Annotated in this window: 40 protein-coding genes and 2 pseudogenes; 24 read left to right on the forward strand and 18 right to left on the reverse strand. The window is 74.4% G+C overall.

Going from position 1 to position 48,845, the window contains the following annotated elements; genetic code table 11:
• Nucleotides 1-196 precede the first annotated feature (196 nt).
• A complete protein-coding gene (locus tag AB0G63_RS12650) occupies nucleotides 197-1,294 on the reverse strand; it encodes a MerR family transcriptional regulator (protein ID WP_360748538.1) in 1,098 nt (365 codons plus the stop codon).
• A gap of 346 nt (nucleotides 1,295-1,640) precedes the next feature.
• On the opposite strand from AB0G63_RS12650, the gene AB0G63_RS12655 reads away from it, so the two are divergent.
• Complete coding sequence (locus AB0G63_RS12655) at nucleotides 1,641-2,081, forward strand: SPW repeat protein (protein ID WP_360748541.1); 441 nt, start codon at nucleotides 1,641-1,643, stop codon at nucleotides 2,079-2,081.
• Nucleotides 2,082-2,206: 125 nt separating this feature from the next.
• Here the strand turns inward: AB0G63_RS12655 and AB0G63_RS12660 are convergent, their stop codons facing one another.
• A complete protein-coding gene (locus AB0G63_RS12660) occupies nucleotides 2,207-2,902 on the reverse strand; it encodes a type 1 glutamine amidotransferase domain-containing protein (protein WP_360748544.1) in 696 nt (231 codons plus the stop codon).
• A gap of 117 nt (nucleotides 2,903-3,019) precedes the next feature.
• On the opposite strand from AB0G63_RS12660, the gene AB0G63_RS12665 reads away from it, so the two are divergent.
• Complete coding sequence (locus tag AB0G63_RS12665) at nucleotides 3,020-3,979, forward strand: LysR family transcriptional regulator (RefSeq protein WP_360748547.1); 960 nt, start codon at nucleotides 3,020-3,022, stop codon at nucleotides 3,977-3,979.
• Between the two features lie 78 nt (nucleotides 3,980-4,057).
• Nucleotides 4,058-6,229 (forward strand): hypothetical protein, encoded by a 2,172-nt coding sequence (locus AB0G63_RS12670; protein ID WP_360748549.1) that lies wholly within the window; start codon nucleotides 4,058-4,060, stop codon nucleotides 6,227-6,229.
• A gap of 189 nt (nucleotides 6,230-6,418) precedes the next feature.
• Here the strand turns inward: AB0G63_RS12670 and AB0G63_RS12675 are convergent, their stop codons facing one another.
• Nucleotides 6,419-7,294, reverse strand: coding sequence for a fructosamine kinase family protein (locus AB0G63_RS12675; protein WP_360748552.1), 876 nt, complete (start codon nucleotides 7,292-7,294; stop codon nucleotides 6,419-6,421).
• Between the two features lie 165 nt (nucleotides 7,295-7,459).
• Nucleotides 7,460-8,257, reverse strand: coding sequence for an SAM-dependent methyltransferase (locus tag AB0G63_RS12680; RefSeq protein WP_360748555.1), 798 nt, complete (start codon nucleotides 8,255-8,257; stop codon nucleotides 7,460-7,462).
• A gap of 264 nt (nucleotides 8,258-8,521) precedes the next feature.
• On the opposite strand from AB0G63_RS12680, the gene AB0G63_RS12685 reads away from it, so the two are divergent.
• From AB0G63_RS12685 to AB0G63_RS12695, 3 genes are read left to right on the forward strand one after another with little or no spacing between them, the layout of a single operon-like run.
• Complete coding sequence (locus tag AB0G63_RS12685) at nucleotides 8,522-8,800, forward strand: hypothetical protein (protein WP_360748558.1); 279 nt, start codon at nucleotides 8,522-8,524, stop codon at nucleotides 8,798-8,800.
• Nucleotides 8,801-8,860: 60 nt separating this feature from the next.
• Nucleotides 8,861-9,319: an archease gene (locus AB0G63_RS12690; protein ID WP_360748560.1), complete on the forward strand. Its 459-nt coding sequence runs from the start codon at nucleotides 8,861-8,863 to the stop codon at nucleotides 9,317-9,319.
• Nucleotides 9,320-9,350: 31 nt separating this feature from the next.
• A complete protein-coding gene (locus AB0G63_RS12695; protein WP_360748563.1) occupies nucleotides 9,351-9,803 on the forward strand; it encodes a YbhB/YbcL family Raf kinase inhibitor-like protein in 453 nt (150 codons plus the stop codon).
• Between the two features lie 77 nt (nucleotides 9,804-9,880).
• On the opposite strand, the gene AB0G63_RS12700 is transcribed toward AB0G63_RS12695, so the two are convergent.
• From AB0G63_RS12700 to AB0G63_RS12710, 3 genes are all read right to left on the reverse strand, one after another.
• Complete coding sequence (locus AB0G63_RS12700) at nucleotides 9,881-10,780, reverse strand: universal stress protein (RefSeq protein ID WP_360748566.1); 900 nt, start codon at nucleotides 10,778-10,780, stop codon at nucleotides 9,881-9,883.
• Nucleotides 10,781-11,228: 448 nt separating this feature from the next.
• Nucleotides 11,229-12,449 carry a TIGR04053 family radical SAM/SPASM domain-containing protein gene (locus AB0G63_RS12705; RefSeq protein WP_360748569.1) on the reverse strand — a complete coding sequence of 407 codons (1,221 nt, stop codon included), beginning with the start codon at nucleotides 12,447-12,449 and terminating at the stop codon, nucleotides 11,229-11,231.
• A gap of 266 nt (nucleotides 12,450-12,715) precedes the next feature.
• The gene (locus AB0G63_RS12710; protein ID WP_360748571.1) at nucleotides 12,716-13,219 is read right to left on the reverse strand and encodes a hypothetical protein; all 504 of its coding nucleotides are present in this window, start codon (nucleotides 13,217-13,219) and stop codon (nucleotides 12,716-12,718) included.
• A gap of 1,288 nt (nucleotides 13,220-14,507) precedes the next feature.
• Between AB0G63_RS12710 and AB0G63_RS12715 the strand changes: the two genes are divergently transcribed.
• Nucleotides 14,508-15,122, forward strand: coding sequence for a vitamin K epoxide reductase family protein (locus AB0G63_RS12715; protein ID WP_360748574.1), 615 nt, complete (start codon nucleotides 14,508-14,510; stop codon nucleotides 15,120-15,122).
• Between the two features lie 406 nt (nucleotides 15,123-15,528).
• Complete coding sequence (locus AB0G63_RS12720) at nucleotides 15,529-16,551, forward strand: Gfo/Idh/MocA family oxidoreductase (protein ID WP_360748577.1); 1,023 nt, start codon at nucleotides 15,529-15,531, stop codon at nucleotides 16,549-16,551.
• Between the two features lie 199 nt (nucleotides 16,552-16,750).
• Here the strand turns inward: AB0G63_RS12720 and AB0G63_RS12725 are convergent, their stop codons facing one another.
• Both AB0G63_RS12725 and AB0G63_RS12730 read right to left on the reverse strand, forming a co-directional pair.
• On the reverse strand, nucleotides 16,751-18,046 hold the full coding sequence (locus tag AB0G63_RS12725; RefSeq protein ID WP_360748580.1) for an MFS transporter: 1,296 nt from the start codon (nucleotides 18,044-18,046) through the stop codon (nucleotides 16,751-16,753).
• Complete coding sequence (locus AB0G63_RS12730) at nucleotides 18,043-18,633, reverse strand: XRE family transcriptional regulator (RefSeq protein WP_360748583.1); 591 nt, start codon at nucleotides 18,631-18,633, stop codon at nucleotides 18,043-18,045. The genes AB0G63_RS12725 and AB0G63_RS12730 overlap by 4 nt, the downstream gene beginning before the upstream one ends.
• Here AB0G63_RS12730 and AB0G63_RS12735 point away from each other — a divergent pair.
• Nucleotides 18,632-19,150 (forward strand): N-acetyltransferase family protein, encoded by a 519-nt coding sequence (locus AB0G63_RS12735; RefSeq protein WP_360748586.1) that lies wholly within the window; start codon nucleotides 18,632-18,634, stop codon nucleotides 19,148-19,150. The two genes, AB0G63_RS12730 and AB0G63_RS12735, sit on opposite strands and share 2 nt — an antisense overlap.
• Nucleotides 19,151-19,165: 15 nt before the next feature.
• On the opposite strand, the gene AB0G63_RS12740 is transcribed toward AB0G63_RS12735, so the two are convergent.
• Both AB0G63_RS12740 and AB0G63_RS12745 read right to left on the reverse strand, forming a co-directional pair.
• Nucleotides 19,166-20,317 carry an acyltransferase family protein gene (locus AB0G63_RS12740; protein ID WP_360748589.1) on the reverse strand — a complete coding sequence of 384 codons (1,152 nt, stop codon included), beginning with the start codon at nucleotides 20,315-20,317 and terminating at the stop codon, nucleotides 19,166-19,168.
• Nucleotides 20,318-20,534: 217 nt separating this feature from the next.
• Nucleotides 20,535-22,916 (reverse strand): excinuclease ABC subunit UvrA, encoded by a 2,382-nt coding sequence (locus AB0G63_RS12745; RefSeq protein ID WP_360748592.1) that lies wholly within the window; start codon nucleotides 22,914-22,916, stop codon nucleotides 20,535-20,537.
• 234 nt (nucleotides 22,917-23,150) lie between these two features.
• Here AB0G63_RS12745 and AB0G63_RS12750 point away from each other — a divergent pair, with 234 nt between their 5' ends.
• Nucleotides 23,151-23,675, forward strand: coding sequence for a hypothetical protein (locus AB0G63_RS12750; RefSeq protein WP_360748595.1), 525 nt, complete (start codon nucleotides 23,151-23,153; stop codon nucleotides 23,673-23,675).
• Nucleotides 23,676-24,061: 386 nt separating this feature from the next.
• Here the strand turns inward: AB0G63_RS12750 and AB0G63_RS12755 are convergent.
• Nucleotides 24,062-24,365, reverse strand: a pseudogene (locus AB0G63_RS12755) (hypothetical protein); the annotation flags it as partial.
• 99 nt (nucleotides 24,366-24,464) lie between these two features.
• On the opposite strand from AB0G63_RS12755, the gene AB0G63_RS12760 reads away from it, so the two are divergent.
• Nucleotides 24,465-24,791, forward strand: a complete 327-nt coding sequence (locus AB0G63_RS12760; RefSeq protein ID WP_360748598.1) for an antibiotic biosynthesis monooxygenase — start codon at nucleotides 24,465-24,467, stop codon at nucleotides 24,789-24,791.
• A 157-nt stretch (nucleotides 24,792-24,948) separates the two neighbouring features.
• On the opposite strand, the gene AB0G63_RS12765 is transcribed toward AB0G63_RS12760, so the two are convergent.
• Complete coding sequence (locus tag AB0G63_RS12765; RefSeq protein ID WP_360748601.1) at nucleotides 24,949-26,607, reverse strand: catalase; 1,659 nt, start codon at nucleotides 26,605-26,607, stop codon at nucleotides 24,949-24,951.
• 420 nt (nucleotides 26,608-27,027) lie between these two features.
• Here AB0G63_RS12765 and AB0G63_RS12770 point away from each other — a divergent pair.
• Nucleotides 27,028-27,584: pseudogene (locus AB0G63_RS12770) on the forward strand (amidohydrolase); the annotation flags it as partial.
• A 232-nt stretch (nucleotides 27,585-27,816) separates the two neighbouring features.
• On the forward strand, nucleotides 27,817-29,115 hold the full coding sequence (locus tag AB0G63_RS12775) for an MFS transporter (RefSeq protein WP_360748604.1): 1,299 nt from the start codon (nucleotides 27,817-27,819) through the stop codon (nucleotides 29,113-29,115).
• Between the two features lie 1,118 nt (nucleotides 29,116-30,233).
• Here AB0G63_RS12775 and AB0G63_RS12780 read toward each other — a convergent pair.
• Entirely contained in the window at nucleotides 30,234-31,133 is a 900-nt protein-coding gene (locus tag AB0G63_RS12780) for a LysR family transcriptional regulator (RefSeq protein WP_360748607.1), read from the reverse strand.
• Between the two features lie 124 nt (nucleotides 31,134-31,257).
• Between AB0G63_RS12780 and AB0G63_RS12785 the strand changes: the two genes are divergently transcribed.
• From AB0G63_RS12785 to AB0G63_RS12830, 10 genes are all read left to right on the forward strand, one after another.
• Nucleotides 31,258-32,241 carry a fumarylacetoacetate hydrolase family protein gene (locus AB0G63_RS12785; RefSeq protein ID WP_360748610.1) on the forward strand — a complete coding sequence of 328 codons (984 nt, stop codon included), beginning with the start codon at nucleotides 31,258-31,260 and terminating at the stop codon, nucleotides 32,239-32,241.
• Nucleotides 32,238-33,200 carry a cyclase family protein gene (locus AB0G63_RS12790; RefSeq protein WP_360748613.1) on the forward strand — a complete coding sequence of 321 codons (963 nt, stop codon included), beginning with the start codon at nucleotides 32,238-32,240 and terminating at the stop codon, nucleotides 33,198-33,200. Before AB0G63_RS12785 ends, AB0G63_RS12790 begins: the two co-directional genes overlap by 4 nt.
• A gap of 201 nt (nucleotides 33,201-33,401) precedes the next feature.
• A complete protein-coding gene (locus AB0G63_RS12795) occupies nucleotides 33,402-34,565 on the forward strand; it encodes an FAD-dependent oxidoreductase (RefSeq protein ID WP_360748616.1) in 1,164 nt (387 codons plus the stop codon).
• Nucleotides 34,562-35,611: an amidohydrolase family protein gene (locus AB0G63_RS12800; protein ID WP_360748619.1), complete on the forward strand. Its 1,050-nt coding sequence runs from the start codon at nucleotides 34,562-34,564 to the stop codon at nucleotides 35,609-35,611. Before AB0G63_RS12795 ends, AB0G63_RS12800 begins: the two co-directional genes overlap by 4 nt.
• Nucleotides 35,608-36,546 carry a VOC family protein gene (locus AB0G63_RS12805; protein ID WP_360748622.1) on the forward strand — a complete coding sequence of 313 codons (939 nt, stop codon included), beginning with the start codon at nucleotides 35,608-35,610 and terminating at the stop codon, nucleotides 36,544-36,546. Before AB0G63_RS12800 ends, AB0G63_RS12805 begins: the two co-directional genes overlap by 4 nt.
• A 125-nt stretch (nucleotides 36,547-36,671) precedes the next feature.
• A complete protein-coding gene (locus AB0G63_RS12810) occupies nucleotides 36,672-37,643 on the forward strand; it encodes a fumarylacetoacetate hydrolase family protein (RefSeq protein ID WP_360748625.1) in 972 nt (323 codons plus the stop codon).
• Nucleotides 37,640-38,017: an SDR family oxidoreductase gene (locus AB0G63_RS12815; protein WP_360748628.1), complete on the forward strand. Its 378-nt coding sequence runs from the start codon at nucleotides 37,640-37,642 to the stop codon at nucleotides 38,015-38,017. Before AB0G63_RS12810 ends, AB0G63_RS12815 begins: the two co-directional genes overlap by 4 nt.
• Nucleotides 38,008-38,472, forward strand: a complete 465-nt coding sequence (locus AB0G63_RS12820) for an SDR family oxidoreductase (RefSeq protein WP_360748631.1) — start codon at nucleotides 38,008-38,010, stop codon at nucleotides 38,470-38,472. Before AB0G63_RS12815 ends, AB0G63_RS12820 begins: the two co-directional genes overlap by 10 nt.
• A 14-nt stretch (nucleotides 38,473-38,486) precedes the next feature.
• The gene (locus AB0G63_RS12825) at nucleotides 38,487-39,242 is read left to right on the forward strand and encodes a CoA transferase subunit A (RefSeq protein ID WP_360748634.1); all 756 of its coding nucleotides are present in this window, start codon (nucleotides 38,487-38,489) and stop codon (nucleotides 39,240-39,242) included.
• A complete protein-coding gene (locus tag AB0G63_RS12830) occupies nucleotides 39,242-39,892 on the forward strand; it encodes a CoA transferase subunit B (protein ID WP_360748637.1) in 651 nt (216 codons plus the stop codon). Before AB0G63_RS12825 ends, AB0G63_RS12830 begins: the two co-directional genes overlap by 1 nt.
• 291 nt (nucleotides 39,893-40,183) lie before the next feature.
• Here AB0G63_RS12830 and AB0G63_RS12835 read toward each other — a convergent pair whose 3' ends face one another.
• The 3 genes from AB0G63_RS12835 to AB0G63_RS12845 form a co-directional block, all read right to left on the reverse strand.
• A complete protein-coding gene (locus AB0G63_RS12835) occupies nucleotides 40,184-43,618 on the reverse strand; it encodes a phosphocholine-specific phospholipase C (protein WP_360748640.1) in 3,435 nt (1,144 codons plus the stop codon).
• A 266-nt stretch (nucleotides 43,619-43,884) separates the two neighbouring features.
• On the reverse strand, nucleotides 43,885-44,217 hold the full coding sequence (locus AB0G63_RS12840; protein WP_360748643.1) for a hypothetical protein: 333 nt from the start codon (nucleotides 44,215-44,217) through the stop codon (nucleotides 43,885-43,887).
• A 291-nt stretch (nucleotides 44,218-44,508) separates the two neighbouring features.
• Complete coding sequence (locus AB0G63_RS12845) at nucleotides 44,509-45,177, reverse strand: metalloregulator ArsR/SmtB family transcription factor (RefSeq protein ID WP_360748646.1); 669 nt, start codon at nucleotides 45,175-45,177, stop codon at nucleotides 44,509-44,511.
• A gap of 177 nt (nucleotides 45,178-45,354) precedes the next feature.
• Between AB0G63_RS12845 and AB0G63_RS12850 the strand changes: the two genes are divergently transcribed.
• Entirely contained in the window at nucleotides 45,355-46,626 is a 1,272-nt protein-coding gene (locus AB0G63_RS12850; RefSeq protein ID WP_360748649.1) for an MFS transporter, read from the forward strand.
• 69 nt (nucleotides 46,627-46,695) lie between these two features.
• Here AB0G63_RS12850 and AB0G63_RS12855 read toward each other — a convergent pair whose 3' ends face one another.
• Nucleotides 46,696-48,450: a SpoIIE family protein phosphatase gene (locus AB0G63_RS12855; RefSeq protein WP_360748652.1), complete on the reverse strand. Its 1,755-nt coding sequence runs from the start codon at nucleotides 48,448-48,450 to the stop codon at nucleotides 46,696-46,698.
• Between the last annotated feature and the right edge of the window lie 395 nt (nucleotides 48,451-48,845).

Consider the following 48,845-nt stretch of genomic DNA (forward strand, 5'->3'; position numbering starts at 1 on the left):
CCTCCGCCCCGAACCGGGGCCCGGACGCCGAACACGAGCGGCCTCCACCCCGAACCAAGCCCAGACCCCGGCCAACAGCAGTCCCCGCCCCCAGACAAGCCCAGACGCCGGACAGGGGCAACCTCCGCCCCGAACCGAGCCCGGACCGGGCAGGAGCGGTGTCCGCCCCGCGCCGGTCTGGACGGGCGGGCGGTGGTCACCCCCGCTCGGCCGGTGTCTCGCCCCTCGCCGCGCCGGACACGATGTCCAGGGCGTCCTTCAGGGTCGCCGGTCTGAGCAGCCCCCGCGCCGACGGGCCGGACCAGCCGGGCCCGCCCAGCACCACCAGCGGCTGTCTGCGGGCGCCCTTGACCCCCCACCGGGTGCCGGCGATGTGGCGGGCCAGCGGCAGGCTCGCGGTGGAGCGCGCCTGCGCCCACAGCACGACGGCGGACGGGCCGAGCCGTTGCACCGCAGCCGCGAGCGCCTCCGCGGGCACGGCGGCCCCGAACATCCGCGTAGGCAGGCCGAATTCGCAGAGGGCGGCGTTGAGCGCCTCGATCGGCAGGGTGTGCTGTTCGCCGGGCACGCAGGCGAGGACGACGGGCCCGGCCACCGGGGAGTCGCCCTGCCGTCCGGGGGGCGGGGTGCACCGGCGCAGGATCGTGGAGACGTGCCAGGACAGCAGGTGCTCGACCTCGACGTAACGGTCGCCGGACGACGCCCACTTGCGGCCCACCGCGTGCAGCGTAGGCACCATCACCTCCTGCCAGGCGACGGCGATGCCGTACTGCTCCACGGCGACGGCGAGTTGCCGTTCGACGGCCGGGGCGTCGAGGCGTACGGCGGCGCGGGCCAGGCCCCGGCACTCCTGGCGCACGTCGCCGAGGGGCAGGGTGCGGGCCGCGGTGGAAGGGCCGTGCGCCTCGGGCTCCCGGGTCTCCCGTGCCGACCGGGCCTCCTGAGACTCCGGAGACTCCTGGGGCTCCTGGGGCTCCTGGGGCTCCTCGGGCACGCTGATCGCGGCGGGCGAGCCGGCCGTCTCCCGGGCGGCACGGGCCGCCTCCGCCGGCGGCACGCCGGAGGACGTCAGCCGGCACATCGCCTCGAGCACCGCCACGTCCCGCGGGGTCCAGCGCCGGTGCCGGCCGTCGGCGCGGACGGCGGGGCCGATGCCGTAGCGGCGGTCCCAGGAGCGCAGCGTGGTGGGCGAGACGCCCAGCCGACGGGCCAGCGCGCCGGTCGTCAGGGGCACGTCGGCCCTGTGGGAAGCCCGGCCGGCGCCGAGGTCCGGGGCGGCGGGTGGCTCGCTCATGGGGCGACTATACGACGCAGAATCGATGCGAGTTGATGACCTTGCTCCCCGGCTCCGACCATGGGCGTACCGGGGGCCGCCTCCCCGGCAGACGCCCCGAGGCCGCCCGGGCCGCAGGTGCCCGCCGGCCCCCGGTACGGCCCGGGCGGACGTCGCATCCTGCCCGCCCTCCGCACCCGCCCCTCACGCCTCGACGCCGGCCTCTACACATAAGGGGCGAATAAGCGCAAAATGGTGTCAGGCGGCGCTTAACGCGCACCGCACCCGAGATCAACACATCGACAATCGGCACATCGGCAATCGACAAGCCGACGCGGTCAGACTTGCGAACCGAAGGAGGCGAGTCATGGCCAACGTCTCGCGCACCAAGGGCGACATGGCCGGTCACCCCGACGTCATCGAAATGCGGGCGCGCTACGCCCGTGTGCTCGGCGGTCGCGACGTGGCGCTCGTGGACGGACCGGTGTTCCTGCTCGGTCTGTACTGCGCGGTATCCCCTTGGATACTCCACTACACGACCAGCCAGCCCGCGCTCATGACCCACAACCTGGTGGTGGGCATCGCCATCGGACTGCTGGGGCTCGGCTTCACCGCCGCACCCGAGCGCATGTACGGCCTGAGCTGGGCCATGTCCGCACTGGGCGTCTGGATGATCATCGCCCCGTGGATCGTCGGCACCGGCCCCGACGCGGGGATCATCTGGAACAACGTCGTCATCGGCGCCCTGGCCGTGATCCTGGGGCTCGTGTGCGCCGGCACGGCGGCGAGGAGCGCCCCCAAGCCGTAGCGGCACGGCGGGAACGAGCCGTGGCAGCACAACGAGCACGTGACACAGCGAGAACGAGAAAGGGACGACACACAGGCCGGTCCGCGTGAGGCGGACCGGCCGTTTCGCTGTGCCGCCCTGCGGAGTCAGCCGAGCTTCTTGAGCAGTTCCGCGGCCAGCGGGGCGGAGGAGGCCGGGTTCTGGCCGGTGACGAGGTTGCGGTCGACCACGACGTTCGGCGTCCACGGCTCCTTCTCCTCGACCTGCACGCCGGCCTCGGTCAGCCGGTCCTGCAGCAGCCAGCGGGCCTTCCCGGCGAGTCCGGCCTGGGTCTCCTCGGCGTTGGTGAAGGCGGCCACGCGGTATCCGGCGAAGGCGTTGGCGCCGTCGTCCCCGGTGGCGGCGAGGAGGGCGGCCGGGCCGTGGCAGACGACGCCGAGCGGCCGGCCGGAGTGAAGGGCGGCCGTCAGGAGCCTGCCGGACTGGGCGTCGACCGCCAGGTCCTCCATCGGGCCGTGGCCGCCGGGGTAGAACACGGCGGCGAAGTCGTCGAGGTCGACGTCCTCCAGGCGCACGGGGTGCCGCAGTTCGGTCATCCCGTCGAGCGCGGCGGCGATGCGGTCGGCGTTCTCCTGCCCGCCGTTGGCCTCGGGCGCGAGGCTGGCCCGGTCGACGGGCGGCACGACACCGCCCGGGGTGGCGACGACGACCTCGTGGCCGGCCGCCTTGAACGCCTCGTACGGGGCCACGGCCTCCTCGGCCCAGAAGCCGGTGGGGTGCTTGGTGCCGTCGGCCAGGGTCCAGTGGTCGGCGCCGGTCATCACGAAAAGGATCTTCGACATGGTGTCTCTTTCGGGTCGCTGCCTGGGTGCCGCCGACGCCGCGCGGCAGGTCGTCGGTGCGGCGCCGCAGTCGACCGTATGCCCGCCGAGCCATTGGATTCCAATAGGCTCGCCCATATGAGAGATAGGGAAGCCGATGGCAGCCAGGAAGCGGGGCAGGCCGGCGGCGCGGCGGCGCTCGATCTGAACCTGCTGCGCACGTTCCTGGCCGTCTACCGCACCGGCTCCTTCACCGCCGCGGCCCGCCTGCTCGGCCTGTCCCAGCCCACGGTGACCACACAGGTGCGCGCCCTGGAGCGGCAGCTGGGCCGGGAGCTGTTCCAGCGGCAGGCACGCGGTGTCTCCCCCGTTCCGCACGCCGACGAGCTCGCCGCCCGCGTCGTCGAACCGCTGGACGCCCTCGCCGCGGTCGCCGGTCCGGGCGGGGCCGCGGAGGACCACCCGCCGGAGCCGGTGCACCTCGCCGGCCCCAACGAGTTGCTGACCCACAGCGTCCTGCCCGGCATCGCCCCGCTGATCGACCGAGGGGTGCGGCTGCGCATCACCCCCGGCCTGACCGAGCCGCTGCTGGCGGAGCTGCGGGCCGGCCACCACGACCTGGTGATCGCCACGTTCCGGCCGCGTGGCCGCGCCCTGGTCTCCACGCCGCTGTCGGACGAGGAGTTCGTGCTGGTCGCCTCGCCCGCCCGGGCCGCGCGCATCGGCGGGCCGGCCCGGATCGCCGCCGCGGGGCCCGCCGCCCTGCACGGCGTCCCGCTGGTCGCCTACGCCGACGACCTGCCGATCGTCCGCCGCTACTGGCGCCATGTCTTCGGCCGGCGGCTGGTGTGCCAGGCGGCCGTCACCATGCCCGACCTGAACGCGGTGAAGGCGGCGGTGACCGGCGGCACGGGTTTCACGGTCCTGCCCCGCTACCTGTGCGCCGCCGAACTGGCCTCGGGCGCCCTGGTCGCGCTGCACGCCCCGGACGACCCTCCGATCAACACCGCGTTCCTCGTGCAGCGCCCCGGCGCTCTGGCCAACCCGCACGTGACCCTGGTCCGCGACCACCTGCTGCGGACCGCGCGCGACGGCTGAGCGCGCCCCGGAGCCGCCCCGCGGCCGCCCCGGAAAACCCCGGTGCGCCGGCCCGTGCGGCCCTGGGATCATGCCGCAATGTCCCAGAACCTCGAACAGCTGGTCGTACGCCACACCCACCGCCTCCCGCTGCCGTCCGGCCCGGCCGGGCAAGGGGACGTCGCGGCACGGCAGTTCGACGCCGTGCTGATGTCCGTGGGCTTCAAGCTCTCGGCGGATCTGCTGACGCGCCTGTCGGGGCTGTCCGAGGGCACGGTCGTCGACACCGCCGTGCGCACGCTGCGGACCGTACGGGAGATGACCGGCGACCACGTGCGGCACAACACGTACTTCGTCGACTTCCCGGCCGGCGTGCCGGACACCGTCGACTTCTGGATGCGCTGCGTCACCGAGGCGCTCGCCGACGACGCGTCCCGCGAGAGCACGCTGACCCAGCTGCGCGGCGGCGTGCTGGACCTGCTCACGCTGCCCTCCTACGGCACCTACCGGCACACCTACGAGGAGATGCTCGCCGCGCACGACGAGCTGATCGCGGCGGCGGGCGACCGGATGACCGTCCTGCACCTCGGCGGGCCGCCGCGGGAGGAGGTCACCGGCCTGTACCTGGCGCTGGCGGGCAGCGGAACGCCGCTGGGCGACGACGGCCTGCGCGACCTGGAGACCCTCGCCGGGGCCTGCGTGGACGGGCCGCAGCCGGAGGCGATCCCGGTCCGGGAGAACCGGGCGGTCGTCAACCGGGCCCGCCTGACGGCCGGCGCGGACCTCCTGCTGGACACCGTCACCGACGTGCTGCGGCTGGCCTGTGCGCTGTCGGGCGGCGACGTGACCCTGCGGGAGCCGACCCGGTTCCGTACGCTGCCCCGCCCGGTCCGCCGGGCCCTGCTCGCCGGCCTGGACGCGGTCGTCGCGGCGGCCCCCGCCAAGCTGGCGGACGTGCACGCGCACCGGGAGGCGTTCAAGCGGCTCGGCGAGCGCCTGCATCCGCACGAGTACCCCAAGTGGCCGTACGCGGCAGAGGTGTTCGCCGTCGCCCGCGGCGAGCAGCGGGCGCGCTCCTTCGACAGCCGTGTGGAGGAGCTGCTGGGCATGTACGACGTCACCGGCGCGACGGAGCTGCTGAAGTCCGCGCCGGGCAAGCTGTTCAGGTCCCTGGACCGGCTGCTGCGGATGGCCCTCACGCAGGACGAGCGGGACGCCGTGGTGGCCGCCGCCGAGCAGGTCGCCCCCCTGGTCGCCGGCCGGGTCGTGCTGGCGGTGCGCGAGCACCTGCACAACCGGGCCCGGCAGACCGGCGAGCGCCGCGTCTTCGTCAACCGGCTGGGCCGCGCCTGGGTCACCGCGGACGAGCGCCCGCCGGTGCTGCCGGCGGAGCGGGCGCGGCTGATCTCCGCCCTCGACGCCGAGATGGGCCGCCGACTGCCGTCCCCGCAGCGCCTGTTGGTCGACCCGGACGTCCTCGACGTGGCGCTTCCGCTCAGCGGCAGGGCGACCGCGGCCGGGCTCGGCGTGCTGCCCCGCGGCTCCGTCTCCCCGGTCGAGGGCGAGCTGCTGCGCTTCTTCGTGTACTGGAAGCAGGCCGAACTCCGCACGGACTTCGACCTGTCGGCGCTGATGCTGGACGCCCGGTACCGGACCACCGCCTGGCTGTCGTACACCGCGCTGAGCCAGTACGAGGGCGAGCACTCCGGTGACATCACCGAAGCACCGGACGGCGCCTCGGAGTTCATCAACCTCCGGCTGGGCGCCGTGCGCAGCACCTACATCGTGCCGCAGGTCCACATCTTCGCCGGCGAGGGCTTCGAGGAGGTCGAGGAGTCCTTCTTCGGCTTCATGCTGCGTGAGGGCGAGCAGCGGGGCCGGCCGTTCGAACCGCGCACCGTGCGCATGAAGTCGGAGCTGCGCGGGCCGGGGCGGGTAGCGGTGCCGCTGGCGTTCCGGCGGGAACGGGACGGCCGCTGGACCGCCCGGTGGCTGCACCTGTACCTGAGGGGCCTGGACACGGGCAACCAGGTCGAGGGGATCCGGGTGACGCTCTCGACGCTGCTGCGCGGCATCGTCGAGCGCGAGTACCTCACCGTTCGGCACCTCACCGACCTGATGGCCGCCGGCGGGGCCGACGTGACGCTGTGGGACGGCGGTCCGGTCCCGGACGGCCCCGTCACCTACATCGGTCTGGAACGGCCCGACGGACTGCACCCGGACTCCCGCGTCGTCACCCCGGAAAACCTGCGCGACCTGATCCCCGCATGACTGTTAGGGTGGCTGGCAGGCGAGGCCATGAACGGGCTTCCTTCTCAACTCCTTTCTGACGTAGTCCGTTCGCTCTCCTCGCCGCCGACGTGACCGAAGGGGCGTCGTACGGCCGGGCCGTGCGGCGCCCCTTCGGTCTGCTCGGAGTTCTCGGTCGTGGGCTCTCGGTCGTGGGCTCTCGGTCGTGGTTCACTCGGCGACGGCCGCCCGGGCCGCGGCGAGGGCCTGCTCGGCGTAACCGCGCCCGAACAGCACGGCGTGCACCAGCAGCGGGAACAGCTGGTGCAGCCCGACGCGGTCTCTCCAGCCGTCGGCGAGCGTCGCGGCCCGCTGATACCCGTCGAGCACGTGCTCCAGGTACGGGCAGCCGAACAGATGGAGCATGGCCAGGTCGGTCTCCCGGTGCCCGCCGTGCGCGGCCGGGTCGATCAGCCAGGCGTGCTCCCCGTCCCACAGCACGTTGCCGTTCCACAGGTCGCCGTGCAGTCGGGCCGGCGGCTCGGCGGGTCCGGCCAGTGCGGGCAGCCGCTCGCAGAGCCGCTCGACGACGGCCGCCTCGGCTGGCCGGACGGTGCCGGCGTCGACCGCGCGACGCAGATACGGCAGCACCCGGTGCTCGGCGTACCAGCGGGGCCAGTCGGTGCCGGGGACGTTGCGCATGGGGGCCAGGCCGATGCGGGCGTCCTCGGGTCCGCCGGGCGGCGGGGCGCCGAACGCGGGCGCGCCCGCCGCGTGCAGGGCGGCCAGCTCGCGCCCGAACCGCAGCGCGGTCCCGGGCGTCGGCCGGCCATCGGGCACGCGGGCGGTCACCAGCCAGTGCCGGTCGCGGCCGTACACGTGCGGCACCCGCACCGCGCCGGCCGCGGCCAGCCAGCGCAGCCCGGCCTCCTCGGCCCGCACGGCGAGCTCGTCACCGCGCTTGACCATCACCGGCCGGCCGTCGTCCAGGGTCACCTCGGCGAGCACGGCGGACAGGCGGCGCTCGCCGCGCACGGCGCACCCGGTGACGCGCGCCGCCGCGGCGGCGGGCCCGTCACCGCCGGCGGCCGTCCGGCGGGCGTTCATCCGGCACGCTCCGGGCCCTGGAGTCCGGTCGTCACCGTCGCGCGGACGGCGGGCGCGGACCGGCGGAGACGTCCGGTGCGGTCGGGGTGGGGCACGGCGACCAGGGTACGGCGGTGACCGCCCTTTCCGCCGTACCCTGGGTGCGCGGTGGGGACGTGGTCGGGGTCAGGCGTTCTTGCGCCCCACACCGGCGTAGAAGCCGATCTCCTCCGAGCGGGGCGGGGGCGGGGTGTCCGGGCGCCAGAACGGGATCTGGGCCAGGCCGGGCTCGACGAGTTCGAAGCCGTCGAAGAACCGCTCGATCTGGGCGCGGGTGCGCAGGTTCAGGGTGGCGGTGGCCTTGTTGTAGACGGCCTGCGCCGCGGTGCGGTCCGCGAAGTCGCCGGTGACGTGCGAGAGGACGAGGTAGCTGCCGGCCGGCAGCGCCTCGCACAGGGTGGCGACGATCTGGTCGGGCTTCTCGGCGTCGGTGAGGAAGTGGACGACGGCGACCAGCAGCAGGGCGACGGGCTGGTCGAAGTCGATGACGCTGCGGACGTCGGGGTGGTCCAGCAGGGCCCGCGGGTCGCGCAGGTCGGCCAGCGCGATGCTGGTCGTGCCGGCACCGCTGAGCAGTGCGTCGCCGTGCGCCTTGACGATGGGGTCGTTGTCGACGTAGGCGACCCGCACGTCCGGCGCCACCTCGCGCGCGACCTCGTGCACGTTGGGTGAGATGGGCAGCCCCGTGCCGATGTCGAGGATCTGGCGGACGCCGCTGCCGACGACGTACCGGACGGCGCGCTGCAGGAAGGCGCGGTTCGCCCGCAGGCCGATGCGCACCTCGGGCGCGGCGGCGGCGAGGGCCTCGCCGGCCTGCTGGTCCACCTCGTAGTTGTTCTTGCCGCCCAGCAGGTAGTCGTAGATCCGCGCAGGGTGTGGCCTGCCGGTGTCGATCTCCTCGGCGCGGACCCCGTCCTGTCCCACACTGCCCTCCCGTCGACGACCGCCGCGACCTCGCGCACGGGCGGTTGCCGACAGTTTCCCACACGAACTCTCCTGCTCATGACCGTAGTTGCGCAGGCGAAGGGGGTGCGGACGGGGGCCGGGCGGGGTCGTATCGAAGAGCGGTCCACGCGGTCGCGGAACCACATGGCGGTCCCCCGCCTCGTCGTCGCCGCGAGCCCGTATGGCCCGGCGGGGCCGGGGTACCCGCACGGCTGGAAGACCTCTCTTGAGGAGATGACTCGGATGCGTCTTATCGGACTGCTCCTCGCCGCAGCCACCGCCGCCTTCACCGCGCTGCTGATCACCGGCAACCTGTCCGGGGGGCCCGAGTACCAGGTGTCGGTGCTCGGCAACCACATCGCCACCATGAACGCTCTGGCGATCTTCTGCTCCGGTCTCGCACTGGCGCTCCTGTTCTGCCTGGGCGTGGCCGCGGCGACACACCACCGCCACGAGCCGCACGGGTACGAGCGGAGGGAGGCGGTGCTCCACGAGACGGCGGGCCCGGACACCCGGACCTGAGCCGTCGGCCGGGCGGGCTGACGGGCATGCGGGCAAGCACACGTCTGCGAGGCGGTGATCATGGTCGGTGACCCGGACGACGAACGGCAGGAGCGACGGCAGGGCTCCAGCGGCCACCGGTCGGTGCCGCGGGCCGCCGACGTCCGCATCGAGGCATGGGGCACGAGCCGCGAGCGGTGCATGGCGGAGGCGGTGCTGGGCGTGGTGGAGTGCTTCGTCGACGTCGGCGCGGTGCGGCCCAGGGCGGTGGAGCGGATACGCCTGGCCGGGGCCAGCGACGACGACCTGCTGTCCGCGTTGCTGGACGAGGTCGTCGGGCGGCTGGAGACCTACGGGGAGGTGCCCGTCGACGTGGAGGCGGACGCCACCGACGACGGCCTCGACGTGCGCCTCGCGGTGGCCCGTCCGGCGGGCGCGGAAGGCGCCGGCGCCCTGCCGCGGAACGCCTCGTGGCACGAGCTGCGCATCGCCCCCGACGCGTACGGCTGGTCGTGCGCGGTGACCGTGGACGTGATGTGAGGCCCCGCTCCGGCGGGGGTACTCCGGTCACATGTCCGGCATCGAACTCCACAGCAAAGCGTTCGACGACCACGCCTTCATCGCACGCCGCTACGCCCTGGAGGGCGAGAACGTCTCCCCGCCGCTGACCTGGAGCGGCGTCCCGGGCGACGCGGCCGAGCTGGTGCTGCTGTGCGAGGACCCCGACGCACCGTCGGGCACCTTCGTGCACTGGATCGTGGTCGGCATCGACCCGCGCAGCGAGGGCGTCGCGGAGGGCGAGGGCCCGCCCGGCGGCACCGAGCTCGTCAACGGCTTCGACCGGCGGGGCTGGGGCGGGCCGCACCCGCCGCCCGGCGACGAGGCGCACCGCTACTTCTTCCGGCTGTACGCCCTCGCCGAGCCGTGCGGCCTGTCCGGCGCCCCCGGCGCCGAGGACGTGCACCGGGCCGTCGAGAAACACCAGCTCGCCGACGGCACCGTCGTCGCCCTGTACCGACGCTGACCGCGCCCCGTGTGCCGGTCGCTCCGGCGACCGGTGCCGGTTCCGGGCCTGCTCTGTGTCTCGCCGTCTCGTCGTTTTCACGCGGGGCGGGCCGGCGGCTGCGTCCGGCTCCGGTTCGTGGGGACGACGGCCACGGGGCAGACGGCGTGGTGCAGGACCGCGTGGACCACCGAGCCCAGGTGCAGACCGAGCCGGCCCTCGGCCGGGTGCCGCGGCACCACCACGAGCCCCGACTGCCGTGACGCGTCCACCAGCGCGCCCGCCGGCGTGTCGACGGTCAGCTCGGTGTCGACGTGCACCTTCGGGTGGTCGGCGACGGGCCGGGCGACGTGGTTCAGCAGCTGGGCGTGGGCCTGCCGTTCCTCGTCGATCCGGTCGACCTGCGGCACCATCAGCCCGGCCTGGCCGAGCGGCGTCCAGGCGTGCACCAGCCGGACACCGGCCCTGCGCAGCTCCGCCTCGGCTAGGGCGAACCGGACGGCCTCCTCGTCCCGGTCGTCCCGGACGCCGACCACGATGCCCTCGTGCCGGGGCTGCTGCCGGCCGCCGCGCACCACGATCACGGGCCGGTCGGCGTGGGCGGCCACCTTCAGGCTCACCGAGCCGAGCAGCAGCCCGGCGAAGCCGCCGCGCCCACGGCTGCCGACCACGATCAGGTCGGCGTCCTCGGCGGCGGCGAGGACGCCCTCGGCCGGGGCGTCCTGCGACAGGAAGGTGTCGATCTGCAGGCCCGGGCGGCTGGAGGCGAGACGTTCCCGGGTGGCGTCCAGCAGTCCGGTGGCGCCCTCGAGGACCTGCTCGGTGAGCCCCGCCCCCGTCCTGGCTCGGCCGAGTTCCGTGCCGGGCCCGGCGGCGTGCACGAGCCTGAGCACGCTGCGGCGCAGCTCCGCCTCGTGAGCCGCCCACTCGGCGGCGAGCCAGGTGTGCGCGGAGTCGTCGACTCCGACGACCACGGTTCCTCGGCGTGCGTCGGTCATGGCAGGCACTCCGTCCGTCACCAGGGGCCGGGTTCCGCCCACCGGACGGGCGGGCGGCCGGCCCGTTCGCGTTCGATGAGGCCGATGATGCGTCCCTCGGAGGCACCGGAACGGCGCCGGCGCCGGACCGGCCCCGCGCCTCCTGCGCGCGTGGCGGCGCCGTTCCCTTTGCGGCCGCGTACCCGGAGGCGCTGTCTTCGACACCGGAACCGCCGGAACCGCCGGATCCGCCGGTCGCGGTGAGCCCGCGCGAGGCATGCCGCCGGGCACGCCGACGGCCCGGCGGCATGCCTCGGCGGCGGCGCGGCGCGGTCGGCCGTCGCACCGGGTGAGGGACGGGAGCCGCCCGCAGCCGGAAGAGGGGCCGGATGGCCGGGGCCGGCGGCCCGGGACGCGGTCGGTGGGCCGGCCCGGGACGCGGTCGGTGGGCCGGTCGGGTGGTGTTGAGCTACCGGGCCGTGGCCGCGCGGGCGTCACCGTTCGACAGCAGTGCGGCCAGTTCCCGCTGGTGCGGGAAGGAGCCGGGGACGTAGCCGCACCACGGCTCCTCGGCGTACGGGTCGCCGGTCACGCCGTACGCCCGCGACCGGGAGCCGCCGCACACCTGCCGGAACTCGCACGCCCCGCACCGGCCGCCCAGCCGGCCGGCGTCGCGCAGCCCGGTGAACAGCTCCGACGTCCGGTAGATGTCGGGCAGCGGGGTCTCGCGCACGTTCCCGGCGCCCAGCGGCAGGAAGCCGCTGGGATGCACGGTGCCGGTGTGCGAGACGAAGACGAAGCCGCGGCCGGCGTTGACGTCCAGCGGCGGGCGCCGGGCGCGCCGGGTGGCGGCGGTCAGCCCCAGGGCGGCGGCGCGTTCGCTCAGCTCCCGGTACAACGGCCCCAGCCGCAGCGCCTCGACGTGGTCCTCGCCGCGCGAGGCGAGGATCCGGCGCTGCAGGGCGACGCGGCGGAAGTGGTGGGCCTCGGTGGTCTTGGCGGGCACGGTCAGGCCCATGTCGTGGACGAAGTTGAGGACGTCCTCGACCTCGTCGGCGGTCAGCGCGCCGAGAGTGCGGCCGCGGCCGGTGGGCACCAGGAAGAAGGCGCTCCACAGCATCGCCCCGTGGTCGGCGACCAGGCGGACGATGCCGGGCAGGTCGTGCAGGTTGTGCCGGGCGACCGTGGTGTTGATCTGCACCTTCAGGCCGATCACGCGAGCCGCGTCCCAGGCGTCGAGGGTCCAGCGGTAGACGCCGTGCACCCCCCGGAAGGCGTCGTGCACCTCGCCGGTGGAGCCGTCGAGGCTGAGCGAGAGGCCGACGGCGCCCGCCGCGTGCAGGGCGCGCAGCCGCTCCTCGGTGAGCGTCGGGGTGCCGGAGGGGGAGACCGCGACGCGGACGCCGACGGCGGCGCCGTGCGCGACGAGCTCCGTCAGGTCCGGTCGCTGGAACGGGTCGCCGCCCGTGATCACGAACAGCGGGGCGGGCCGCCCGAAGGCGGCCACCTGGCGCAGCAGGTCCTTCGCGGCGGCGGTGTCCAGTTCCCGCGGGTCACGGTCCGGCACCGCCTCGGCGCGGCAGTGCCGGCAGGCCAACGGACAGGCCCGGGTGGACTCCCAGATGACGATGAACGGCCGCTCCCCCGCGCCGTGGCGCTGCCGTCGCAGGGCCTGGCCGGCCGCGCTCACCGCGGCACCGCCGGCCGGATGCCGGGTCCGGCCGCCCCGGGGTCAGGGCAGACGAGGCGGGCGGCCGGACGGTGACCGGACCGGACCGTGCGCGGTGCCCACCGCGAGCGACGGGGGCGGGGGCGGCCGAGCGGGTGCTCGGAATGATCGTGCACGGGACAACCTCCGGTTCGTTCGGCCCCAGCTTCCGCCCTCGCGGAGCGGTCCCGCGGCGGCCGATGTGCCCTGATGCGAGGGCCGACGGTCCCTGCCCGGCGGATCCGGGCTCAGCGGCGGTGCGCGCGGTCGGGCGTGAGGGCCCGCGAGGTGGCGAACAGAGCCGCGCCGAGGCCGGTGAGCAGGGCGCCCAGGCCGGTGACCAGTGTGGTGAGATGCCATGCCTGGTAGGCGGACATGAGGGACCCGCGCAGGGTCTCGCCCATGAAGGCGGTCTGCCGCAGCCGCGCGAGCTTCTCGTCGTCGCCCCCGCCCGCGTGCAGTTCCTCGGTGATCTCGGCGTAGGTCCGCCCACCGGTGGCATGAACGACGTGGTCCTTGATCAGCTCCGCGTAGGCGTGCGCCTCGATCCCGGTCTGCACGGGCCGGCCCGCGAAACAGGCGAGGGATGCGGGCAGCCCGTGGTCCGGGAAGGTGATCTTCTGGGCGGCCAGTTCGGCCCGGATCTCCTTGCGGCCGCGGCGGCCGCGCACGAGCATCACGGGCCCCGCGGCGGCGACGGCCAGGCCGATCGCCCCGATCAGGGTGCTGCTCCGGCGGTGTGCACCGTCCATGAGGTGGCTTCCTTCTCTCTGTGCCGGGTTCCGCGGACTTCGGCTGCGTTCCGCGGGAGGTCGTCGTGCTCCGGTCAGCGGCGGCCGAGCGCGACACGCCGTCGTCCGGTCGCGCCGCAGGGGCTCGCCCGCGCGGACTCCCGGGTCGTGCCGCTCGGTCCGGGCCGCCGGCCGCGCCGGGTCGTACGGTGCCGCCGGCGCCGGGGCGCGCCTCGCGGTCACGGCGTCCAGTACACCGGACACGGTCGCGCGGCGCAGGTCGTGCCGTACGCCGTACGGGTCCACCCGGGCTCGGCGGTCCCCCGCACGCGGCGGGGCCGTCCCGGCGCGACGGCGGCGGGCGCACGGGGTCCTGCGCCGGCCGACGGCCCGGGTGCGTGAGCGGCTGGGCGAGTGAGACCTGGGCCGCCTCGGCGAGCAGCGGCGGGACACGACCGTCGTCCTCGGCGGCGTGCTCCGCGAAGCGGACCCGCGGCGCACGGGGGTCGGCCGCCGCGGCAGGCGCGGCGGGCGCGGTGCGCGGGGTGTCGACCGGCTCTGTGGTGCGGCGGTCCCCGACGACCAGGCTCTCGACGAGCAGGCGGCCTCCGGCAGACAGCCCTCCGGCAGACGGTGCGCGGCGGCGAGCAGCGGTTCCGGGCGCCCGGCCGGCGTCCCGGCCGACTCGCCGGCCGGGACGGCGGGCCGGGCTGCGGCGGTTTCCGGGGCCGCCGGGCACCGAGGCGAGGGGAAGCGTGCTCAACCGGTGCCTCCTGCGGGTCGCGGCCGTCGGCCGTCCGGTGGCTGGGGTGCCGGTCCGCCACGTCCCCGGCGCGGCCGGTGGGACCGGCGGCCGGCCCGCACCGGCCGCGTGCGCCGGGACGTGGCGGATGGCTCGTCCGGCCGAGACGGTGGAGCCGGACGGCGGCCGGTCCGGAGACGCGCCGCGCCTGCCGCGGCCCTGGGCACGAGAAGACGGGGCCGGACAGACCGGACGCCTTCCGGCCGGCCGGGACTCAGCATCGTCGTGCCGTGCAGGCCGGCACCTGGGCCGGACAGCCCCTGCCGGTGCGGCCGGCGGTCCCCGGAGGACCGCCCGGGGAGGGGCCCAACGGCCTTGCGTACGGGGGCGTTCGGCCCACGTGCACAGGCCGGGCAGCCCGCTAGCGTCCGGGCGTCTCGCGGACAGCCCGGCCGGGCGGACCGGCCGCGGTACCGGACGGCGCCGCATGCCCGTCACGAGCGCGCGGCTCCCGGCAGGAATCCCGGCAGGGGTCCCGACAGGAATCCCGACAAGAAAGGAGCGCCCGTGCTCGCCGCCGACACGCCCGCCCCACCCCGGTCCGGCAGGCGTACGGGCCTGCTGATGACCGTCACCGGTCTGGTCGGCTGGTTCGCCTCCTTCCAGCTGACCGTCATCGACTGGCGCGTGCTGAAGGACCCGGCCTACCAGCCGCTGTGCGACATCAGCCCGGTCGTGGGCTGCGGCAGCGCCATGTCCAGCCCGCAGGGCAATCTGTTCGGCTTCCCCAACATGCTGCTGGGGCTGAGCGCGTTCGCCGTGGTCGCCGTGCTGGGCGTGGCCGTGCTGTCGGGAACGCGTCTGAGCCGGTGGCTGTGGCTGGCGCTGAACGCCGGTGCGCTGACCGCGGTGGTGTTCGTGCACTGGCTGATGCAGGTCTCGCTGTTCGAGCTGAACCGCATCTGCCCGTACTGCGCCGTGGTGTGGGCCGTGACCATCGCACTGTTCTGGTACGTCACGCTGCACAACCTCCGCGACGGCGTGATCCCCGTGCCGGCCCGCGGCCGCGGTGCGCTGCGCCTGGTCCTGGAGACGCACTGGATGCTGCTGGGCGCCTGGTACGGCCTGATCGCGACGCTGTTCCTGACCCGGTTCTGGTCCTACTGGAGCACTCTTCTGTGACCGGCCCGGACCGTCGGGCCGTCGGTCAGACGGACCGTCCGACAGGCGGGCCGTCCGACAGGCGGGCCGTCCGACGGGCGGGCCGTCCGACAGGCGGGCCGTCCGACGGGCGGGCCGTCCGACAGGCGGGCCGTCGGGCCACCGCGGGCGGGGCCGGACGGCCCTCGCATGCCGGGCCGGACGGCCCTGTCGGGCACCGGCGCCGCGATGATCTCCTTGAGGGGACGGGGAGGACCCGGACAGACGCGGGGAAGCAGCCCGGGAGCTGCGCACCGCGCAATCAGGAGCCGCGAGAAGCGGTTGAGGCCCTCCCCGTCAACACTGCCCGCACTGCCCGCGCACCGCCCGCCCGGATATCCTCGCGATCACAGTCGAGGTGGCCGAGGTACAGGACAAGGGGTGGGGCATGGCCGGGGAACCCGTGCGATGGGGCATTCTGGCGACCGGGGGGATCGCGGCGGCGTTCACCGCCGACCTGGTGGACCTGCCGGACGCGGAGGTCGTGGCCGTGGCCTCGCGCAGCGCGGAGTCGGCCCGGATCTTCGCGGAGCGGTTCGGCATCCCGCGTGCCTACGGCGACTGGGACTCGCTCGCCCAGGACGCCGACATCGATGTCGTCTACGTCGCCACCCCGCACTCGGCGCACCGGGCCGCCGCCGGGCTGTGCCTGGAGGCGGGGCGGAACGTGCTGTGCGAGAAGCCGTTCACGCTGAACCTGCGCGAGGCCGAGGAACTGGTCGCGCTGGCGCGACGGAGCGGAAGCTTCCTGATGGAGGCGATGTGGATGTACTGCAACCCCGTGATCCGCCGCGTCGCGGCGCTGGTGCGGGACGGGGCGATCGGCGAAGTGCGCGCGGTGCAGGCCGACTTCGGCATCAGCGGGCCCTTCTCGCCCTCGCATCGGCTGCGTGACCCGGCGCAGGGCGGCGGCGCGCTGCTCGACCTGGGCGTCTACCCGGTGTCGTTCGCTCAGTTGCTGCTGGGCGAGCCGGCGGACCTGACGGCGCAAGCGGTGCTGTCGGCGGAGGGCGTCGACCTGCAGACGAGCGCCCTGCTGTCGTGGGACACCGGCGCGCAGGCGCTGCTGCACTGCTCGATCGTCGGCGACTCGCCGAGGACCGCGTCGGTGACCGGTTCGCGCGGCCGGATCGAGCTGCCGCACTCCTTCTTCCACGCCGACCGGTTCGTGCTGCACCGCGACGGGCACGCGCCCGAGGAGTTCACCGCCGACCCGGCCGACGGGCGGGTCGACAGCTTCCGCCACGAGGCACTGGAGGTCATGCGCGCCGTGCGGGCCGGTGAGACCGAGTCGCCGATGGTCCCCCTGGACGGCACGCTCGCCGTCATGCGGACGCTCGACGCGCTCCGGGAGCGCATCGGCGTCCGCTACCCCGGCGAGACCGGCGAACCCGCGCTGGCGCCCGCCTGAACCGGCGCCCGCGCGCGTCGTCCCCCTCAGGCCGGTGGCACGGCGTTCGTGGGCCGGGTCCCCGGCCGTGCTCCGGCCGTGGCTCCGGCCAGGCCCTCCGCCGCGACCGGGCGCGCGGGCGGTCGCCGCGGTGGGACCCGCGTCGGAGGGCGGGTGGCCGGATCCGCGGCACCCTCCCCTGGGTCGCGGTCCGGCCCGTTCAGGAACCGTCCGGGCGTCTGCCGGAGTCCCCTCCAGGGTGGCTCCCGGCGGTGCCGGGCGCCGCGGCCGCCCGGTCCCCGTCCAGGGCCGGGCAGCCTCCTGCGCGTCGGGCGGGAAGCGGTACGCGGCCTGCCGCGTCGGCGCGCGAGGTGCGCGTGAGGAGGGCGGCCGCGAGGAGCGCGGCGAGGGCGGTGAGCGCGGTGCCCCGCCAGCCGACGGCGGCCAGCAGGGGCGCCGCGACGGCGGTGCCGACGGCGCCGATCATGAAGTAGAGCACGAGATAGACGCTGTTGAGGCTGCCGGAGCGCCGCGGGTCGAGGGCGATGACGCGGCTCTGGTTGGCGGCCTGGGCGGCGAAGCAGCCGGCGTCGCACAGGGCGAGGCCGGCGGCCGTGACCGGCGGGGCGTTCAGGCCGGTGGCGAGCAGGGCTGTTCCGCACGCCGCCGCCAGCAGCCCGGCGATGATCACGGCGCGGGGAGCGTGGCGGTCGGCGAGCCGCCCGGTCACCGGGAGCACGGCGAGGCCCAGGAGCCCCGCCAGGCCGTACAGGCCGATGGCGGTGGGGCCTAGGGAGTACGGCGGCTGGGCCAGGGCCAGCGCGAGGGCGACCCAGACGAGGTTGAAGGCGAAGTACCACAGCCCGCCGGCGGCGACCGCGTGGCGCAGCGGCGGGTGGCGGCGCAGGAGCGGGGGCAGCGCGGCGAGCGTGCGGCGGTAGCCGCGGTCGGTCCGCGGCCGCTGCCGGGGCAGGAGCGCCGCCGCGGCGACGGCGCCGAGCAGGGCCAGGGCGGCGGAGGCGAGGAGCATCCGCCGCCAGCCGAGGATGTCGGCGAGCGCGCCGCCGGTCAGACGGCTGAGCAGGATGCCGGCCGACAGACCGGCCGCGACGGTTGCCACGGCGGCGGCGCGCCGCCCGGGCGGGGCGTGCCGGCCCGCGATGGTTCCGGCATGGGCGGCGACGCTCGCCGCCGCGCCGATGAGCAGGTAGGCGGCCAGCAGCACGGGGGCCCCGGGGGCGGCCGCGGCGACCGTGAGGGCGGCGGCCAGGGCGATGAGCTGCGCGGGGATCAGGCGCGCCGGGGCGAGGTGGTCGGCGAGGGGCAGCAGCAGGGCGAAGCCGGCCACGCACCCGGCGAGCGCGGCGGTCGGCACGAGGCCGATGACGGACAGCGGCACGCCGAGGTCGGCCGCGACCTCGGCGAGGGCGGGCTGCAGGGCGTAGTTGTCGGCGATGGCCGCGCCGGCGAGCCCGGCGAGCAGCAGCGTGCCGCCCCGGGGCAGGGGGCGGGTCACGGCCGGACGTCGCGGGCGAGGACGACGGCGTACCGGCAGGCGTTGTCGGTGGTGTTGGCGAAGACGCGCTCGGCGGGCTCGCCGAGTTCGATGGTGTCGCCGGGGTGGAGTTCGTAAACCGTGTCGCCGTCGTGGAAGGTCAGCCGGCCGTCCAGGACCCAGACGACCTGCCGTACGAAGGCGAAGGCCGCGGCCGGGTAGGGCACGCGGGCCCCGGCGGGGAGGCTGATCTCGGCGATCTCGGCGGGGAAGCCGGGGCCCGTGATCTGGCGGCGCCGGTAGCCGGTGGCGGGGTCGCGCCACTCGGCGGCGTCTGCCCGGCGGCGTACGCCGGGCGCGCCGGGCGCCTCGTCCTGCGCGCCCTCGGCGAGCGCGAGCAGGGAGGCGACGCTGAGCTGGAAGGCGGCCGACAGCTTGCCGAGGACGACGGCGGTGGGGCTGGACTCGCCGCGCTCGATCCGGCTGATCATCGCCTGGGAGACCCCGGAGGTGTCGGCGAGCTGGGCCAGCGTCCACCGGCGCCGTTCCCGCTCGGCGCGGACCCGGGCGGCGATCCGGTCGACCAGGGGATCTACTATGTTGGACATGAATCCACTATATGAGAGGCACCGGGCGGTGACCGTACGCCCCGCCCGGCCCGAGGACTCCGAGGCCGTCCGCGTGATCCGCAACCACGCCGTCGAGCACTCGACGGCCCTGTGGACGCTGACCCCGCTCTCCGCGGCCGAGGGCGCCGCCTGGCTCGCCGCCCACCTGGAGCGCGGCTCGGTGTTCGTCGCCGAGGCGGCGGGCGAGGTGGCCGGATTCTCGGTCTTCGGGCCCTGGCGGCAGTTCGACGGCTACCGGCACACCGTGGAGGACTCGGTCTACGTCCGCGAGGACCGGCAGGGGCTCGGCATCGGGTCGGCGCTGCTGGGCACGGTCGTCGCCGCGGCCCGCGAGGCCGGCCACCACGTCGTGGTCGCCGGGATCGAGGCCGGGAACACGGCCTCGATCCGGCTGCACGAACGGTTCGGGTTCCGGCACGCAGGCACGCTGCCGGAGGTCGGCACCAAGTTCGGCCGGTGGCTCGACCTGACCCTCATGCACCTGCCGCTGAGCTGAGCCGCCGCGGCCCGCTCAGCTCTCGCCCGGAACGGGCCGAGCCGCGGTGCGGGGAGCCCGGCGGGGGCGGCGGAACGCCCACTCCATCCGGGGTTCCACCGCGAAGCGGAACAGGCGCCGCACCGGCGCGGTGCACAGCAGCGTGACGATCGCGGCGGCCGCCAGGGTCACCACGACCGCGCCCGCCGGCCGGTGGATCCAGGCCGGCGCGTACCAGCCCCAGGGCTTGGAGCCCTGTACGACGAAGCCGTGCAGCAGATAGCCGTACAGCGTGCCCGCGCCCAGTGCGGTGAACCAGGTCCGGCGGCCCGGCACCCAGGACAGGAAGCAGGCCACGAGCACCGTCGAGCAGCCGAAGAGCGCGAGCGTCATCACCGGGCCGTACCAGGCCGGAGCGCCCAGTTCCTCGGCGCTGTCGCGGTGGAACAGCCAGGCGTAGTCCCACCTCGGGGTCATCAGGTACACCACGGCGAGGGTGCAGGCGAACACCGGGAGGGCGAGCAGGCGCGTCCGCCACCGCCGCACCCGGCGGAAGTGCTCCGGCCGCAGGCACAGACCGAGCACGAAGTACGGCAGGAACTGCAGGGTGCGCTGCAGGTCGAGGTCGTCGCCGATGGACGGCGAGAGGGTGGCCAGCATCGCGACGGCGAGCGCGAGCGGCAGCGGCCACCGCACCGCCTTCCAGACGGGAGTGGTCAGCCGCCAGACGAACAGCGCCGCGAGGAACCACGTCAGGTACAGGGGCTCCAGCAGGGTGACCGCGCGGTCGGGGGCGTGGTCGGACCACCGCGTGAAGAGGGTGTAGGCCACCTCGAAGACGACGTACGGGACGGCCACCGAGGTGATCAGGCGCCTGATCCGCGCGGGGGACGCGTCGAAGGTGCGCGAGAAGTAGCCGGAGACGACGATGAAGGCCGGCATGTGGACGGCGTAGACGACGGTGTAGAGCGCGGTGACGGTCCGGCTGCCGTGCCGCAGCGGCTCCCAGGCGTGCCCGATCGCGACGAGCACGATCGCGAGGTACTTGGCGTTGTCGAAGAACGCGTCCCGCCGCTGTCCGCTCCCGCCGGCGGCCGCGGGCGGCGCGGCCTGTGGTTGCGGGGAGCCGCCCGGCGGCGGCTGCGTTCGACCGGCGGTTTCCTCCCGCACGAACCCGGACAGACCCAACACCCCTCACCTGACGCGCACCGGGGAGACGCCGGCAGGACGCTCCAGGCATCCTGATGACCCCGTTCCGGCCGCTCAAACCCGGGCGCGGACGGACTCCGTCCGCCACCGCGATCTTGCGGGCGGCGACGGACGGTGTTCCCGGCGGGCCCGATGGGCCCGGTGTTCCCGGTAGGTCCAGTGGGCCCGGTGGGTCCGGTGGGCCCGATGGGCCCGGTCAGGCGCCGACGTAGGCCGCGAGATGCTCGCCGGTGAGGGTGGAGCGGGCGGCGACGAGGTCGGCGGGGGTGCCTTCGAAGACGATGCGGCCGCCGTCGTGGCCGGCGCCGGGCCCGAGGTCGACGATCCAGTCGGCGTGCGCCATGACCGCTTGGTGGTGCTCGATCACGATGACCGACTTGCCGGAGTCCACCAGCCGGTCGAGCAGGCCGAGCAACTGCTCGACGTCGGCGAGGTGGAGGCCGGTGGTGGGCTCGTCGAGGACGTAGACGCCGCCCTTGTCGGCCATGTGCACGGCCAGCTTCAGCCGCTGCCGTTCACCGCCGGACAGCGTGGTCAGCGGCTGGCCGAGGGTGAGGTAGCCGAGGCCGACGTCCGCGAGCCGGTCCAGCACGGCGCGCGCGGCCGGGGTGCGCGCCTCGCCGGCGCCGAAGAACTCCCGGGCCTCGGCCACCGGCATCGCCAGCACCTCGCTGATGTCCTTGCCGCCGAGGCGGTACTCCAGCACCGAGGGCTGGAACCGCTTGCCCTCGCAGTCCTCGCACGGGGCGGCGACGCCGGCCATCACGGCCAGGTCCAGGTAGACGACCCCGGCGCCGTTGCAGGTGGGGCAGGCGCCCTCGGAGTTGGCGCTGAACAGGGCGGGCTTGACGCCGTTGGCCTTCGCGAAGGCCTTGCGGACCGGGTCGAGCAGGCCGGTGTACGTCGCGGGGTTGCTGCGCCGCGAGCCCTTGACCGGGCTCTGGTCGACCGACACCACCCCCGCCCCGGCGGGGATCGATCCGTGCACGAGCGAGCTCTTGCCGGAGCCGGCGACGCCGGTGACGACGACCATGACACCCAGCGGGATGTCCACGTCGACGTCGCGCAGGTTGTTCGCCGACGCGCCGCGGATCTCCAGCGTCCCCGTGGGTTTCCGCACCGTGTCCTTCAGCCTCGCCCGGTCGTCGAGGTGGCGTCCGGTGACGGTGGTGCCGGAGCGCAGGTTCTCGACGGTGCCCTCGAAGCAGACGGTGCCGCCGCCCGCGCCGGCGCCCGGTCCGAGGTCGACGACGTGGTCGGCGATCGCGATCGTCTCCGGCTTGTGCTCCACGACCAGCACGGTGTTGCCCTTGTCGCGCAGCCGCAGCAGCAGGTCGTTCATCCGCTGGATGTCGTGCGGGTGCAGGCCGATGGTGGGCTCGTCGAAGACGTAGGTGACGTCGGTGAGCGAGGAGCCGAGGTGGCGGACCATCTTCACCCGCTGTGCCTCGCCGCCCGACAGCGTGCCCGCCGGCCGGTCTAGCGAGAGGTAGCCGAGCCCGATCTCGGTGAAGGAGTCGAGGGTCTGCCGCAGCGCGGTGAGCAGCGGCGCCACCGACGGCTGGGACAGCCCGCCGACCCATTCGGCCAGGTCGCGGATCTCCATGGCGCAGGCGTCGGCGATGCTGATCCCCTTGATCTTCGACGACCTGGCGCCCTCGCTGAGCCGGGTGCCGTCGCACCCGGGGCACGTGGTGAAGGTGACCGCCCGCTCCACGAACTCCCGGATGTGCGGCTGCATCGCCTCCTTGTCCTTGGCGAGCATGGACTTCCGGATCCGCGGGATCAGGCCCTCGTAGGTCATGTTGATGCCCGCGATCTTCATGCGGGTCGGCTCGCGGTGCAGGAAGTCGTGCCGCTCCTGCTCGGTGAACTTGCCGATCGGCTTGTCCGGGTCGTAGAAGCCCGACTCGCTGTAGAGCCGGTGGTTCCAGCCGCCCCCCTTGTAGCCGGGGACGGTGATCGCGCCCTCGTTCAGCGACTTGGAGTCGTCGAACAGCTGGGTGAGGTCGAGGTCGGTGACCGTGCCCCGGCCCTCGCAGTGCGTGCACATGCCGCCGGTGCGGGTGAACGTGGCCTTCACGGCCTTGCTGTCGCCGCGTTCGACGGTGATCGCGCCGCTGGCGCGCACCGAGGGGACGTTGAAGGCGTACGCGCTGGGCGGGCCGATGTGCGGCTCGCCGAGCCGGCTGAAGAGGATGCGCAGCATGGCGTTGGCGTCGGTGGCGGTGCCGACCGTGGAGCGGGGGTCGGCGCCCATCCGCTGCTGGTCGACGATGATCGCGGTCGTCAGCCCGTCGAGGACGTCGACCTCGGGCCGGGCCGGCGTCGGCATGAAGCCCTGCACGAAGGCGCTGTACGTCTCGTTGATCAGCCGCCGCGACTCGGCGGCGATGGTGTCGAACACCAGCGAGCTCTTGCCCGAGCCGGAGACGCCGGTGAAGACCGTCAGCCGGCGCTTGGGGATCTCGACGCTGACGTCCTTGAGGTTGTTCTCACGCGCGCCGTGCACGCGGATCAGGTCGTGGCTGTCGGCGACGTGCGGCGCGGGCGACTGGGCGTCGGTCTTCTCGGCCATGCTGTTGCTGTCTCCATCCGTAGCTCGGGACCGCCATGGCCGTCAGGCTAGGTGGGAAGGTGCGGTGCGTGCTTCTCCATTCCTGACCGAAGGCGCCGGTTCGCATTCGCCACGGTTCGCCACCCCTTCCCCGGCATCGAGTTGTCCACCAGCATGAACGGGCGGGTACCGGCCGCCTCGGCCGGGAACAGCCGGTTCCCGTTCGTGCGGGCACACGGATCGCGGAGGGACACCATGCAGACCGCCACGCGGCAGGCCATGGAATGGCTGGCGGCCGCCGCGAACGACCCCCGGGAGTGCAAACGGCAGTGGCACGGCGAGTCGGGCGTCGCGGTGCTGGGCTGCGGACGGTTCTGGGACGTGCTGAGCGTGCCCGAGGAGCTGGCGCTCCCGGCCCTGGACGCGCTGCTGGGCATCCCCCAGCCGCCCGGGCCCGCGCTCGCCGACACCGTCGCCCGCCGGGTTGCCTTCTTCCTCCCGCCGGATCCCGCGGGCCGCTGGATCGGCTCCGGCGTCCGTTACTCGGGCAGGGGCACCTGGGTCGCGGTGCCCGCGCCGCACCGGACCGCCGGCCGGCTGCGCTGGCTGGTCCCGCCCGACGGCTCGGGCGCGCTGTTCGTGCCGGCCGCGGTGGAGCTGGCCCTGCAACTGACCGCCGGCCGCGGCACCGCGCCCCGGGCGAGGCCGGACCACCGGTGCCCCACCTGCGGCGGCCCCCTCCTCGACACCCACCCGAGAGGCGGCGACGGCCCCGGCTGACATGCCGACCCCGTCACGGGCCGGACACGCCACCGCGCGGGCGCGGCACCGGCCGGGCGCGGCACCGCACGGCCACCTCGCACGCACGGCCACCTCGCACGCACGGGTGCGTCACCGGCCTGCGCGGCACCGCACGAGTGCTGGAGCGGCACCGCCGACTGACGTACCGGGCAGCAGGGCCGGCGCCCAGGGGTCGCACACCTCGCAGTCGACGTACCGGAACCCGGGTACGCCCTCGAGGTGGACGATGTTCTCGCGTGAACCCGACGGCAGGTTGTCGGCGCAGTCGAGTTCGGTGCCCGTACTCAGCAGGCGCCGGCGCCTCCGGTCACCAGGGCGCTTCGCGGGGAAAACACGTCGTCGCAGCAGTCATGGCGCGTCCGTTGCTTCGGCAGCCGGTCCTCGGGGGGCGCGCAGACGGTGAGACGGCTTCGCGCAGCGTGTCGGCGACCGCCTCGGCGTCCTCGCGCCGTACGCAGAAGTCGACGTCGTGCTGGAGGTTGCCGCTGCCGCCGTGGGCGTAGAAGGCCGCGCTCCCGGGCCAGCGCGAAGGTGTGCCCGGCGCGCTTGAGGGCGGCGCCGACCTGCTTGGCCGCCTCACAGGATCGCCTGGCTGTGGTCGCGGGGCAGTTCCTGCGCGCGCGGTGCGTGGTCCGGCGCGGCCCCTCCCCGGGCCCGGTCGGCCGCGATCCGCCGGACGGGTACCCGGCGGGCCCCGGCGACACGGCGCGCGGCGGCACGGGGCGGCCCTGCCGCGGGGGGTGACGGGGCGTCGGGCAGGATGGAGGCATGAGCGTAGTGAAGATCAACGTCCTGACCGTGCCGGCCGAGCAGCGGGAGACGCTGGAGAAGCGGTTCGCCTCCCGCGCCCACGCCGTGGAGGGCTCCGACGGCTTCGAATGGTTCGAGCTCCTCCGCCCGGTGGAGGGCACCGACCGGTACCTGGTCTACACCCGGTGGCGGGACGAGGAGTCGTTCCAGGCCTGGATGGAAGGGCCGATGAAGGCGGCGCACCAGGGTGGCGGCGAGGGCGGCGAGCGGCCCGGGCCGGCCGCCACCGACTCCACGGTGTGGTCCTTCGAGGTGGTGCAGCAGGCCGGGCCGAAGAGCGCGTGAGCCGAGGGCCGGGCGCGGCTGCTCCGCGTCCGGCGCCCGGTACGCCCAGGTCCGACCCGGCGCTCCGGCGCGCCCGGTTCGCCACGGTGCGCTCCGGTGCGCCACGGTGCGCTCCGGGTGCGCCCCGGTCCGGTCCTGCTGGGCTCAGCGCACCGGCTCAGCGCGTCACGACGTGGCGCTCGTTCGGCACGCAGTGGGTCATGGCCAGGCCCTCGATGTCGCGGGGCGGGTTCTTGCCCAGGTGGGCGAGGCGTTCGCGGTCCTCGGCGGTGAGGTTCTGGCTCGCCAGGGGTTCGAGGCCGGCGACGTCCTCGGGGATGATGCCGAGGCCCTCGCCGATCCGGAGCCCGAGGTCGTTCTCGACGAGCAGGAAGTGCCACACCATGCGCTCCTGCACCTCGCGATCACACTGGGACAGCAGGGTGACGAGGTTCTTGACCAGGTCGTCGCGTTCCCAGTCCCGCATCAGCAGGTAGCGCTGCCCGGCCTGCCGGTAGTCGTCGGTGCGCGGGATGCGCTTGCGGGTGAGCCGGCCGCGGATCTCGGGGCCCTGCTCGTCGTGCCCGGGGTGCTCGGCCTCGCGCAGCCCGCCGGTGATGGACGGCTCGTAGTTGACGGCCGGGTTCTCGCCGCCGCCGTCCACGTGGTACGTCATCGCGCCGTCCCGCTGGTTGGTGCGCACCTGGGCGTTCTTGGCCTGGTTGACGGGTAGTTGCAGGTAGTTCGGGCCGACCCGGTGGCGCTGGGTGTCGCTGTAGGAGAAGGTGCGGCCGACGAGCATCTTGTCGTCGGAGAAGTCGAGGCCGTCGACGAGCACGCCGGTGCCGAAGGAGATCTGCTCGTTCTCGGCGAAGTAGTTCTCCGGCATCCGGTCGAGCACCATGCGGCCGACCGGCCTGGGCGGGAAGTCCTGCTCCGGCCAGGTCTTGGTGTCGTCCAGCGGGTCGAAGTCCAGTTCGGGGTGCTCGTCGTCGTCCATCATCTGGACCAGGAGTTCCCACTCGGGGTGGTCGCCGCGGGCGACGGCCTCGTAGAGGTCCTTGGTGGCGTGGCCGAGTGAGTCCGCCTGAACGTTGGCGGCGTCCTCCTCGGTCATGCTGCGCACGCCCTGCCCGGGCATCCAGTGGTACTTGACGAGGACGGTGCGGCCCTCGTCGTTGACCCATTTGTAGGTGTTGACGCCGAACCCCTGCATGTGGCGGTAGTCGGAGGGGATGCCGCGCGGGCTGAAGAGGTTGACCAGCATGTGCATCGACTCCGGCGTCTGCGACATGAAGTCGAAGATCCGGCGCGGCTGCTGCTCGAAGGTGACGGGGTCCGGCTTCAGGGCGTGGATGACGTCCGGGAACTTGATCGCGTCCCGGATGAAGAAGACGGCCAGGTTGTTGCCGACCAGGTCCCAGTTGCCGTCCTCGGTGTAGAACTTCACCGCGAAGCCGCGCGGGTCGCGGGCGGCCTCGGAGGAGTCCCGGCCGCCGATGACGGTGGAGAAGCGGACGGCGACGTCCGTGCGCTTGCCCCGCTCCTGGAACAGCTTGGCCCGTGTGAAGCGGCCGATGGGCTCGTCGCCCCAGGCGCCGTACGCCTCGAAACAGCCGTACGCGGTGACGCCCCGGGCGTGCACCACGCGCTCGGGGACGCGTTCCCGGTCGAAGTGGCTGATCTTCTCCAGGAACTGGTAGTTCTCCAGGGTCGCCGGGCCGCGGGCGCCGATGGTCCGCTGGTTCTGGTTGTCGTGGACGGGGTGGCCCTGCCGGTTGGTGAGCACCTTCCGGTAGTCGCCGGGTGCGGGTCCCCTGCTGGATACGTCCGTCATGGCCGTGGCTCCTTGGGCTCGTCTGTCACGCCGGCGGGAGGCACGGCTGACGGGCAGCCTCCGCCGGGCCGCGGGTGGCCCCGGTACCCGCGACTCCGAGCGGCTCACACCGGGGCGTTTCGGTCATATCGCTCACGATGGCCCGGCTGTCATGAGGCCGCCACCGGTCGGTCCCGCCCGGCCCACCCGGTCGGGTGCGCGCCGCTCACCCGGTCGGGCGCGCCACCGCCCGGTCAGTTCCGCGTCGCCGTCCGGTCAGTTCCGCGTCGCCGTCCGGTCAGTCCCGTGCCACCACCCGCACGGTGCGCACCGTCGAGCAGCAGCGCCACCGTCGGCCCGCCCTCGCCCCAGCGCGCCGTGAACGCCGTGGGCAGTCCCGCCACGTCCTGCCGCACGTCGAATCCGGCCCGGCGCAGCTCGCCGGTCAAGGCGTCGCACGTGCAGGGCATCGTCACGCACGGCGGCACGGCCACGAACATCGTGCCCGAGTACGCCGAGGGCCGCTTCGGTCTGCGGGCGGCCACCACCGGGGCGCTGGACGACCTCGCCGGGCAGCTGCGTTCCTGCGCCGCGGGCGTCGCGCAGGCCACCGGCACCACCGTCGCCGTCGAGCGCGCCACCGTCCGCTACGAGCACTTCCGTGACAGCGAGGCGCTGTCCGAGCGCTTCGCGGCGCATCTGTCCCGCGCCGGTGTCGGCCTCACGCCGCCCCGGCCTGCGTGTACCTGGGCTCCTCCGACATCGGCAAGGTCAGCGGGCTGGTCCCGGCCATCCACCCCTTCGTCGCGATCATGGGCGAGGACGGCTCCGACCACACGCCCGGGTTCGCCGCGGCGGCGTCGGACCGGGCCCGCCGGGTGCTCGCCGCGGCCACGGATGCGCTGGCGACCACGGCGGTCGACGTCCTGCGCGACGAGGCCCTGCGCGCCGCCGTATGGCGGGCGCACCGTGCGGAGGCGGCCGGACCGGCCAGCTGACCTGGCGGTACGCATCCACGGCATGGATGCGGCGGATACGGGATTCGGATCGCGCGAAGGATGGCGGCCCGGGCCGGGACGACCCATAGTCGTCACTGCCCGCACGCCGCTGTCCGGACCAGCCGCCGCTGTCCGGAACCGGCCGCCGGTGTGCGGCCGTCCTCAGCATGCCGTGCGCCGTCGGCGCCCGAGACCGGCATGCCCGCTCCCGCACACCGTCCCTGGAGTCGCCATGCCCGGTTCCGTCCCGCTCCCGCCGTCCGCCACGGCCGACGACGCCGTCGCCGGGCCGCCGCCTGTCGGCGTCTCGGGCCCGGCCCACCTGCTGCGCGTGACGCTGCTGATGGCAGGCAGTTGTCTGCCGATCCTGGGCGCGGTGCTGATCGCCCCGGTGCTGCCGAAGATGCAGGACCACTTCGCGTCGGTCCCCGGCGCGAAGGCGCTGGTGCCGCTCGCGCTTACCGTGCCGGCGCTGGCGCTGGCGCTGCTGGCGCCGTTCGCCGGGCTGATCGTGGACCGGCTGGGCCGCAAGCGCCTGCTGATCTGGGCGACCCTGCTGTACGCCGTGTTCGGAACCGCCCCACTGTGGCTGGACTCGCTGGGCGGCGTCATCGCCAGCCGTGCCCTGGTCGGTGTCGCCGAGGCCGCGATCATGACCTGCTGCACCACGCTGATCGGCGACTACTACAGCGGCCGGCGCCGGGTGCGCTACCTGGCCCTGCAGACCATGTGCGCCTCCGCGTCGGCCACGGTCTTCTTCGTGCTCGGCGGTGCCGCCGGTTCGGCGGGCTGGCGGGCGCCGTTCTGGGTGTACGCCGTGAGCCTGGCGCTCGCCCCGCTGATGGCCGCGGCGCTGCCCAGCCCGTCGGCCGGCGCATCAGCCGAGGCGTCGTCCGGCACGTCGGCCGGTGACGCCCCGGCCGGGACGGGGACGCGGCGTCCGTTCCCGTGGCGGCGGATGGCGGGCATCTGCGCCCTGACCTTCTTCGGCGCGATGGTCTTCTACACCGTTCCGGTGGAGATGTCGTACCTGCTCGACGACCTCGGTGTGGAGAGCTCCGGCGTGATCGGACTGGCCACCGCCGTCGCGAGCGCGGCCACGGTGGGCGGAGCGGTCACGTTCGCGCGGCTGAAGCGCTCCCCCGACCCGATGCTGCCCGCCGTCCTCGCGCTCTGCGCGCTCGGCTTCGGCGTGATGTTCCTCGCGGGCGGCGCCCCGCTGCTGGTCGTCGGAGCGGTGGTCAACTGCGTGGGCACCGGCATGCTGCTGCCCGCCCTCCTCACCAGCGCGATGTCCCGCCTGGCGTTCGAGGACCGCGGCCGGGGCACGGGGCTGTGGCTGGCGGCCTTCTTCGGCGGGGAGTTCGTCTGCCCGCTCGTGCTGCTCGCCGGAGAGGCAGCGGTCGGCACTCTCGCCGGCGCGGTGGGCACGCTGGGGCTGGCCTCCGCCGTCGTCGCGGCAGGCCTCCTGACAGCCCGCCGCCGCGCGGGCGCCACCGCCCCCCAGCCGCTGCCCGAACAGCCGGCCTGACCCACGCAGCCGCCCGCCGCCCACCGCCCGCCGACATCGCGCAGCCCCGCCCATGTCACGGGCGGCCTGCTGACGGTCCGCGGTCACGCGGGGGCCGCACCGCCCCGGCCTCTCCCCGAACAGCCGACCTGAGGTGCGGGCCTGAACCGCGGAGGCCGTCCGCCGCCCACCCGCGTCGTGCAGACCCGCCCGGCCCGCCACCCACCGCAACGGCGAAGCACCGCCCGGCCGAGGCCCCGCGGGCCCCGGTGCCCGTCGGCCCATGCCCCACCGGCCGGGGCACGCTGGAGCCTACCGCCGCTCCGTCACGGGCGGCCTGCTGCCGGTCCCCCAAGCCACCGCCACACCCAAGTCGCGCACCCCACCGGAACGCCACCCGCCGCAACGGCGGAAACCCGCCCGGCCGAGGCACCACGGGCCACGGCACCTGTAGGCCGCGGCACGTCGGCCGGGGCGCTCGGCCAGTCCCCGCCCCTGTCGCGGGCGGCCTGCCGACCGCCCGCCACCGCATGGGCGCCGCAGTTGGCAAGCCCCTGCGTCAGCGCCAACCTGAACCTCGGAGGCCGTCCGCCGCCCACCGGCGTCGCGCGCACACGCCCCGGACGTCCGCCCGGCAGGGCCGGTCGGCCGGGGAGGAGGGGCCGCAGGGCTGTGGGTCGGGCAGCGCCCCGCCCGGGCGGTGGCGGATGTCGGAAGCGGGCGGGTAGGTCGAGGTCGGCGGGGCGGAGGCGGGGTCCGTTGCCGGTCCGCTTCGGGGCGGGGGACGGGGTCGGCGGCCGCTGGAGGCGGTCGGCGATGCCCTCGACGGCGTGAAGACGCTGCCGAGCGGCACCGGCCGTCGGGGCGGAGCCCTGGCTGACGCGGGCCTGCCCCTGTGGGCGGACACGCGGCACCGTCGGCCACCGGCCGACGCAGGCCCGACCCGGCAGCCCGACGCACCACACCACCGGCCACCGGCCGACACAGGGCCCCACCCGGCAACCCGACACACCACACCACCGACCACCGGCCGACACAGGGCCCCACCCGGCAGCCCGACGCACCGCACCGCCGGCCACCGGCCGCCGCGCGCCGTTCCCGGCGGCGGGCGGCGCCGTCCGCCGCCGAGGACCGGTGTGTCAGATGCTCGCGCCCACCTCCGCCGCCTTCTGCCGGAGCCAGATGTGACCCGCGTCCTGGGCGTGCACGGGGTGCCACCACAGGGCCTCGCGCACCGGTACGGCCTCGAAGGGACAGGGCAGGACACGGACCGCGGCCGAACGGACCGCGATGCGGGCCAGGCGTTCCTGGATCATCGCGACCCGGCGGGTGCCCTCGACCATGTGCGGCAGGAGCTGGAAGGTCTGCACGGACACCTCCACCCGCGGGCTGATGCCGATCATGCTCAGCTGGCGGGCGGCCGGGGCGTCGTAGGGGCGCTGGTAGACGGCCCAGGGCAGGCGGGCCAGGTGGTCGAGGGTGAGCTCGTCGCCGACCTCCGGATGGTCCTCGGCGATCATGCACAGCCAGCGGTCCTGGCAGAGGTCGACGGTGGGGAAGCCGTCGATGACGCCGTGCGGCATCAGCAGGCCGTCGACGGTGCTCAGCACGGTCGCCGCGTTCTCCACCGCCGAGGGCGCCGGGTGCTGGAAGGTGAGCCGGATGCCGGGGGCCTCGTCGTGCAGGGCGCGGGCGAGCGCGGCGCCGAACACGGCGGCGCCGTAGTCGGAGGCGAACAGGGTGAACTCGCGCGTCTCGGTGGCCGGATCGAAGTCGGCCTGGCTGGAGAAGACCCGTTCCAGCAGGTCGCACGCGGTGGCGCTGCGGTCCCGCAGGGCCGCCCCCAGCGGGGTCAGCTCGTAGGCGTTGCCGGTACGGGCGAGCAGTTCGTCGTCGAAGTGGCGGCGCAGCCGGGCCAGCGCCGCGCTCATCGCGGGCTGGCTCAGTCCGACGCGCTCGCCGGCCCGGGTGACGTTGCGCTCCTCCAGCAGCGCACGCAGGGCGACGACCAGGTTGAGGTCGAGTCGGGAGAGGTTCACCGGGGGTACCACCTAGTGAGCGAGAAGCCATCAACACCGTGGATTCGGTCCATCCACAACATTGATTTCCGTGATCAGCAGCTTGGAGGTCAGAGTAGACCGCATCCCAGCAGGAGGAAATCTGATGGCAACGCTCGCGCAACCTGCCGGCCCGTTCGCGCTCGGCACGCTCTCCGCCCAGGACGGCAGGCCGTTCCCCGGCCTGGTCGTCGCCGACCGGGTACTGGACCTCGGCCGGGCCCTGGACTGGGCCCCGTCCGGGACGCGCGCCGTGCTGGAGCGGTGGGAGGAGACGCTTCCCGTCCTGCGCTCCCTCGCCGCCGCCGACGGGCCCGGCTGGCGGCCGCTGGCGGACCTGCGGGTGCACGCGCCGGTCGAGCCGCGCCAGGTGTTCCAGTCGGGCGCGAACTACCGGCAGCACGTGATCGACCTGCACGTCGCCCACCGCGCCCCCGGCGACGACCGGCCCGACGCGGAGCGGCGCGCCGAGGCGGCGGAGCTGATGGACCGGCGCGCGGCGGAGGACCTGCCGTACGTCTTCATCGGGCTGCCGAGCGCGATAACCGGCCCCTACGACGATGTCGTCCTGCCCGCGTGGGCCGAACAGCCCGACTGGGAACTGGAGTTGGCGGCTGTGATCGGCAGGCCCGCGCACCGTGTGCCGGTCGAGGAGGCGCTGGAGCACGTCGCCGGGTACACGATCGCGAACGACCTCACGGACCGCGCCACCGTCTTCCGCCGGGACATGCCGCAGATCGGCACCGACTGGCTGCGCAGCAAGAACGCGCCCGGCTTCACCCCGCTCGGCCCGTGGATCGTGCCCGCCGAGTCCATCGCCCACCCCGATGACCTCCAGGTCACGCTCAAGCTCAACGGCGAGACCATGCAGGACGAGTCCACCAAGGACATGATCTTCAACGTCGCCCGGATGGTGTCGTACGCCTCCCAGACCGCCCGGCTGCTGCCCGGCGACCTGGTGCTGACCGGCAGCCCGTCCGGCAACGGCATGCACTGGGGGCGGCTGCTGCGCGACGGCGACGTCATGGAGGGGTCCATCACCGGGCTCGGCGTCCAGCGCACCCGATGTGTCGCGGAGACGTCGGCATGAGCCTGGACCGCACCGACCCCGAGGGCGCGATCGCCGAGGCCGCCAAGGCGTACTCCAACTGGGGACGCTGGGGCGAGGACGACGTCCTGGGCACCCTGAACTTCCTGGACGAGGCCAAGCGGCGTGAGGGCGCCGCGCTGGTCCGGCGGGGCGTCAGCTTCTCGCTGTCGCAGTCGTTCGACATGAACGGGCCGCAGAAGGGCTGGCGCCGGCGCACCAACCCGGTGCACACCATGCTCGACACCGGCACCGACGCCGCCCTCGGCAGGCAGGGGTTCCCGCACGGCATCGGCGGCGCCGACGACGTGATCGCGATGCCGCTGCAGTGCTCCACCCAGTGGGACGGGCTCGGCCACATCTTCGACCACGGCAAGGCGTGGAACGGGCGCAGCGCGGACCAGGTCGTCACCTCCGACGGCGACCTCGTCACCGGCATCGAGCACATGGCGCCGCACGTCGCCGGGCGCGGCGTCCTGCTCGACGTGGGCCGGGTGATCGGCTCCGGCGGGGAACTGCCCGACGGCTTCGCGATCACCGAGGAGCACCTGACCGCGACCGCCGAGGCCCACGGGGTGACCGTCGGCCGCGGCGACATCGTCCTCGTCCGCACCGGGCAGCTCGCCCGCGCCCGGCGCGAGGGGTGGGGCGACTACGCCGGCGGGCCCGCGCCCGGGCTGTCGTTCACCACGGCGGGCTGGCTGCACCGCACCGAGATCGCCGCGATCGCCACCGACACCTGGGGCTTCGAGGTACGGCCCAACGAGTTCGAGCACGCCTTCCAGCCGCTGCACCAGGTGGCCATCCCGAACATGGGGCTGCTGATCGGCGAGATGTGGGACCTCGACGCGCTCGCCGAGGACTGCGCGGCCGACGGTGTGCACGAGTTCTGGCTCACCGCCGCTCCCCTGCCCATCACCGGGGCCGTCGGCTCCCCCGTGAACCCCGTCGCCGTGAAGTAGCCCCCCAGATGAGCCGGGTCGCCGTCACGTGACCCCGCCACAGCCGCCGGATACAGCCGCCGGATGTGCCCTTCCCGGACAGCCGGGGCACATCCGGCCCCCGGCCCCGCCCCCGTCCGCACCCATGGCCCGCGTCCGCCGCGGGCGAGCCGCATCCCCGCCGCCCGAAGTCGCGCGGCCCTACCCGGGAGGTTTCCCGACATGGCAGACAGCCCCACTCTCCACCGGCCGCCGGCCGGGGGGACCCGCACCGTCCTCGTCGTCGGCGGAGGCACCTCCGGCAGCGCCCTGACCGTCCTGCTGCGCCGGGCGGGGATCGCCGTCGACCTGGTGGAGGCGAGCCCCGACTGGAAGGCCGCCGCCGGCTCCGGCATCACCCTGCAGGGCAACGCGCTGCGCGTGCTGCGGGAGGTGGGCGTCCTGCCGGGCGTGGAGAAGTACGGTTACGCCGCCGAGGGCGTCGCCATCCTCACCGCCGACGGCACCGTGCTGCACGCCCACGAGGAGCTGCGCACCGGCGGCGACGACCTGCCCTCCCACATCGGTATGCAGCGGCCCAGGCTGCAGCAGCTCCTCATCGAGCAGGTCCGCGCCTCGGGCGCCGACGTCCGGCTCGGCGTCCGGCCCACCGCCCTCGACCAGGACGGCGAGGGCGTGGACGTGACCTTCTCGGACGGCACGAGCCGCCGCTACGACCTGGTGGCCGGCGCCGACGGACTCGGCTCCGCCACCCGCGAGATGATCGGGATCACCGACCGGCCCGAGCCCACCGGCATGGGCATCTGGCGTGCCCCCGCCCCCCGCCCGGCCGGCGTGCGCCGCACCGAGATGGTCTACGCGGGCCCCTGTTTCATCGCCGGCTACTGCCCGACCAGCGAGGACACGGTGTACGCCTACCTCGTCGAGCGGGCCCGCGACCGGGCCACGCTGGACCCGGCGGCGTACGCCGACGAGATGCGGGCGCTCAGCGCGGGCTACGGCGGCGCGTGGGACGAGATCCGGGCCGCGCTCACCGACCCGGACGTCGTCAACTACACCTGGTTCGACCGTCACCTGGTCGAGGGCCCGTGGCACCGCGGCCGGGTCGTGCTGGTCGGCGACGCCGCCCACTGCTGCCCGCCCACCCTGGCCCAGGGCGCGGCGATGTCGCTGGAGGACGCGCTCGTCCTCGCCGAGCTGCTGACCACCCGCGACGAGTGGGACGACCGGCTGCTGACCGACTACCACGCCCGCCGGCTGCCCCGGGTGCGCATGGTCGTCGACGCCTCCATGCAGCTCGCCACGTGGCTGCGGGACGGCGTGCGCGACGCGGACGTACCCGGGCTGATGGGCCGCACCATGACCGCGCTGAAGGAACTGCCGTGACCGGAACTGGCGTGACCGATCCCCGGCGGACGCCGACCGTCGACGTCCACGCCCACCTGCTGCTCCCGGAGGTCGAGGAGGCGGTCGGCGGCCAGGCCGGCCTCGCGCGGGCCCGCAATCTCGACGCCCGCCGCAACGGCCCGGCGGCCCTGGCCGTGAGCGGTCCCATGGTCGGCGCGCGCGTGCCGCGGCTCACCGACGTCGCCGTACGCCTGGCGGCCATGGACGCGCAGGGCGTCGACGTCCAGCTGGTCAGCCCGTCCCCCTCGCACTACCACTACTGGGCCGATCCCCAACTCGCGGCGACCGTCTGCCAGTTGGCGAACGAGGGCACCGCCGCGCACTGCGCGAAGGCGCCCGGCCGGCTGCACGGCCTCGGCCTGGTCCCCCTCCAGCATCCCGGTCTCGCGGCCGAACTGCTCGACCACGCGCTCCAGCAGGGCCTGCGGGGCGTGGAGATCTCCTCGCACGCCCCCCGCCCGGACGGCACCCGGGAGGTGGAGCTGTCCGACCCGCGGCTCGACGACTTCTGGGCGCGCGCGGAGGAGACCGGGGCGCTGGTGTTCCTGCACCCCTTCGGCTGCACGCTCGACGAGCGGCTGGACCAGTGGTACCTGTCCAACACGGTCGGCCAGCCCACCGAGAACGCGGTCGCGCTCTCGCACCTGATCTTCTCCGGTGTCCTGGACCGCCATCCGGACCTGAAGCTGATCGCGGCGCACGGCGGCGGCTACCTGCCCACCCACATCGGCCGCTCCGACCACGCCTGGCGGGTGCGCCCCGACGCCCGCGGCTGCGCCCGCGAGCCCAGCAGCTACCTCAGGCGGCTGTACTTCGACTCCCTGGTCCACGACCCCCACGTGCTCAGGGAGCTGCTGCGCGTGGCGGGCCCGGACCGGGTGCTGCTGGGCTCCGACTTCCCCTTCGACATGGGCACCGAGGACCCGCTCGCCGCGCTGCGCGCCGCACGGCTGACCGACGCGGACTTCGACGCCGTACGAGGCGGCAACGCCGCCGCCCTCCTCCAGGAAGGACTGACACCATGAGCGCACGGCTGCTCACCCATCTGCGCCACGTCGACCTCGCCGTACCGGACTACGACAGGCAACTGGACTTCTACGCCGGCGTCTGGGGCCTGACCAAGGTCGCCGAGGACTCCGGCATCTCCTTCCTGGCCGCCGAGGGCTCGCCCGAGCAGTACGTCGTACGGCTGCGCAAGGCCGACGAGAAGCGCCTCGACCTCGTCTCCTACGGCGCCGCCAGCGCCGCCGACGTCGACACGCTCGCCGAGCGGCTGCTCGCGGGGGGCGTCCGGTTGATCTCGCAGCCGGGCAAGGTGGACACCCCCGGCGGCGGCTACGGCTTCCGCTTCTTCGACGTCGACGGCCGCACCATCGAGGTCTCCGCCGACGTCGAGGTCAGGCGGCACCGCAAGATCGAGGAGAAGGAGTCGATCCCGGTCAAGCTGTCGCACGTCGTCCTGAACTCCCCCGACCTGGACCGGACGAAGGACTGGTACGAGCGCCACCTCGGCTTCCGCCTCTCCGACACCCTCAGCTCCCCGCACATGGGCGAGGTCATGCACTTCATGCGGATCTCCAACCAGCACCACTCCATGGCGCTGGCGAAGGGCCCGCACACCTCCCTGCACCACATCTCCTTCGAGATGCGCGGCATCGACGAGTACATGCGCGGCTCCGGACGGGTGATGCGCGCCGGGTTCCGGAAGATCTGGGGCCCGGGCCGTCACATGGCGGGCGACAACACCTTCACCTACTTCCTCGACCCGCACGGCAACACCGTCGAGTACACCACCGAGCTGGAGCTGCTGGACGAGGACACCTGGCACCCCCACGTCTACGACTTCTCCCGGCCCGAGGTCACCGACCAGTGGGGCACCGCCAACCCGATGAACGAACTCGTCGCCAAGGAGTCCTTCAACGACCCCGACCGCGGCTGCTTCGTCGCCCCGCCGGTCTGATCCGCCCTCCCTCCCCGACTCCGGGGGCGCGGCACGTTCTGTCAACGCCCTGACTGCCGCCGCGCCCCCGGCCCCGTGCCCGCACCCCGCGCCCCGCACCCCGCGCCCCTGCCAGGAGCCCTCCCATGCGTTTCGCCGCCTATGAACACCGGCATCACACCCGCGTCGCCGTCCTCGACGAGGACGGCACCCTGCGCCCGGTGCCCGGCGTCCGCTCGCTCACCGAGATCGTCGCCGCCGGGGGCGGACTGCGGTCGCTGCTCGACCTGGGCGCCGCCACCCTCGACGTCCCGCCCGGCCCGCACGTCTCCGAGGTCCGTCTGCTGCCCCCGCTGCGGCCGTCCTCCATAAGGGACTTCGTCACCTTCGAGGAGCACGTCGAGGGCGTACGGCGGTCCGTGGACGGCAGCGCCGGGGTGCCCGAGCAGTGGTACGCGGCCCCGACCTTCTACTTCACCAACCCGCACGCCGTCTTCGGCGCGCACGACGACATCCCCGTGCCGCCCGGCTCGGCCGCCCTGGACTTCGAGCTGGAGGTCGCGGCGGTCATCGGCCGGGAGGGCCGCGACCTCACGCCCGAGCAGGCCCGCGACCACATCGTCGGCTACACCGTCTTCAACGACTGGTCCGCGCGCGACCTGCAGTCGGCGGAGATGCGGGTGGGCCTCGGCCCGTGCAAGGGCAAGGACACCGCCACCACCCTCGGGCCGTACCTCGTCACCGCCGACGAGCTGGAGAAGTACCGCGACGCCGACGGCTTCCTGCGGCTGGCGCTGACCGCCGAGGTCAACGGCGAGGTGGTCGGCTCCGACCTGCTGTCCAACATGAGCTGGACCTTCGAGGAGATGGCCGCCTACGCCTCCCGCGGCGCCCACGTCATGCCCGGCGACGTCCTCGGCTCCGGCACCTGCGGCAACGGCGGCTGCCTCGCCGAGCTGTGGGGGCGGCGCGGCGAGCGGACCCCGCCGCCGCTGAAGCCAGGCGACACCGTCACCCTCACCGTCGAGGGCATCGGCACGGTCAGCAACACCGTCGTCACCGGCGTCGAGCCGGTACCGCTGCCCACCGGCCGGCGCCGCTCGCGGGAGCGGCCGTGAGCGGGCCGCACTCCAGGAGGCCGGAGGGAAAGGTCGCTCTGATCTCCGGCACCGCCCGCGGCCAGGGAGGGGCCGCGGCACTGCGGTTCGCCGCCGAGGGCGCGCTCGTCGTCGGCGGCGACCTGCCGCACGAGGAGGCCGTCGAGACCCGGCGGATCGTCGCCCGCGAGGGCGGCACCGCCCTCGCCCCCGGACCGCTGGACGTCACCGACGAGGACTCGGTGCGCTCCTGGGTCGAGGAGGCGGTGGACGCCTTCGGCGGCGTCGACATCGTCTACGCCGACGCCGGCGCCGTCCGCTTCGGGGGATCGACAGCCGGCCGTACGCGGACCTCGCGTTCACCACGCGCGCCGAGCTGGACTCGGTGTGGCTGACCGCGAACGTCGCCTGGCCGCACCTGGTCGCCAGTCGTGGCTGCGTCCTGACCGTCGGCTCCACCGCCGGGCTCACCGGCTCGCTCACCAACCGGCGCACCGCGCTCCCCCGGCGCTCGGCTCCGCTCGAGCCGGGAGGCACCCCCATCGCCTCCAAGGGCGCCGTGATGGCGCTGACCCGCCAACTGGCGGCCGAGGGCGCCCCGCACGGCATCCGCGCCAACTGCGTCAGCCCCGGAATGACCGACACCGCGGGTTCGCGCGGCAATCCGCCGGCCGAGGGCCACCCGGTGGGCTCCATCGCCCGCCACAATCCGCGCGGCCTCCTCGGCGCGCCCGACGACGTCGTCAACGCGGCCGTCTTCCTCGTCTCCGACGAAGCCGCCTACCTCACCGGCGCCAACCTCGTCGTGGACGGCGGCTGGTCCACCGTCCTGCCCGGCGCCACCACCTGAAGGGAACCCAGTTCGTGAACAAGGTCCGCGCCGGCGCCGCCGAGGCGGTCGCCGACATCCCCAGCGGCGCCTCGCTGGCCGTCGGCGGCTTCGGCCTGAGCGGCATCCCCGACGTGCTCATCCAGGCGCTGCACGCGCAGGGCGCCACCGGCCTGCGGGTGGTGTCCAACAACTGCGGCGTGGACGGCCGCGGTCTGGGCGTGCTGCTGACCGACGGCCGCATCGCCCGCGTCACCGGCTCCTACGTCGGCGAGAACAAGGAGTTCGCCCGCCAGTACCTGTCCGGCGAGCTGGAGGTCGAGCTGGTCCCCCAGGGCACCCTGGCCGAACGCCTGCGCGCCGGCGGGGCCGGCATCCCCGCGTTCTACACCCCGGCCGGCGTCGGGACCCAGGTGGAGCAGGGCGGCCTGCCCTGGCGCTACGCCCCCGACGGCTCGGTCGCGGTCGCCTCCCCGCCGAAGGAGACCCGCGACTTCGCCGGCCGCACCTACCTGCTGGAACACGGCATCACCACCGACTACGCCCTGGTCCGCGCCTGGCGCGGCGACCGGCACGGCAACCTCGTCTTCCGCAAGGCCGCCGCCAACTTCAACCCGCTCGCCGCGATGGCCGGCCGCGTCACCGTCGCCGAGGTGGAACAGCTCGTGGAGCCGGGCGAGCTGGATCCGAACGAGGTCCACCTGCCCGGCGTGTTCGTGCAGCGCGTGGTGGAACTGACGGCCGCTCAGGCCGCCGACAAGCACATCGAGAAGAGGACGGTGCGTTCCTGATGGCCTGGACCCGCGAGCAGATGGCCGCCCGCGCCGCCGCCGAACTCACCGACGGCTCCTACGTCAACCTCGGCATCGGCCTGCCCACCCTGGTCCCCGGCCACGTCCCGCCGGGCGTGCGCGTCACCCTGCACTCCGAGAACGGCATCCTGGGCACCGGCCCCTACCCCACCGACGACGAGACCGACCCCGACCTGATCAACGCGGGGAAGGAGACCGTCACCGTGCTGCCCGGCGCGTCCTTCTTCGACTCCGCCCTCTCCTTCGCCATGATCCGCGGCGGCCACATCGACACCGCCGTCCTGGGCGCCATGCAGGTATCGGCCGCCGGCGACCTCGCCAACTGGATGATCCCCGGCAAGATGGTCAAGGGCATGGGCGGCGCGATGGACCTGGTGCACGGCGCCCGCCGCGTCGTCGTGCTGATGGAGCACACCGCCAAGGACGGCACTGCGAAGATCCTGGAGGAGTGCACCCTCCCCCTCACCGGCCGGCGGTGCGTGCACCGCGTCATCACCGACCTCGGCGTCCTCGACGTCACCGACGACGGCCTCGCCCTGGTCGAGACGGCGCCGGGCGTCACCGTGGCGGACGTCGTGGCCCGCACCGACGCGCCGCTGCGCCTGGACGCCGTCACGGCCGCCCGCTGACCACCCCCACGCCCGGCCGGCGGGCAGCGGCCGGTTACGGCGCCCGAGGCCGCCGCGGCGGTATGTCAGGCCCCGCCGGCCGCCTGCGCGCGTCCCGGCGACCGCGGCGGCCCGCTGCTGCCGCACCTCCTCGGGCAGCGGGGTGCCCCGCACGGTGTCCACCGCCGCGCCGCACGCCCCGGCCTGGCCGAGAGGCCGGCGTGCCCAGGAGGGACCGGGCCGTCCCACACGGTCCGGTCTCCCCCGGCGGGCCCGCGCGGGGCCGGTCGGCTCCCCGCGCGGGCGCGTGGATCACTCGTCGTTGATCGGTCCGGTGCCGAGGCGGACGTTGTCGATCGCCCAGAACCAGTTGTTCCCCGCGTTGTACAGCCGGAAGTTCACCTTGACCGAGGTGGCTCCGGACGGGACCGCGAAGGAGAGGTCGACCAGCCGGTTCTGCTGGTCCTGGCCGTTGTTGGTGTTCCCGGAGGCCGCGCTGGAGTAGTGCAGCACGCGGGTCGCCTGGCCGGAGTCGAACTCGACCGTGACCTCGGCCTCCTGCGGGCTCTCCTGGCGGTAGTGGGAGTCGAAGCCCAGGTGGAGGGTCGAGGTGCCCGGCGGGACGGCGACCGCGGGGGTGGTCAGCGTCGAGTCGAACCGTCCGCGGCTCGCCGGGCTGCCGGTGTCGTCCCAGTCGTCGGCGTCGGCGACCGCGACGATCCCGAGGCTCCGGCCGAAGCCCGGCCGGTCCTGCCCCGCCGGGAACCAGAACTGCTTGGAGAGGAAGGACCACCCCTGCAGTTCCCGGGTGCCCTGCGGCATCGTCGACGCGTTGGTGACCGTCCAGCCCTCGGGCGTGGTCCGGGTCCAGCCGGCCAGGCCGGGGCGGCTGAGGTCGACGGCCGGCGCCAGGGACGGGGCGAGGGACTCGAAGTCCTCGGCGAGCAGGTAGCCGGTCATGACGGGGCCCACACCGGCGGTCAGGGACGCCGTCTGCTGCCTGGTCCGCCCGCCCAGGCTCGCGGTGACGGTGGCCTTGACCGTGGCGGACGTACGGGCGGCCGACACCGGCGCGACGACATCCCACGTCAGCGCGACCGACGAGCGGGCCGGCACCGTGGCCGGCGCGGGGGCCGACGGGGTGGCGGTCCAGCCGTCCGGCAGGGTGAGGGTGCCCGCCAGGCCGGTGAGCCGGGCGCTTCCGGCGTTGGTGACGGTCGCGGTCACGGTGCGCGGTTCGCCCGGTGAGAGCACCGTGCCGTCGGTCTTCGGCGAGGCCGACGGACCGGTCAGGGCCACGGTCATCGCTTCGGCGACCTTGGTGCGCACGCGCGCGTCGGCGATCTTCAGCAGACCGTCGCCGTCGGCGTACGCGGCCACGATCAGGGTCCCGACGGTGGCGTCGGCGGCCGGTGTGACCGTGAAGCGGACGTCGGCGGATTTCCCGGCGGCCAGTGACCGCGGCGCGGACCCGGACCGCTCGGCCGTCCAGCCGGCGGGGGTGAGCAGGGTGGCCGTGAGGCGGGCCAGCCCGGCCGTGCTCCGGTTCGTCAGGGTGACGACGACCTCGGCCGGGCTGCCCTGGGCGAGCGGGGTGTCCAGGGACGGCAGCGGCTCGGGCAGGGTGATCGTGGCGGCCAGCGCCGGGAGCGTGCCGGTGGCCGGGTCGGTGACACCCCGCTCGCCGTCGGCCAGGCGGCCGGTCATACGGCGCAGGAAGCCCGGGTCGCCCTTGTCGACCACGACGATGTCGTACCAGCCGTGGCGGGAGAGACGGACCGGCACGATCTGCTTCTGTCCGGGCGCGAGGGTGACGGTCCGTACGTGGTCGCCGGCGTCGCGCGGGTAGACCGACTCGCCGACGAGGAGCGTCCGGGTCGTCGAGGAGGGATTGGCGCAGTGGACCATGAGCTGGCCCGCTCCGGCCTGCTCGGCCAGGTACGCCTCGGCGCCGGCGCCGGCGCCGCGCAGTTCCCAGGTCGACCAGCCGGGGCCGCGCACCTGGAGGTCGTAGCCGTCGGGCCCGTGGGCGATCGTGTCCACGGTGCTTCCGCCCGCGGCGACCGTCCAGGTCCACGGCTCGCCTGCGTCGCCGGGGTACGCGGTGACGGTGGCGGCCGCGGTGCCGGTGTTGCCGAGCCGCAGCCGGACCCGGCCGTCGGTGACATCGGCGCGCAGCGACAGGCGGTACGGCAGGGGACGGGTGGGGCGGGTGCCCGCCTCCTGCTCCGGGAGCGCCTGCTCCTTCGGCGGGACGGGGTTCCACCGGCCGACCGGCGCCGGTACCGGGCCGGGCTGCTCCACGTCGGGCTGCGGGTGGGTGCGGTGGAAGTCGAAGACGGAGGTGAGGTCGCCGAAGACACTGCGGCGCCAGGCGCTGATGTTGGGCTCCCGGACCCCGGTCCACCGCTCCATGAAACGGATCACGGAGGTGTGGTCGAACGCCTCGGAGGAGACGAAGCCGCCCACCGTCCACGGCGAGACGACCGTCATCGGCACGCGCGGGCCGGGGCCGACCGGGCGGCCGTTGAACCAGTCGTCGCTGTTGCCGGAGTCGGGCTTCGGCGCGACCGGGGCGGGCACGTGGTCGAAGTAGCCGTCGTTCTCGTCGAAGTTGATGAACAGCACCGTCTTCGACCAGGTCTCGGGGTCGCTCGCGAGGGCGTCGAGCAGGTCGTAGACGAGGTTGGCGCTGCCGACCGGGGTGGAGGAGCCGGGGTGCTCGGAGAGCGCCGCCGTGGGTACCACCCAACTCACCCTGGGGAGCGTGCCGTTCTTGATGTCCGCCGTCAGCCGGGGGATCAGGGTGTCCGGCTCGGAGCGGTAGGCGCCGCGCAGGAAGAGCCGGCGCTCTGCCTCGGTCAGGGAGTCCACGCCCTGCTGGAACTGGGCGAGCGCCTCCTGCCGTTGCGCGGAGGTCTTGTCCCAGAGGCTGTCGTAGAACTGCTCGGTGGTGGAGTACTGCCCGCTGACCTTGGAGAGGATCTTCCGGCCGATCTGCTTCCACGGCCGGAAGTATTCGACCGCGTTGTCGGTGAAGTTGTCCCACTCCTGGTAGATCTGCCACGAGACCCCGGCCGCCTCCAGGCGCTCGGGGTAGGTGGTCCAGTCGTATCCGGCGTGGGTGTAGGAGTAGGCGGCGTTGGTGACGGCTCTGTTCACGCCGTCCGGCTCGAAGCCCGTGGTGCCGGTCCACAGGTAGTTGCGGTTGGGGTTGGTCGAGCCGTACACGGAGCAGAAGTAGGAGTCGCAGATGGTGAACCGGTCGGCCAGTTCGTACTGCAGGGGTATGTCGCGCCGGTCGTAGAAGGCCATGGTGCTCTGGCCCTTGGCGGCGATCCAGTCGTCCCACCAGCCGTTCGAGCGTGCCTGGATGCCGTCCGGGAAGCCGTGCGGGAGCGAGCCCAGGTACTGGATGTCGCTCTCCGGGCGGCCGGCCTCGACCGCCGCCTGGCGGGCCGAGAAGGGAAGAACCTCCCCGCCGGCCCGGGGCTGCCTGAAGACGTCGGCGCCGCCGGGCAGGCGCAGGGGGGTGCGGTCACCGAAGCCGCGCACGCCCTTGAGGGTGCCGAAGTAGTTGTCGAAGGAGCGGTTCTCTTGCATCAGCACGATGACGTGCTCGATCGCGTTCATGCCGCCGCGCGGCATCGGCGCGGCCATGGCTTTGAGGAGCGAGGGGGGCAGGAGGGACAGCGCGGTACCACCGGCGAGAGCACCGAGGATCCTGCGGCGGGAGGTGTCGGACATGCTGCGGAGACTATGGCTCCGAAACGGGGCCCAAGAAGCCTCCGCGACAGGGCTTCGCCCACTGTTCACGCGGAGGCATCCGGCGTTCGTCCTGGTCACACGGTGGGGTTCGGCAGACGGCGCGCGGGACGGAGGTCACGCGGCGGTGGCGGAGCGGCGCCCCGCGTCGCCTGCGGGCGACTCGCCCTCACCGGCCCGGAGTTCGGGAGACGAGGGCCGGGCACGCCCGCCCGTCCGGCGTGGCAGCGCGGCCGCGGCGGCCGGCGTCAGCCGCTGCCCTGCGGCGCCTCGCGGGGACTCGGGCGGACGTCGAGCAGCCGCTCCACACCCGCGATCCGCATCACCTGGTGGGCCAGCCGGTGATGCACCACGACCCGGAGGGCCTTGCCGCGGTAGACCGCCTCGGCGCGGACCAGCTCCAGCATGCTCACACCGGCGGCGGTGACGATGGGCGTCCGCACGTCGATGACGACACACGGCTCGGGACACCGGCGGACCAGCTCCGTCAGCTCACGGCCCATCTCGCCCGCATTGGCTATGTCGACGACCACGTCGAGCGTGATCACCTGCCGGCCGGACGCGCGCCGCGTCGTCAACATGTATGGCTCCCATGCAGCCTTGATCCTGGGGCGGGCGCCGCATGAAGCAGCCCGCCGCCGGCGGCAGTCGTGCCGCGTGCGCCGCCGTGTTGTCAGGCGGGTACCCAAGCGGAAGGAGACGTACTCCTCCGGTTTCCGGCCGGAAAGGGACAACGGCGGCCGCGGCCCGGCGGGAGCCGGCCGGACGGTGCGCGGACGCGCGCTGACCCGGCCGGACGGTGCGCGGACATGCACGGGCGTGCGCGGACCGCCGTCCGCCGGTCACGCGGGGTCACGCGGGGTCACGCGGGGTCACGCGGCGTCACCCGTCTCCACCGGCAGGTCGGCCAGCCGCCACTCCAGCATCCCGTCCGCCAGGCGGACCGCGCGGCGACCGCGTGCGGTCAGCAGGCGTACGGCGTCGTGGGCGAGCACGCAGTAGGCGCCCCGGCAGTAGGCCACCACCTCCGTCTCCTCGGGCAACTCGGCGACACGGGCGGCGAGTTCCTCGACCGGGATGGAGAGGGCGCCGGGGATGTGGCCCGCCGCGTACTCCTCGGCGGGCCGCACGTCCAGGACGACCACGTCGCCGGCCGCCGCGCGGGCGAGCAGTTCCGCACGGCCGACCTCCTCGCCGTCGGCGGGACCGAGGTAGGCGGTCCGGGCGGGCTCGACCGCGTCCTGGTGGGCCCGGGCGACCTGGCGCAGCAGCGCGTACAGGGCGGCGACGTCGTCCCCGGCGAGCCGGTAGTGGATGCGCACGCCCTCCCGCCGGGTGGCGACGAGTCCGGCCTGCTTGAGGGTCTGCAGGTGGGCGGAGGCGGTGGTCAGGTTCAGGCCGGCGGCCCGCGCGAGGGCGTCGACGGTGCGCTCGCCCTGGGCCAGCAGATCGAGCAGTTCCAGGCGCTTTCCGCTGCTCAGAGCCTTGCCGGTGCGGGCGAAGGCGTCGTAGAGCGCGGCCTTGCGAGTGGGGTCTCCCATAGCGTCCGCTCCTCTTTATCCAATAATCCATGGAATATTGTAGAGGTGTAGGGGCGGCCGTGTGAGCACGCGGCAGACCCGCGTCCCGCCCCACCCCCGTCCTGGCAGCTGGAGGAACCTCATGCGCTTGACCGCCCCGGCCGGCGCGGCCGTACGCCACCGTCCGCAGGAGGAGACGTGAGCGCCCGAACGGCCGCCCGCAGCGAGGGCGTGCGCCTCGGGCTGCGCGCCAACCTGGCCCAGTTCTCCCTGCTGGTCGTCGTCAACGCGCTGGTCGGCGGCATGCTCGGCCAGGAGCGCACGGTGCTGCCGCTGCTCGCCCGCGAGGCCTTCCAGCTGTCCGCGTACACCGCCGCGCTGACCTACATCGTGGCGTTCGGGGCCACCAAGGCGGTCACGAACTTCTTCGCCGGCACCCTGTCCGACCGGTACGGCCGCAAGCCCGTGCTGGTCGCCGGCTGGCTCGTGGCGCTGCCGGTGCCGGCGCTGCTGATCTGGGGGCCGAGCTGGGGCTGGATCGTCCTCGCCAACGTCCTGCTCGGCGTCAACCAGGGCCTGACCTGGTCCACCACGGTCATCATGAAGATCGATCTGGTCGGTCCGGAACGCCGGGGCCTGGCCATGGGCTTCAACGAGGCCTCCGGCTACGTCGCCCTCGCCGCCACCGCCATGGCCACGGGCTCCCTCGCCGCCCACTGGGGGCTGCGCCCCGCCCCGTTCCTGCTCGGCGCCGCGTACGCCGCGCTCGCCCTGGGCCTGTCCACCCTCGCCGTCCGCGAGACCCGGGACCACGCCCGCGCCGAGGCCGCCCTCCATCCCGCCCCGGAGAACCCCGACCACCACGGCGAGCTGACCACCGGCCAGGTAGCCCGCATCACCAGCTTCCGCGACAAGGCGCTGTCCGCCGCCAGCCAGGCCGGCCTGGTCAACAACCTCAACGACGCCCTCGCCTGGGGCATCTTCCCGCTGCTGTTCGCCGCCCACGGACTGTCCGTCGCCCGGATCGGCGTGCTCGCCGCCCTCTATCCCGCGGTATGGGGATTCGGGCAGCTGCTCACCGGCTGGTGGTCCGACCGGATCGGCCGCAAGCACCTCATCACCGCGGGCATGCTCGTCCAGGCCGCGGCCCTCGCCCTGGTGGCGGCCGGCACCGCGTTCCCCGTCTGGGCCGCGGCCCAGGTGCTCCTCGGCGCCGGGACCGCGCTGGTCTACCCGACCCTCCTCGCCGCCATCGGCGACGTCGCCCACCCCGCCTGGCGGGCCCGCTCCGTGGGCGTCTACCGGCTGTGGCGCGACGGCGGTTTCGCCGTGGGCGCCCTGCTCGCCGGCGCCGTCGCCGACGCCTACGGCCTGGCCGCGGCGACGTGGGCCGTCGCCGCGCTCACCGCGGCGTCCGGGCTCGTCGTGGCGGTGCGCATGTACGAGACCCATCCGCGCACGACGTCATGAGCCGACGGATGCGCCCCCACCTCGACGGGAAGCGACCGGTCGACAGGAGGTGACCGGTCCGACGGGAGCTCACCGGCTCGGCGCGTGCGGCGTCTGCCCCGTGGCCGGGTGGGTGGGGGTGCGCAGGGCCAGCAGGGCGACGTCGTCGTCGTTGCCCGCCGGGCGGACCCGGCGCAGCAGCAGGTGGGTGAAGGACGCGAGGGGGCGGTGGGCAAGGGCCGCGGCGTGCCGGCGCAGCCGGTTCAGGCCCTCGTCCAGGGTGTGACCGGGGGCCTCGACGAGGCCGTCGGTGTAGAGCAGCAGGGTCGAGCCGGGCGGGAGGAGGGCCGTGGCGTCGGGGCGGGGGGTGCGTACCCCGGTGCCGAGCAGGATGCCGTGCCCGGCGTCGAGGTACTGGGCCAGGCCGTCACGGCTGATCAGCAGGGGCGGCGGATGGCCGGCGTTGGTCCAGAACAGCTGCCACGGGCCGTCGTCGGACGCCTCGATCCGGCCGAAGATCATGGTGGCCATGGTGACGTCGGTGATGTGCTGGATCGCTTCGTCGAGCCGTCCGACGATCTGGCTCGGCGGTTCCTGCTGCGACCAGGCGTAGGCACGCAGCATGTTGCGCACCTGCGCCATGCCCGCCGCGGCCTCCAGGTCGTGCCCGACGACGTCCCCGATCGCCAGGGCGGTGGCGCCGTCGGACAGCGGGAAGGCGTCGTACCAGTCGCCGCCGACCTGCGAGGCGTCCGGCGCGGGCAGGTAGCGGACGGTCATCTGCAGCCGCGGCACCCTCGGCATCTGCGGCAGCAGGTGATTCTGCATGGTCTCGGCGACTCTGCGCTGGCGCTGGTAGAGGCGGGCATTGTCCAGCGAGAGGCCGGCACGGCGCGCGACGTCCTCGATCAGCGGGAGGTCGGCGGCGGTGAAGGCCGCCGGGTTCTCGGCGCGGCCCAGCGTGAGGGCGCCCACGACCTCGCGGCTGCTCCGGATGGGCGCGATGGCCGCGGAGTGCATGCCGGTGGCCTCGAACAGGCGGCGCTGTTCGACGGCGATGCCGGAGTCCGGTTCCGCCCGGTAGGTCTGCGGCCCGGCCAGGGCGGCGGCGACCCCGCGCAGGGCTCTGGACAGCGGCAGCGGGGACTCCTCCGACACCGGCGGCATCGGGCCCTGCAACTCCTCGTGGTGCACCAGGACCGCGCCTTCGGCGTGCACGACGACGGCGCGCTGCACCTCGTCGCTGTCGGCGATCAGATCGACGACCGCCCAGTCCGCCAGCCGCGGCACGACCAGCGCGACGAGTCGGCGCAGCGCCTCCTCGACGTCGAGCGTCGACGACAACTGCGTGGTGGTCTCGGCCAGCAGGGCCAGCCTGGCCAGCTCCGTCATCGGCTGGACGCCCTGCCCGGACTGCTCGCCGGGCTTGCCCAGCGGACCGGAGCTGTGGAAGATCACCAGCATGACGCGCTGCCCGCCGCCGATCTCGTACGGGGTGAGCAGCCAGGAGATGGGCAGCACGGAGCCGTCGCCCCGCGCGAAGTAGTCCACGTCGGCCTGGGCGGTGTGTCCGGCGTGGAACGCCTGCCGCATGCCGCACTGGGTCCGGGGCAGCGACCGGCCGTGCGGCCCGCGGTGCAGCAGGTCGTGCGCGTCCTGGCCGACGAGGTCCTCGGCGGACCGGCCCAGCAGCTGTTCGGCGCGGGCGTTGACGGCCAGGATGCAGCCCTGGTCGTCCACCAGGTAGGCGCCGGTCCCGATGGCTTCCAGCGCCCGGCTGCGCGCGTCAGGACCGCCCGGCCGGGACGGCTCCTCGACGGTCTCCGCATGCTGGGGCCGCGCCATCTCCACACCTCCCTCGGTGATCGGGCTCTGAGCGCTGTCGGGCTCCGAGTACTGTCTGGCTCTGGGTGCTTTCTGGCTCTTTTGAGCGTTTTCGGGCTCTGCGTGTCTTCGTATGCCCCGGCCCGGGGACGTCACCCGCCCCAGGTGGCGCCCCGGGGGTCTCACCCCATGGTCACCCACCGGCCGCTCCTTCTGCGACCGCCGGGCCGGGCGGGGACCCGCCGGCCCGGCGGTCGCCGGATGTGGATTGCCCGGCGGGCCGGGTACCGGGAGAGCGGGCACCGCAGCCGGTGCCCCGCGCGGCACGTACGACAGCGGAGTCCAGCCCCGCGGACGACTTCTGGCAGCGGTTCGGCGGGGTGGCGGAGGCGGTCAAATTCCGTCACGAACGTGCC

Source organism: Streptomyces sp. NPDC020996, assembly GCF_040641355.1.
GTDB lineage: Bacteria > Actinomycetota > Actinomycetes > Streptomycetales > Streptomycetaceae > Streptomyces.

Coding starts and splice junctions, on each gene's coding strand:
- AB0G63_RS12655 (WP_360748541.1), top strand. CDS start 1,641: ATGGCCAACGTCTCGCGCACCAAGGGCGACATGGCCGGTCACCCCGAC.
- AB0G63_RS12675 (WP_360748552.1), bottom strand. CDS start 7,294: ATGAACGCCCGCCGGACGGCCGCCGGCGGTGACGGGCCCGCCGCCGCG.
- AB0G63_RS12710 (WP_360748571.1), bottom strand. CDS start 13,219: ATGGACGGTGCACACCGCCGGAGCAGCACCCTGATCGGGGCGATCGGC.
- AB0G63_RS12835 (WP_360748640.1), bottom strand. CDS start 43,618: ATGTCCGACACCTCCCGCCGCAGGATCCTCGGTGCTCTCGCCGGTGGT.
- AB0G63_RS12745 (WP_360748592.1), bottom strand. CDS start 22,916: ATGGCCGAGAAGACCGACGCCCAGTCGCCCGCGCCGCACGTCGCCGAC.
- AB0G63_RS12775 (WP_360748604.1), top strand. CDS start 27,817: ATGCCCGGTTCCGTCCCGCTCCCGCCGTCCGCCACGGCCGACGACGCC.
- AB0G63_RS12720 (WP_360748577.1), top strand. CDS start 15,529: ATGGCCGGGGAACCCGTGCGATGGGGCATTCTGGCGACCGGGGGGATC.
- AB0G63_RS12700 (WP_360748566.1), bottom strand. CDS start 10,780: ATGACCGACGCACGCCGAGGAACCGTGGTCGTCGGAGTCGACGACTCC.
- AB0G63_RS12855 (WP_360748652.1), bottom strand. CDS start 48,450: ATGGCGCGGCCCCAGCATGCGGAGACCGTCGAGGAGCCGTCCCGGCCG.
- AB0G63_RS12830 (WP_360748637.1), top strand. CDS start 39,242: ATGGCCTGGACCCGCGAGCAGATGGCCGCCCGCGCCGCCGCCGAACTC.
- AB0G63_RS12845 (WP_360748646.1), bottom strand. CDS start 45,177: ATGGGAGACCCCACTCGCAAGGCCGCGCTCTACGACGCCTTCGCCCGC.
- AB0G63_RS12685 (WP_360748558.1), top strand. CDS start 8,522: ATGCGTCTTATCGGACTGCTCCTCGCCGCAGCCACCGCCGCCTTCACC.
- AB0G63_RS12810 (WP_360748625.1), top strand. CDS start 36,672: ATGCGTTTCGCCGCCTATGAACACCGGCATCACACCCGCGTCGCCGTC.
- AB0G63_RS12695 (WP_360748563.1), top strand. CDS start 9,351: ATGTCCGGCATCGAACTCCACAGCAAAGCGTTCGACGACCACGCCTTC.
- AB0G63_RS12670 (WP_360748549.1), top strand. CDS start 4,058: ATGTCCCAGAACCTCGAACAGCTGGTCGTACGCCACACCCACCGCCTC.
- AB0G63_RS12805 (WP_360748622.1), top strand. CDS start 35,608: ATGAGCGCACGGCTGCTCACCCATCTGCGCCACGTCGACCTCGCCGTA.
- AB0G63_RS12750 (WP_360748595.1), top strand. CDS start 23,151: ATGCAGACCGCCACGCGGCAGGCCATGGAATGGCTGGCGGCCGCCGCG.
- AB0G63_RS12760 (WP_360748598.1), top strand. CDS start 24,465: ATGAGCGTAGTGAAGATCAACGTCCTGACCGTGCCGGCCGAGCAGCGG.
- AB0G63_RS12660 (WP_360748544.1), bottom strand. CDS start 2,902: ATGTCGAAGATCCTTTTCGTGATGACCGGCGCCGACCACTGGACCCTG.
- AB0G63_RS12735 (WP_360748586.1), top strand. CDS start 18,632: ATGAATCCACTATATGAGAGGCACCGGGCGGTGACCGTACGCCCCGCC.
- AB0G63_RS12650 (WP_360748538.1), bottom strand. CDS start 1,294: ATGAGCGAGCCACCCGCCGCCCCGGACCTCGGCGCCGGCCGGGCTTCC.
- AB0G63_RS12665 (WP_360748547.1), top strand. CDS start 3,020: ATGAGAGATAGGGAAGCCGATGGCAGCCAGGAAGCGGGGCAGGCCGGC.
- AB0G63_RS12730 (WP_360748583.1), bottom strand. CDS start 18,633: ATGTCCAACATAGTAGATCCCCTGGTCGACCGGATCGCCGCCCGGGTC.
- AB0G63_RS12690 (WP_360748560.1), top strand. CDS start 8,861: ATGGTCGGTGACCCGGACGACGAACGGCAGGAGCGACGGCAGGGCTCC.
- AB0G63_RS12795 (WP_360748616.1), top strand. CDS start 33,402: ATGGCAGACAGCCCCACTCTCCACCGGCCGCCGGCCGGGGGGACCCGC.
- AB0G63_RS12840 (WP_360748643.1), bottom strand. CDS start 44,217: ATGTTGACGACGCGGCGCGCGTCCGGCCGGCAGGTGATCACGCTCGAC.
- AB0G63_RS12765 (WP_360748601.1), bottom strand. CDS start 26,607: ATGACGGACGTATCCAGCAGGGGACCCGCACCCGGCGACTACCGGAAG.
- AB0G63_RS12790 (WP_360748613.1), top strand. CDS start 32,238: ATGAGCCTGGACCGCACCGACCCCGAGGGCGCGATCGCCGAGGCCGCC.
- AB0G63_RS12785 (WP_360748610.1), top strand. CDS start 31,258: ATGGCAACGCTCGCGCAACCTGCCGGCCCGTTCGCGCTCGGCACGCTC.